This is a genomic window from Cupriavidus sp. SZY C1, assembly GCF_032190535.1.
Classification (GTDB): Bacteria; Pseudomonadota; Gammaproteobacteria; order Burkholderiales; family Burkholderiaceae; genus Cupriavidus; species Cupriavidus pauculus_C.
Window position 1 is genome coordinate 285,708 of the sequence record NZ_JAUANU010000005.1, and the last position, 54,680, is coordinate 340,387.

The window sequence follows — 54,680 nt, forward strand, 5'->3', positions numbered from 1 at the left end:
CGGCGCGCTCGCCCATGGAGGGCGGCAACCGGTTCTGGTTTTGACGCGCATTGTCCCGGCATCATCCATCGGTAGCCATAGTCCATATGGAGTAGGCTCGACCGGACCGATTTGTGGCATGGCACTGGGGAAACCCCGCGTGGCGGTACGCACTGCCGATACCACAGATACCGGAATACGTGTCATACCATCCAATCCATTCCGCCTGATGTCGGACAAACGCTGAAATGATCTAGAAATCTCTAATATCTGCTGTTCGCATGCCGAAATACCGTTAGGGGCTAAGGCTGATTGACACGCGAAAAAAAACCGTCAGAATGGCTGCTCGCATGTGCACCGGCTGTAGCGTTAATGCTCCGGTTCGTAGTGGGCACCATGCTTGGTCGGGCAATCACGCTCATCTGAAATTCAAGGTTGGATAGAAATATGGAAACCGGTACCGTTAAGTGGTTCAACGACGCCAAGGGCTTCGGCTTCATCACCCCGGACGCAGGCGGCAACGACCTGTTCGCGCATTTCTCGGCGATTGAAGGCAATGGCTTCAAGTCGCTGAAGGAAGGCCAGAAGGTCCGCTACGTGAAGGCCATGGGCCAGAAGGGCGAACAGGCCACGAAGATCCAGGCCATCTGAGCCCGGATACGCCGGGCCGGTTTTCAGGCCTGGGAAGCCCCGCTTCGGCGGGGCTTTCTGCTTTTATGCGCCCGATAATGTATGGCATTGCTGACGTTTTGACCGGCCGGTCGATTAATCAGTGAAACTCATGCTGCGCCGGCATTTCGTTTGCCGGTTTTCTTATATGGACGATGGATTTGGCACGGCCGCCGTCGCCCACCCGATTCTGGTTGCCGATGTCCCCGCGCGGGCGAACCTCGGCATCCCTGCCAGCGTGGCCCACGCTGCGCTTTAAGTGCGCCATGCGCCACAAATTCGCTGGATCGGTGAAATTGCTATAATCGCCCGACTCTAAAAACCCAGAAGCCAGGCTGCCTGCCATCACAGCCGTCTGGACATCGAAAGCGTGCCGAGGAAACCTGTGGCCGGTACTGAAATTGCAACGCCCGGCGCCCCGCCCGCCGGACCCGCCGTGTCTTCCGGAAGCTCGTTCCACACCGCCATGCGCATCCTGCCGCCGTCGCAGCGGCAGGCCATGTTCGAGATCTATGCGTTTTGCCGCGCCGTGGACGACATTGCCGACGGCGATACCCAGCACGCCGACCGCCTGGCCGCGCTGGAAGACTGGCGCCGCGACATTGCCGCCTGCTACGCCGGCAACGCGCCCGCCGCGCTGCACGCGCTCGACGCGCAGATCCGCACGTTTCACCTTCAGCAGCAGGATTTCGAGGCCGTCATCGACGGCATGATCATGGACGTCGTGGCGACGATCGTCGCGCCCGACGCCGCCACGCTGGACCTGTACTGCGACCGCGTGGCCAGCGCCGTCGGCCGCCTGGCCGTGCGCGTGTTCGGGCTGGACGAGGCGCCCGGCATCGAGCTGGCCCACCACCTGGGCCGCGCGCTGCAACTGACCAACATCCTGCGCGACCTGGACGAGGACGCCGACATCGGCCGGCTCTACCTGCCCGCCGAATCACTGGCCGCCGCCGGCATTCCGCCGGGCACGCCGCACCAGATCATCGCCCACCCGGCCATCGACACGGTCTGCCGGGGCGTGGCCCGCGACGCGCAGGCGCACTACGACGCCGCCGCCGCCGTCATGGCGCGCTGCCCGTCGCGCGTGGTGCGCTCGCCGCGCATCATGTACGAGGTCTATCACGAGATCCTGACCCGCCTGCTGGCCCGTGGCTGGCGCGCGCCGCGTACGCGGGTGCGCGTGTCCAAGGCCCGGCTTGCCTGGATCGTGCTGCGGCATGCCATTGCCTGAACGTTGTTTGGATGCCGATGCGCGTGGCCCCGGCCGCGCCGTGGCCAAGAGAGAAGTGCCCCCGAATCGATGAACCAGGCTGCAACGATCACCCGCCCGCATGCAGACGCGCCGAGCCGGCGCGCCATGGCTGCGTCCCTGCCCGATCCGCTCGACGACGGCATCGCCAAGGCCGTGGATGCGCTGCTGGCCCAGCAGCGCGACGACGGCCACTGGGTCTACGAGCTGGAAGCCGACGCCACCATCCCGGCCGAATACATCCTGATGGTGCACTACCTGGGCGAGACGCCCGACGCGGTGCTGGAGGGCAAGATCGCCAACTACCTGCGCCGCATCCAGGGTGCCGATGGCGGCTGGCCGCTGTTCCACGCCGGCGCGTCGGACGTCAGCGCCAGCGTCAAGGCGTACTTCGCGCTGAAGATGGCCGGCGACGACCCCGAGGCCGCGCACATGCGCCGCGCCCGGGCCCGCATCCACGCCATGGGCGGCGCCGAGCAGAGCAACGTCTTCACGCGCACGCTGCTGGCGCTGTACGGCGTGATGCCGTGGCAGGCCGTGCCGATGATGCCCGTGGAGATCATGCTGCTGCCCGAGTGGTTTCCGTTCCATCTGTCGAAGGTCTCGTACTGGGCGCGCACGGTCGTCGTGCCGCTGCTGGTGCTGAACAGCCTGCGTCCGCAGGCGCGCAACCCGCGCAACGTGGGCATCGACGAACTGTTCGTGCGGCCGTGCCAGGCCACCCGGCTGCCGCGCCGGGCGCCGCACCAGAGCCCGCTCTGGGTGGGCGTGTTCCGCGCGCTGGACGCCGTGGTGCGCGTGGCCGAGCCGCTGTTCCCGCGCCGCATGCGCGACCGCGCCATCGCCCGCGCCCGCGCGTTCACCGTCGAGCGCCTGAACGGCGAGGACGGCCTGGGCGCCATCTTCCCGGCCATGGTCAACGCGGTGATGATGTTCGACGTGCTGGGCGTGCCGCCCGACGACCCGGACCGCGCCATCGCGCGCAAGTCGATCGACAAGCTGCTGGTGATCCGCGACGACGAGGCGTACTGCCAGCCCTGCCTGTCGCCGGTCTGGGACACCGCGCTGGCCGCCCATGCGCTGCTGGAAGTGGGCGAACCGCGCGCCATCGCCGCCGCGTCGCGCGGACTGGACTGGCTGGTGCCGCTGCAGGAGCTGGAGTTGCGTGGCGACTGGACGGTGCGCCGCCCCGACGTGCGGCCCGGCGGCTGGGCGTTCCAGTACAACAACGCGCACTACCCCGACGTGGACGATACCGCCGTGGTGGCCGCCGCGATGGACCGCGCCGAGCGCGGCGACTGCTCCAACCGCTACACGCCCGCCATCGCGCGCGCCTGCGAGTGGGTCATCGGCATGCAGAGCAGCAACGGCGGCTGGGGCGCGTTCGAGCCGGAGAACACGCATCTCTACCTGAACAACATCCCGTTCGCCGATCACGGCGCGCTGCTGGACCCGCCCACCGCCGACGTGTCGGCGCGCTGCCTGGCCATGCTGTGCCAGTTGGGCCAGATGCCGGCCAGCAGCGAACCGGCGGCGCGCGCGCTGCGCTACCTGCTGGACGAACAGGAGGCCGACGGGAGCTGGTTCGGCCGCTGGGGCACGAACTATATCTATGGCACGTGGAGCGCGCTGTGCGGGCTCAACGCCGCCGGCATCGGCACCGACGCGCCAGAGATGCAGCGCGCCGCGCAATGGCTGGCATCGATCCAGAACGCCGACGGCGGCTGGGGCGAATCCGGCGACAGCTACAAGCTGGACTACCACGGCTACGAGCCGGCGCCGAGCACGGCATCGCAGACCGCCTGGGCCATGCTGGGCATGATGGCGGCCGGCGCCGGCGATCATCCGGCCGTGGCGCGCGGCGTGGAATACCTGCTGCGCACCCAGGCCGGCGACGGGTTCTGGGACGAGCCGCATTTCACGGCCGTGGGCTTTCCGCGCGTGTTCTACCTGCGCTACCACGGCTACGCCCGCTTCTTCCCGCTCTGGGCGCTCGCGCGCTTCCGCAACCTGCTGCGCGAGGGTAACCGCGCCGTGGCATGGGGGCTATGAGTTCCGCGGCGCCGCTGGCGCCCGTGCTGGCGGTCTGCGGCATGGATTTCGAGGCGCGCATCGCGCAGGGGCCAGGCGTGCAGACGCTGTACGGCCAGCGCGGCGTGATGCTGGCACGCGCGCTGGACATCCGCCTGATGCAGGGCTGTGCGGGGGTAATCAGCGTGGGCGTGGCCGGCGGGCTCGATCCCACGCTGACGCCGGGCACCGTGATCGTGGCGACGGCCGTGCGCAGCGGCGAGGCGTCGTACAGCACCGCGCCCTACTGGACCGCCGCGCTGCGCCGCGCGCTGCCGCACGCGGTGTCCGGGCTGCTGGCCGGGTCCGACACGCCCGTGCTGACCGTGGCCGACAAGACGGCCCTGCATGAAGCCCACGGGGCGCTGGCCGTCGACATGGAATCGCACGTGGCCGCCCGCGCGGCCCAGGCCCACGGCATTCCCTTCGCCGCGCTGCGCGTGGTGCTGGATCCCGCCGACCGCGCCGTACCGCCGCTGGCCTTTGCCGGCATGGCCGCCGACGGCAGCACCGACGTGCGCGCCGTGATGCTCGGCCTGCTCAAGGCCCCGCACCAGCTCGGCGGCCTGCTGCGGCTGGGGCGCGATGCCTCGCAAGCCAAGGCCGCCCTGACCGAAGCCTGCCGCGCCACCGGCGCGGGCTTCGCCCTGCCGGCAGTGGTTGCCGCCTGAGGCGGCGTTTTCCCGTTCCCCTTCCTGAAAGAACCCTCGCACAGCGTGGCGAGGGCCGCCCTGCCACGTCCCGGCAAGGCGCGACTACGCGTGCCAGACCTACGCCGCGAATCCTGCCGCTCGCCCCCCGCCTTGACAGCCCCACCCATCCCTCCTATTCTCCCGTTCATTCTTTCTTTAAGACCCACGTTCTATCTTATAGAACAATAGAACACACGGAGACACGCATGACCCTGCGCCGCACCTTCCTGCAATCGCTGCTTGCCCTGGCCGTCGCGCCGGCCCTGATGACCGGCGCCTTGGCCGCCGATGCCTACCCGGCCCAGCCGATCCGCCTGGTCGTGCCGTTCCCGCCGGCCGGCGGCACCGACGTGCTGTCGCGGCTTGTGTTCAACAAGGTCAGCACGTCCACGCGCTGGACCGTGGTAGTGGAAAACCGCGCCGGGGCCGGCGGCAACATCGGGCTGGACCTCGTGGCCAAGGCGAAGAACGACGGCTACACGGTCGGCATGGGCCAGACCGCCAACCTGGCGATCAACCCCACGCTCTATCCCAAGATGCCGTACGACGCGGTGAAGGACTTCACGCCCATCGCGCTGGTGGCGTCGCAGCCGGTGGTGCTGATCGTGCGCCAGGACGCCCCCTACAAGACCCTGGCCGACCTGGTGGCCGCCGCCAAGGGCAAGCAGTTGTCGATGGCATCGGCCGGCACCGGCACGGTAGGCCACCTGACCGGCGAGATGTTCCAGCGCCGCGCCGGCATCAAGGCGCTGCACGTGCCGTACAAGGGCGCGTCGCCCGCGCTGACCGACCTGATGGGCGGCCAGACCGACTTCTACTTCGCCACGCCGCCCATCGCCATGCCGATGCTGAAGGCCGGCAAGCTGCGCGCGCTGGCCGTGACGTCGGCCCACCGCGTGGCGCTGCTGCCCAACGTGCCGACCGTGGCCGAGCAGGGCTACGCCGGCTTCCAGGCCGAGGACTGGAAGGCGCTGGTGGCGCCGGCCGGCACGCCGGCCGACGTGGTGGCCCGGCTCAATACCGAGGTCAACAAGGCGCTGAAGGACAAGGAAACGATCGCCCGCCTGCACGACGAAGGCAGCGAGCCGCGCGGCGGCTCGCCGGCCGAGCTGGCCGCCTTCATCAAGAGCGAGAACACCCGCTGGGGCGCGATCGTCAAGGAATCGGGCGCACGCGCCGAATAATCATCCGGGCAGGAACCCTATGCACAAGCCGCTACGCAACATCCGCGTGCTCGACCTCACCAACGTGCTGGCGGGGCCGTTCTGCTGCCATCAGCTCGCCCACATGGGCGCCGAGGTCATCAAGGTGGAAACGCCGGGCACCGGCGACCTCGCGCGCCAGCTTGGCGCCGATGCCGAACTCAACCGCAACCTGATGGGCGTGTCGTTCCTGGCGCAGAACCCGGGCAAGCGCTCCATCACGATCAACCTCAAGCACGCGCGCGGCAAGGAAGTGTTCCGCAAGCTCGTGCAGGGCGCCGACGTGGTGGTCGAGAACTTCCGCCCCGGCGTGATGACGCGGCTCGGGCTCGGCTACGACGCGCTGAAGCTGGAGAACCCGCGCCTGATCTACTGCGCGATCTCGGGCTTCGGCCAGGACGGCCCGCTGTCTGACCTGCCCGCCTACGACCAGATCATCCAGGGCATGTCCGGCGTGATGAGCATCACCGGCGACGCAGCCAGCGCGCCGCTGCGCGTGGGGTATCCGGTGTCGGACACCATCGGCGGCATGACGGCCGCGTTCGCCATCGCCGCGTCGCTGGCAGACCGGGACCGCACCGAGGGCTATTTCCTGGACGTGTCGATGCTGGAAGCCACCATGGCGACGATGGGATGGGTGGTGTCCAACCACCTGATCGCCGGCAAGAACCCGGTGCCGATGGGCAACGAGAACATGACCGCCAGCCCGTCCGGCACGTTCCGCACTGGCGACGGCCCGCTCAACATCGCCGCCAACAAGCAGGAACAGTTCGAGGCCGTGTGCCGCGTGGTGGGCCGCCCCGATCTGGCCACCGACGCGCGCTTTGCCGAGCGCCAGGCGCGGCTGGCCAACCGCGCCGCGCTGACCGCCGAGCTGGAAGCGGCGCTGGCGGGCAAGTCGGCCACCGAGTGGTGGCAGTTGCTGAACGCGGCCGGCGTGCCGGCCGGGCCGGTCATGCAGGTGCCCGACGTGCTGGCGCATCCGCAGGTGCGCGATCGCGGCATGATCGGCGACTTTGCCGACGTGCCCGGCGTGGGCCGCGACATCCGCGTGGTCCGCACCGGCTTCAAGGTCAACGGCACGGCGCCCGCGGTGGACACGCCGCCGCCGCAACTGGGCCAGCACACCGACGACATCCTCGGCGAACTCGGCTACGACGCCGACGCCATCGCCACACTGAAACAGGAGCGCGCGCTATGAGCGAGACTTTCCCGATGGACGCGGGCCGGCAGGCGTCGCAGGACTGGTGGCGTACGTCGATCATCGACATGAAGCCGGGCGAGATCCGCTACCGGGGCTATCCGATCGAGCAGCTGATCGGCAACGTGTCGTTCGCGCAGATGATCTGGCTGATGCTGCGCGGCGATCTGCCGGAGAAACGCGCCGGCGACCTGCTGGACGCGGCGCTGATGGCGGCCGTGGACCACGGCCCGCAGGCGCCAAGCATCGCCATCGCGCGCATGGCCGCGACGTGCGGGGTGGGCCTGAACAACGCGATGGCGTCGGCCGTCAATGTGCTGGGCGACGTGCACGGCGGCGCCGGCGAGCAGGCCGTGGAGCTGTACCAGGACATCGCGCGGCGCCAGGACGCCGGCGAATCGCCCGACGCGGCCGTGGCCGCCGGCCTGGCCCACTATCGAGACCTGCACGGCAAGTTCGTCTCCGGCTTCGGCCACCGCTTCCACCCGCTCGACCCACGCGCGCCACGGCTGCTGGCGCTGGTGGACGACGCCGCGCGCGACGGCGTGGTATCGGGCCGGTACGCCGCCATCGCCCGCGCCGTCGAACGCCACCTGAGCCAGGGCCGCGACAAGCCGATCCCGATGAACATCGACGGCGCCACCGCCGTCATCTACGCCGAACTGGGCTTCCCGGCCCCGCTGGCCCGCGGCCTGTTCTGCCTCTCGCGCTCGGTGGGCATCCTGTCTCACGCCTGGGAACAAACCCAGCAAGGCGGCCGCAACAAGGGCCCGATCCCACGCCAGTTCCTGTGGACCTACGACGGACAGCCACAGCGGGATGTGCCAGGGGCAGCGTAGATCGGTGTAGCCGTGGTGCCGCTGGTTTTCGCTCCCCTAGGCATTCGCCAGCGGCATTTTTCACTCCCCTCGACAATCGCCAGCGACGTTTTTTCTCCCCTCTCCCGCCTGCGGGAGAGGGGTTGGGGGAGAGGGCCAGCGGCTCAAGTTGCGACGTCGATCGGCAAGCAGACACTCAACGCCCTCTGCCCCGACCCCTCTCCCACTTTGAGAAAACCAGCGGCATTACATCCGCCAGCGGCGTTCCTCGCCCCTAATGAAAATCCCGGCTTCCCACCATCAGCCGGCCCAGCAGCGGGCTCAGGTCGACGAGTTCGTCGGCGACCAGGTGGCGGACTTCGCCCTGGCGTTGCCAGGTGCCGATCACGCCGAGCAGGGTGGCGCCGAGGACTTCCTTGCGCTGGCGTTCCACCAGGCCGGGCCAGATGATCACGTTGATGGCGCCGGTCTCGTCCTCGATGGACGTGAAGATCGTGCCGCTGGCCGTGGAGGGACGCTGGCGGACCGTGACGATGCCGCACGCGCGCACGCGGCGGCCGTTGCCGAGCCGGGACAACTGCTGCGCGGTCACGTACCGCAGCGCAGCCAGGCGGCGCCGCAGCAGCGTCAGCGGGTGGCACTTCAGTGACAGCCCCAGGCTCGCATAGTCGGCCGCCACGTCCTCGCCAATCTTCGGTTCGGGCAGCGCCAGCGCCAGTTCCTGCGGCGGCGCCTCGTGCAGCAGGTCGCGGTGCGCGCTCTGCACGGCGGCGCCGCGTGCGTGCCAGCGGGCCTGATGCCGATGGCCGGCCAGCGACACCAGTGCGTCGGCGGCGGCCAGTACGTCGATGTCGTGCGCGTCCAGCGCCGCGCGGTGCGCCAGGTCTTCCACGCTGTCGAAGGGCCGCGCGGCGCGCGCCGCCTCGATGCGCAGCGCGGCCGCCTCACGCATGCCCTTCACGCGGTTCATGCCCAGCCGCACGTCGCGATGGCGCTGCCCGGTGCGGCGCGGCTCCAGCGTGCTTTCCCAGCCGCTGATGGTGACGTCCACCGGCTGCGTCGCCACGCCATGGCGGCGCCCGTCCTGCACGAGCTGGGACGGCGAGTAGAACCCCATCGGCTGGCTGTTGAGCAGCGCGCACAGGAACGCGTCGGGGTAGTGGCACTTGATCCATGCGCTGACGTAGACCAGCTTGGCAAAGCTGGCCGCGTGGCTTTCCGGAAAGCCGTACTCGCCAAAGCCCTCGATCTGCTTGCAGATGGCCAGCGCGAAGGGCTCGGGGTAGCCGCGCGACGTCAGCGCGCGCACCAGCGCGTCCTGGTGCTTCTTGAGATCGCCGCGCCGCCGCCATGCCGCCATCGACCGCCGCAGCTGGTCCGCCTGGCCCGGCGTGAAGCCGCCCGCCTCGATGGCAAGCTGCATCACCTGTTCCTGGAAGATCGGCACGCCCAGCGTGCGGCCCAGCACGCGGCGGATCACGTCGTTGAAGTAGGTCGGCATCTTGCCGGTGCGGCGCAGGTCCTCGCGCCGCTTCAGGTACGGGTGCACCATGCCGCCCTGGATGGGCCCGGGCCGCACGATGGCCACCTCCACCACCAGGTCGTAGTACTGGCGCGGCTGCAGGCGCGGCAGCATCGACTGCTGGGCGCGCGATTCGATCTGGAACACGCCGATCGTATCGGCCTTGCAGATCATCTCGTAGGTGGCGTCGTCGGTCTCGGGCAGGTCCTCCATGCGCGTGGGCAGGCCCGCGCGCTCCGGCTCGGGGTTCGGGATCATCGCCAGCGCGCGCCGGATGGCGGTCAGCATGCCCAGCGCCAGCACGTCCACCTTGAGCAGCCCCAGGGACTCCAGGTCGTCCTTATCCCACTGGATCACGCTGCGGTCCTTCATCGCCGCGTTCTCGATAGGCACCAGCCGCGACAGCTTGTGCCGCGCGATCACGAACCCGCCCACGTGCTGCGACAGATGGCGCGGAAAACCGCGAAGCTGCTCGGTCAGGCTGGCCCACTGCCGCACGGCTGGCGAATCGGGGTCCAGCCCGTAGCGCGAGATCCGCTCGATGAACGCGGTGCCGCCGTCCCACCACGCCTGGCCCTTCACCACCTGCTCCACCACGCTCGGGTCGATGCCCAGCGCGCGCCCCACGTCGCGCAGCGCGCTGCGCGAGCGGTACGTGATCAGCGACGCGGCCAGCGCGGCGCGGTGGCGGCCGTACTTGTCGTAGATGTACTGGATGACCTCCTCGCGCCGCTGGTGTTCGAAGTCGACGTCGATGTCGGGCGGCTCGTCGCGCTCGCGCGACAGAAAGCGGCCGAACAGCAGGTTGGCCTGCTCGGGGCTGACCTCGGTGATATGCAGGCAGTAGCAGACCAGCGAGTTGGCGGCCGAGCCCCGGCCCTGGCACAGGATGCCGCGCTCCCGCGCGAAGCGGACGATGTCGTGCACGGTCAGGAAGAACGGCTCGTAGTGCTTCTCCTCGATCAGCGCAAGCTCGCCTTCCAACTGGGTCTCCCAGTCAGGCTCCATGCCGTGCGGAAAGCGTTCGGCAATGCCCTTCTTCACTTCCTGGCGCAGGTAGCCGATGGGCGTCAGGCCGGCCGGCACCAGTTCCTCCGGATACTCGTAGCGCAGCGCGTCGAGCGAGAAGCGGCATTGCGCGGCGATCTTCAGCGTCTGCGCCAGCGCGTCGCGCGGGTACAGCCGCGACAGCACCTGCCGCATGCGCAGGTGCGCCTCGGCGTTCGGCGCCAGCGCCATGCCGCACTGCGGCAGCGGCTGGCCGAGCCGGATGGCGGTCAGCACGTCGGCCAGCGGCTTGCGCGAGCGCACGTGCATGTTGACCGCGCCGGCCGCCACCAGCGGCACGCCGGTATCCCGCGAGACGTCCTGCAGCCGCGTGCGGTGCAGCGCATCGGCATGGCCCTGCAGCAGTTCCAGCGCGATCCACGCACGCGCGCCGAACACCTCGCGGCACCACTGCGCCTGCGCGCGCAGCACGTCGGCATCGGCGCAGTAGCCGGGCAGCAGGATGGCCAGGCAGTCGGGCATGCCGCGCAGGTGGTGTTCGTCGGGCTGGGGATCGGCGATGTCGGACGGATACAGCAGGTAGCTGCCTTTTTCCGCGCGGCGGCGGCCGAGCGTGATGAACTCGCTGAGATTGCCGAAGCCGTCGCGGTTGCACGCCAGCAGCACCAGGCGCGGCGCCGGCATGGCGTCGCCGGGCGCGGCGGTCAACGTGAAGCGGCTGCCGATGACCAGGTTGAAGGCGTCGGCCGCGGCCGCCAGCGTTTCCAGCATCGCGTGGCGGCGCTCGGCGGCGGCGTGGTCGTCGGCGGGGCCGGCCGTGGCCTCGCCATCCTCGCCGTCCTCGTCGCCTGCCGCGGCGTGGCCGGCATCCGGGTCGTCGTCGTCCTCGTCGACGAACACCACGATGTCGTCCACGTCGTCGGCCTCGCCGGCGGCCTGCCCGGCCGACAGCCGCCGCGCGCTGCGCGCCACCGCTTCCCACATGTCCTCGCGCAGCACCTTGATGGCGTGGTGCGCGCGGGCCGTGCCGGCCACCGAGCACTCGTCGGTCAGCGCCAGCCCGCTGTAGCCCAGCTGGAACGCGCGGGCGATCAGCTCCTGCGGGTGCGACGCGCCGTCCAGGAACGTGAAGTTCGAAATGCAATGCAGCTCGACGTAGTCGGGCAGCGACGGCAGCAGGGAAGACAGTCCGGGCAGCATGGTCGAGGGTGGTATTCAGGCGAACAGGCCGTGCAGGAACCAGCGGTAATCGCCGCCGTCTTCCTGCCCATCCCGCGTGGGGCGGCCGGGGCGTTCGCGATAGACCCAGCAGCGCAGCCCGTCGGCGCGTTCGGCGATGAAGTAGTCGCGCGTGGCCAGCCCGCCGTCCCACCATCCGGCCTCGATGCGCTCCGGCCGCGTCAGCATGACCAGCGGCCCCTGGTAGACGGGGCGGTGCTTTTCCACGCGCAGCGCCTGGGGCGATTCCAGCAGCCACAGCGGGCGTTCGGGCGGCAGCGCGCCCGGGGCCGGCGCACGCGCGGGCGCGTCGCCCAGCGGGCCCCAGCGGTTGGCGCATTCGGGCCGATGGTCGGCCAGCGGCTGCGGCTGCAGCACGTTGTCGCGGCCCAGCCGGGCCACCAGCGTATCGAGCAGCCGGCCCAGCTCGGCCGGCTCCGCGCCGGGCTCCGGGAACAGCGAATCGCTCTGCGGCAGGCACGTCTCCATCGCCTCCACCCGCAAACCCAGCCCGCTCACCGGCGCGTGAAAACGCACCTTGTCCAGCTTCTCGCGCAGCAGCTTCGACAGGTGGACCGGGTCGCGGCTCGGCTGCGCCAGTGCCAGCGGCACCGGCGTGCTGTCGGTGTCCTCGCCCAGCCGATAGCGCTCGTGTTCCAGCACCAGCACGCAGCGCGTGACGCCGGCCTGCTGCGCCGCCAGCCAGCCGGACAGCGCCAGCAGCAGCCGCTGCGCGCCGGCCAGCACGCCATCGGCCGCTTCGATGCGGCCGGGCAGCTCCATGCGCTGCGCAAAGGCCGGGGGCGCCTCGAACCAGGCAAAGCCCGATGGGGCGTGGCCATAGGCCTGGTCCAGCCGCGCCAGCAGCTCGGTGCCGATGCGGCGCGACAGCCCCGCGCGCGGCAGGCGCCGCACCTGCGCGAGCGTGCGGCAGCCGATGCCTTCGAGCCATTCCGGGTCGGTGTACGCGTGCAGGCAATCCACGGGCAGGCGGTCCAGCAGCCGCGTCATGCGCGCCGGCTGGATCGCGCGGCGGGCCGGGCGGACGATGCCCCGCGGCGTGCGGCGCACCGGCTGGCGGGCCAGCCATGCCGCGCCCTGCGCCGTGGTGCCGCTGCCCACCTGCGCAAACGTGCCCAGTTGCCGCACGCGGGCGCGCACCTGCCGGCACAGCGCGCGATGGCCGCCGAACAGCCGCAGGCTGGCCGTGACGTCGAGCATCACCGTGGCCGATTCCGGCTCGGTGTCGATCGTCACGGCCGGCGTGAAGTGCAGCAGCGTCAGCGCCACCGACGTCAGCAGGTCAGCCTCGGCCGCCAGCCCGCGTTCCAGCTGCACCACATCGGCGGACAACGCCTGCACGCCGCCGCGCCGCATGCCGTAGCACACGCCCAGCGCCATGGCCGGCCCGTTGGCCAGCACCACGCGCTCGTGCTCCACCACCGCCACCGGCAGCTTGTGCAGCGTGCCGATGCCGGGGGCGGCCGGGCCGGGCGGGCCGGCGGGCTCAGGCCAGCTCGGCTGCAGCGCGTCCAGCGGCAGGCGCGGCAGGTGCACCGCGATCCAGTACGTCATCGGCAACATGGTCGGCACCCGCCGGCGTGGCGGGCAGGACGGCGGGCATGCCCGTGCGTTGCGGCACGTGGGCCATGCCTTCCAGCGGCAAAAGCAGCGGCGTGTCCCGCACGGGGCCGCGCCGCTTGTGGAAGTCGATCGACATCAGGTTGCCCGGCTGCGGCGACAGCGCCAGCCGCAGCACGGCGGGCGACGACTCATGCAGCACCCGCAGCGGCCGGAGCACCCAGACCACGGTGTCCCCGCCCTGCGCCAGCACCTGCAGGCGCCGCAGCGCCTCGGGCCGCGCGCGGCCCAGCCAGACCAGCACCGCGCCGAATGCCTGGCTGCGCAGCATCTGCTCGGCGGCCCAGAGCATGTCCGTGCGCTGCGACGCCAGCGTTGCCGCCGGGGTCGGGCGCACCCAGTACACCTGGCGCGCGGGCAGCCGGGCCGCCGCCAGGCTGGCGGCATTGGGCAGGTAGGGTGGATTGACCAGGCCGATGCGCCGGCCGCCGGCGGCCAGCGTGCGCAGCGCCGGCATCAGCAGGCGCAGTTCGCCCGTGCCATCGTGCGCCAGCATCAGCTCTGTCACGGCGCCGGCGGGCCAGCCGCCGCCGGGCAGCTCGGCGGTCAGCGCGTCGTAGCCGGTGGGACAGACGGGCAGGCGCCCGGCGCGGCCAAGCTGGCCCGCGCGCCACAGGCCCGGATAGCGCTGCTCCAGCTCGCGCACCGATTCGCGGGGCGCGGCCGGCGGCGGGCCATCGGGCGACGGCGCGGGCGGGGTGGAAGATGGCACATGGTCCGGTGCCGCCAGCGGCAACTGTCCATGCGGGGATGCGGTCATGGTGGGGCAGTCGTCCGGCCGGGGGGCGCCGGCGCGGACATAGGAATTCGTCGAATACTGTATGTTTATACAGTATCGGGACGAGCGCAAGCGCCGGACACCGCAAGTGGCGCGTCCAGCGCTTTGGCGGCCGGATTTGCGCGCTTGCCACAGTTGCGTGCGGTGGATTGCAAACAAGTGTCAAGTGTCATTGTGAAGTGTCAGGCAGTGCGGAAAAATGCGCTGCATGAAAAGGAATACGCGCGAGTGCGTTCATCTTCTGATCGAAGGCTTGCAACGTCAGGGCCCCCTGCGCCGTGACGCGCTGGCCGACGGGTGCGGCCTGACGGCCGAGGAAACCACGCGCGCGCTGAAGGCCGCGCGGCAGATGAGCGTGATCGACCATGTGCCCTACGGCCCCGGCACCCCGCCGGCCGCCGTCTTCTACCAGTTGACCGGCCGCCAGTTGCCGCCCGCGCGCAAGAGCACGCGCGTGCCGCCCGCCCCGGACGACCGCTTCCAGCCGTTGCTGGAAGCATGGTGGAACAGCAACGAACTCGACCGCGCCTGATCCAGCCTGATTCAGGCCGCCCGGGCCACCCCCGGGCCGGCCGCTTCCTTCCCTAGCGTTCCCGCCGGTAGCGGGCCTGCATGATCTGGATCCACTCGCCGCTGTCGGTCTGCATGAACGACGTCAGCGTGCGGTGGTCGTCATCCTGGAACGCGATGACGTCACGGTACTTCGCCATCTTGCCCGGCACCACGCTGCCGTCCGGGTTGAAGGCCGGGCCATCGGCGCGCAGCGTCAGCGTCTTGCCATCGGCCTCCAGGTCGCCTTCGTAGACCCACATGTGCGTCATCATCGAGCCGACGAAGGTGCCGACAAAGTGCTTGCGGGCCGGGTCGTAGCCCAGCGTCATCACCGTCACGGCCGGGCCGCAGCCGGGAAAATCGCCCTCCGAGCGGGTCTGCACCCAGGCGTCGCCGATCTTGCTGACCTGCTCGGGAATCCGCCACTTCTCGGTGGGGCCGTCCGGGCCCATCTGTGCCTCGCCCTCGGCCATCCAGTTGCCAGCCAGCTTGTGCAGCCAGCGGTGTTCGTTGGTGGTTTCGATGTTCATGCAAACGTCTCCAGTTCGGTTGCCACGGTTGCGCCGCCATCTTGTGTACAGCGTACACAAAGCCTAGTCGACGATCCGTCCGATGTCCACATTCGATCCGGAACATGACGAAAATGTCATGCGTCAACCCGATTGAGACGAATCAGCAACAGCTTGAGCCGGTCGCGTCAACGCCGCGCGCCAAGGCTGCGTACCATCCAAGGCATCAACCGGCACTTTTGCGAGCACATCATGGGCGCCCCCACCCCATCTTCCGTTTTTCGTACCATCCCGCTGTCGTTCTTCGGCATGGCGGTCGGCACGCTGGCCCTGGCCAACGCGTGGCGCGGCGCCGTGCGCGTCTGGGCTATCCCGGCCCTGCCCGCCGTGGTGCTGGCGGGCTTCGGCCTGGCGCTCTGGACGGTGCTGATCGGCGCCTACCTGCGCAAGTGGGCCGTGGCGCCCGATGCCGCGCGCGCGGAAATGGCCGATCCGGTGCAGTCGTCGTTCGCGGCGCTGATTCCCACCTCGACGCTGCTGGCGACGCAGATCGTCCAGCCCTACGCGCCGCAGGTGGCCATGGTGATGTTCGGGGTGGCGACGGTCGGGCAGCTCGCGCTGGGCGCCGCGCTGCACGGGCGGCTCTGGCAAGGCGGGATGGAACCGGCGGCCATCACGCCGGCGGCCTACCTGCCGGCCGTGGCGCCGGGTTTTGTCGGGGCCACGGCGGCGGCCATGTTCGGCTGGCACCAGGTGGGCATGATGCTGTTCGGCGTGAGCCTGCTGTCGTGGCTGGCGATCGAGTCGATGCTGCTGAACCGCGCGGCGGTCAACGCGCCGCTGCCCGAGGCGCGGCGCGCGCTGCTGGGCATCCAGATTGCGCCGCCCGTGGTGGGCGGCACGGCGTGGATGGCGCTGACGCACGGCCAGCCAGACCTGTTCGCGTATGCGTTGCTGGGCTACGGCCTGTACCAGGCGCTGGTGATGGTGCGGCTGGCGCCGTGGATTGGCGTGCAGCGGTTCTCGCCGGGGCTCTGGGCCTTCAGCTTTGGCGTGGCGGCGCTGCCCGGCATGGCCATCCGCATGGTGGAGCGCGGCGCCGGCGGCGTCATGCCGCAACTGGCGTTCGGCCTGTTCGTAGCCGCCAATGCCATCATCGGCGTGCTGCTGTGGAAGACGGCGGCGCGGCTGCTGCGCGGCGACCTGCTGCCCGCCGCGCGCCGGCCCGACCCTACTGCGGCAGCCGGACCTTCGGCACGATGAACTGGTTGCCCGGTGCGCGCATGACGTCGCACTGGGCATCGCCCTGCCGCGCCTCGCCGGCCTGGTTCACGAACGCGATGGTGCCCACCACGCTGTAGACGTCCTCGGCCACGCGGCGCGTGTTGCTGCCCAGCCAGCGGAACCGGTCGGGATTCGGCAGCTTGGCCTTGACCGCCTGCATGCAGGCAAGCGGAGCTTCGGGCGCCTCGGGGCGGCCGCCGCGCTGGCCCAGTTCCACGTTGACCGGGGCATCGGCCGCCGGGGCGATGGCCGGCAGGACCGCGGCCGTCACGAAAGCGATAGACGCCAGCAGCAAGCGGCGTGCATGCGTTGTCATGGGTATTCACTCCAACAAAAAACGGCCGGCACGCGCGATGCATGCCGGCCGGTTGCCATTGTACTGCGGCGGTTGCCTGGGCGATTACACGGACATGTCGCGCGCCTCGGGCTTGCGGTCGTCGAACCAGCGGTAGAGCACCGGCACCATCACCAGCGTCAGCAGCGTCGACGTGATCAGCCCGCCAATCACCACCACGGCCAGCGGCCGCTGCACCTCGGAGCCCGGCCCCGACGAGAACAGGAACGGCACCAGGCCCAGCATCGCGATGGTCGCGGTCATCATCACCGGCCGGAACCGCTGCGTGGCGCCGCGCACCACGGCGTTGCGCAGCGACATGCCCTGCTCGCGCAGCGTGCGGATGTACGACACCAGCACCACGCCGTTCAACACCGCCATGCCCCACAGCGCGATAAAGCCCACCGACGCCGGCACCGACAGGTATTCACCCGTGACGAACAGCCCGATGATGCCGCCGATCGACGCGAACGGCAGCACCGTGATGATCAGCGTGGCAAAGCGCAGCGAGTTGAACAGCAGGAACAGCAGGAAGAAGATCGCCGCGATGGTGAGCGGCACGATCAGCTGCAGGTGGCCCATGGCGCGTTCCATGTTCTGGAACTGGCCACCCCACTCGTAGTAGTAGCCCTCCGGCAGCTTGACCTTGCTCTCCGTGGCCGACTGCAGCTCGGCCACGAACCCGCCCAGGTCGCGGTCCTTCACGTTGATCATCACCACCACGCGGCGCTTGGCCATCTCGCGGCTGATCTGCGCGGGGCCGTCGCTGACCTCGATCTTCGCCACGCTCTGCAGCGGCACCTGCACGCCGTCCGGCGCCTGCACCAGCAGGTTGCGGATGGCCTGCACGTTGCTGCGGAATTCCTCGGGCAGGCGCACGGCCGCCGCAAAGCGGCGCTCGCCCTCGAAGATGTCCGTGGCACGCTTGCCGCCGATGGCGATCTCGATGATGTCGTGGATGTCCGACACGTTCAGCCCGTAGCGCGCGATGGCCGCCCGGTCGATCTCGATCGACAAGTACTGCTGGCCCGAGATCCGCTCGATCCGGATGTCCTGCGAGCCCTGGATGCCGCCCGCCACGCGCGCGATCTCGCCGGCCAGGTCACGCAGCTTGTCCAGGTCGTCGCCGAAGATCTTCACGGCGATGTCCGAGCGCACGCCGCTGACCATCTCGTCCACGCGGTCCGAAATCGGCTGCGCCATCACGATCTGCACGCCGGGAATGGCCTTGAGCTTGTCGCGGATGGCGTTGGCGATGTCGTCCTGCGTCCAGCCGTCGGGCCACTCGTCGCGGTCCTTCAGGCTGGCAATCGGGGTCGACTCGTTCTGGCCTTGCGGGTCGGCCGGGCTTTCGCCGCGGCCCACGCCGGACACCACCGACTTCACGCCGGGCACTTCCAGCACCAGCTTGTTGGCCTGCTTCTCCAGCTTGATCGACTCTTCCAGCGAGATGTTCGGCACGCGATCGATGGCCGGCACGATCGAGCCTTCCTTCATCTCCGGGATGAACGACGTGCCCAGCATCGGCACGATCAGCACCGTGGCCACGAACATCCCCACCGCGCCCAGCACCGTCTTCTTGCTGTTGAGCAGCGCCCAGTGCAGCATGCGCAGGTAGTGCCGCTTCATGAACGCGATGATGCGCGTGTCATGCTCGGCGCCGCCCTTGAGCAGGTACGACGACAGCACCGGTGACAGCGTCAGCGACAGGAACAGCGAGATCGCCAGCGCGATCGAGATGGTCACGGCCAGCGGCGCGAACATCTTGCCTTCCATGCCCTGCAGCGTCATCAGTGGCAGGAACACCAGGATGATGATGCCCACGCCCACGATCACCGGCGTGGCCACCTCCTGCACGGCCTTGACCAGGATCTCCGTGCGCGTGAGCCCGCTCTTGTCGGCGTGGCCCAGCCGCTCGAACGCGTTCTCCACCACCACCACCGATCCGTCCACCATCAGGCCGATGGCGATGGCCAGCCCCCCCAGCGACATCAGGTTGGCCGACAGCCCCATGCGGTTCATCACCATGAACGTCAGCAGCGGCGTCAGCACCAGCGTGGCCAGCACGATGACCGACGAGCGCACGTCTCCCAGGAACAGGAACAGCACGATCACCACCAGCACCACGCCTTCGAGCAGCACCTTGGTGACCGTCCACAGCGCGGCGTCCACCAGTTCGCTGCGGTCGTAGTACGGCACGATCTGCAGGCCGCCGGGGATCATGCCCTTGTCGTTGATCTCGGCCACGCGGGCCTTGATCCGGCTCACCACCTCCTTGGCGTTGCCGCCGCGCATCATCATCACGATGCCGCCCACGGCCTCGGTCTGGCCGTTCTTGACCAGCGCGCCCTGGCGCACCTCGTGGCCGATGGTCACCTGCGCCACGTCGCGCAGGTACACCGGCGTGCCGTTGACCTCCTTGAGCACGATGCTGCCGATGTCCTCCACGCCCTTGGCCAGGCCCACGCCGCGGATCAGGTACTGCTCCGCGTAGTGCGGCAGCACGCCGCCGCCGGAGTTGGCGTTGTTGCGCGCCAGCGCCTGGTAGACCTGCTGGATGTTGACCTCGTAGTGGCGCATCCGCTCCGGGTTGACCAGTGCCTGGTACTGCCGCACGAAGCCGCCCTGCGAGTTGATTTCCGCCACGCCCGGGATCGATCGCAGCAGCGGCCGCACCACCCAGTCCTGCGCGATGCGGCGCTCGGCCAGCTCTTCCTGCGTCAGTTCGCGGTTGCCGTCGTCGGCGCGGTCCAGCGTGTACTGGTACACCTCGCCAAGGCCGGTCGAGACCGGGCCCAGCACCGGCGCCACGTCCTGGGGCATGCGCCCGCCCACCTCGATCAGCCGCTCCATGACCAGCTGCCGCGCGAAGTAGACGTCGGTCTTGTCGGTGAACACGAGCGTGATCAGCGACAGGCCGGCCTTGTTCAGCGAGCGCATTTCCTCCAGCCCGGGCAGGCCGGTCATCGACATTTCGATGGGCACCGTGACAAAGCGCTCCACTTCCTCGGGCGAGCGGCCGGTGGCTTCCGTGGCGATCTGCACCTGGACGTTGGTCACGTCCGGGAACGCATCGACCGACAGCTTGCCCGCCGCCCGCAGCCCGAAGAAGAACAGCACTACCGCCACCACGCACACCACCAGCCGCTGCTTGATCGCGGCTTCCACAAGCGATGTCATCATGGCGGCTTACCCCTGTTCCAGTCGCTTGCGCTCGTTGTCGAGGTGGAACGCGCCCTCCACGACCACGCGGTCGCCCGACCTGATGCCGCTCTGCACCACGCGCATGCCGTCGCTCTCCGAGCCCAGCTTCACCTTGGTCAGCCGGTACTGGCCCGGCGCGGTTTCCACGTACACCTGCTCGTCGTTGCCGTCACGCACCACGGCGGACCCCGGCACCACCAGCGTGTCCACCGGCTTGCCGGCGATCAGCATGCTGGCCAGCATGGCCGGCTTCAGGCGCCCTTCCTTGTTCTCCAGCTCGGTGCGGACCAGCACCGTGCGCGACTGCGGGTTCACGGTGCGGCCCACGTAGATCAGCTTGCCCGTGATGCGGCCGTTGCTGTTGGCCAGCGACGGCACCTCGATGTCGACGGCCTGGCCCTCGGCCACCTGCGCGGCCTGCTGCTCGGGCACTTCGGCCACCACCCAGACGCGCGACAGGTCGGCCACGGTGTACAGCGCGTCGGCCGGCTGCACCACCTGGCCCTGGGCCACGTTGCGCTCCACCACCGTGCCGTTGATGCTGGAGAACACCGGCGAATACGATTCGATGCTGCCGTTCTTGGCCAGCGTGGCAATGGCCTGGGCCGACATGCCCAGCACGCGCAGCTGGTCGCGGTAGGCGCGCATCTCGGCCGCGGCAATCGCGTACTCGCTCTGGCGGCGCTGCAGTTCGGCGCGGCCGATCACGTCGGCGTCGAACAGCTGGCGCGCGCGCTCGGCGTTGCGGGCCTGCAGCTCGTTCTGCGCCTCGGCCTTCAGGAAGGCCATCTGCGCGGCGCCCAGTTCGCTGCTGTGCAGGCGCGCCAGCACCTGGCCGGCCTTCACTTCCTGGCCCAGGATGGCGTACAGGTCGGTCACGCGGCCGGTAACGGTGGCGCCGATCCGCGACACGCGCTGTTCGTCGAAGTCGACGCGGCCGGCCACGCGCAGCATCTCGCTGAACGGGGACGTGGCCACCACGGCCACCTTGAGGGTCTTCTGGAGGTTTTCTTCGGGCTTGACCACGCCGGGCGGCAGCTTGGGCGCCTCGGCAACGGCCTCGGGCTCCTTGGAGCAGCCGGCCAGCGACAGCGCCAGCACAACGGCGGCGGCAATGGAAAGCAGGGAATGGTTGGGGCGCATGGTCAGTTCAGATTCGGGGATACAGGCATGGAGGGCGCGGGGCCGGTGGGGGCACCGGGCGTGGCCGACATGAGCTTTTCAATCTGGATGGCGGCGATCTGCATCTCGTACTGCGCGTTGATCAGCTCGGTGCGCGCATTGCGCAGCACGCGCTGCGCGTCCAGGTAGTCCAGGATGCCGCGCTCGCCAAAGCGGTAGGCGGCTTCCGCCACGCCCAGCGCCGACTCGGCCTCGCGCACGATGCCCGATTCGAGCGCCGTGACCTGGGCCTGCGTGATCTCGTACTGCTGGAACGCGGTGTCCAGCTCCTGGGTCAGTTCGAACTCGCGCGCTTCCAGCGCGGTGCGCGCCTGCGTGGCCTGCGCCGTGGCCTCGCCCACGGGGCCGCTGCGGCGGTCCCAGAGCGGAATCGTCATCACCAGGCCAATCTGCGAGACGTTGTTGTCCGGCTGGCGGTCGGTGCTGGCCCGCAGCGCCACCTCGGGCAGCCGCAGCGAGCGCTGGTAATCCACGCCCAGCCGCGCGCGTTCCAGTTCGCTGCGGCGCTGGATCAGCTCGGCGTTGTTGGCCTGCATGGTGTCGCGCAACACGGCCAGCGTGGGGATGTCGGGCGTGTTGGCCAGGCTGCCGTGCAGCCCATAGCGCATCGGCATGGCGCCGCCCACCTGCTGGCGCAGCGATGCCTTGGCCTGCTCCACGCGCAGCTCGGCGGTCTGCAGCGTCTTCTGCGCGGCCAGCAGTTCGGTATCGGCCTTGATCAGTTCGTAGCGCGGCGCCTCGCCCACGTCCACGCGCACCTTGGCGCGTTCCTGGATCTGGCGCATCAGGTTCAGGTCCTCGCGCGCGGCGGCCAGTTCGGTCTCGCGGCGCAGCACCTGGTAGTACGACGTCTTCACGCGTGCGGCCAGTTCGGCACGAAAGCTCAGCCGCTGCGCCTCGGTCGCCTCCAGCCCGCGGCCCGCCATGCGCTCGCGCAGGCTGCGCTGGTTGGGATAGTCGAATTTCTGGACCACGGCATACGACGGCGCGTTGCCGCTGGCCACGCCCGGCTGCTTGCCGGACAGGCGCCCGTACATCACTTCCACCTGCGGGTTCGGATACGCGCGCGACGTGGTGATGGCCGCGGTGGCGGCATCCACGTTCGCCTGCGCCGCTTCCACGCCCTTGTTGGTCGATTGGGCGAGTTCCAGCAGTTGGGACAATTCGAAGGTTTCGGCCGCGGGCGTGGTGGCACGCGGCATGGCCTTGGCGGCCAGGAGCTGCGTGGACGGCCGCATGGACGACGCCGGGGCGGCGTCCGGCTGGGACTTCGACGCAGCGGCGCCGGCCGGCACCGGCTGGGCGGCCCAGACCGGCGCCGCCAATAGCGACAGCGACGCGACCCAGGTCAACGTTTTCTTGGTCTTCATGTCGGAAAGGTTCTAACGGTACGGCTGCCCGGCAACCCACGCCGCACCGTGCCGCCATGCGGGCCGGGCGTCAGTTCAGGACACCGGGTGCATTGACAGGCAGGGCACGCCGCGACACACGCGGTTCGCGGACAGATCGGGGGCGCAAGGGCAAGGAAAGCGCGCCACCCGGCAGGAACGCCGGGCGGGGGCCTGGAGAATCAGGCGCGCAGGTTGGGCGGGCGGAACAGCCCTTCGGATTCAAACGTGGTGCGGGCCGTGGGCGCCAGGAACAGGTCGTCCACGGACAGGCCAGGCTTGAAGGTGGGCAGTACGAACAGCGCGCTGGTTTCGTCCACCGCGTCGAACAGGTCGAGCGGGTCGAGCAGATCGGCGGACCAGATGTTGCAGTAGCCCGGCGGCGGGCCGTCATCGGCCTCGTCGTCGGCGCCGTAGTCGGGGTCGCCCGGCAGCACGAGCTGCGACAGGTCGTCGCCGGTGGCCAGCATCGCGTAATCGGGCGTCTCGGTCGTCATGCCGGCCGCCGCCTCGATCGCGGCATCGACCTGCGCGTCCGCGCGCACGTTCGCCGCTGCCGTGAACGACAGCGCGGACAGGCACAGGGCAGTCAGCAGGAAGAGGACGAAACGTAACAAGATGGGGGCGCGATTGCAGACAATTGCGAACAATGCCGGATATGCATTGCTGCGGGACAGCATTGTAACCGAACGCAACATGGACTCGTAAAACGGCCATGAGTTCCAGCCTGCAGGCCGCCGACACGACTCTTATTCGTCACAAATTGGCCGGAAAGCGGCGCCTGGCGTGCAAAAGCTGCAAAGCGAGATAACCGGAAAAAAGCCGGCGCGCAGGCGGCCGGCTCTCTCCTTCCCCCGGCCGTCAGGCGGCCTTGGCGTCCAGCGCAGGATAGTCGGTCAGGCCACGGGCGCCGCCGCCGAACAGCGTGTCGCGGTCGTGCAGGGCCAGCGGCGCGCCGGTCCGCAGCCGCTCGGGCAGGTCCGGGTTGGCCACGAACGGCCGGCCGAACGCGATCAGGTCCGCCCAACCTTCGCGCAGCGCCGCGTCGGCCCGCTCGGCCGTGTACTTGCCGGCGTAGATCAGCGTGCCGGGGAATACCTCGCGCAGGCGCTGCTTGAACGCCAGCGGCATGTGCGGCGCATCTTCCCAGTCGGCTTCGGCAATGTGCAGGTAGCCCACGCCAAGCTCGCCCAGCAACCGGGCGGCCGCCGTGTAGGTGGTCTCGGGATCGGCATCGACGCAGCCATTGAGCGTGGTCAGCGGGGCCAGCCGGATGCCGACGCGCGTCCGGTCGCCGGTGCCCTCGATCAGCGCCTGCGCCACTTCACCCAGAAAACGCAGCCGGTTTTCCAGCGAGCCGCCATAGGCGTCCGTGCGGTGGTTGGCGCCGGAATCGATGAACTGGTTGACCAGGTAGCCGTTGGCCGCGTGCAACTCCACGCCGTCAAAGCCGGCATCCATGGCATGGCGGGCCGCCTGGCGGAACTGGTCGACGATCGCCTGGATCTCGTCCACGGCCAGCGCGCGCGGCGCCGACGCCTGCACGAAGCCCGGCGTGCCGTCCTGGCCGGCGGCAAAGACGTTCACGCCAGTGGCCTGGATGGCCGACGACGACACCGGCGACTGCCCGCCCAGCAGGCTGGTGTGGCTCAGCCGGCCCACGTGCCAGAGCTGCGCGAAGATGCGCCCGCCCGCCGCGTGCACGGCCGACGTGACCTTGCGCCAGCCGGCCACCTGCTCAGGCGTATGAATGCCCGGCGTCCACGCATAGCCCTTGCCCAGCGGGGCAATCCACGTGCCCTCGGCCACGATCAGCCCGGCGCTGGCGCGCTGGGCGTAGTACGCGGCCATCAGGTCGTTGGCCACGTCGCCGGGCTGGCTGGCGCGCGAGCGCGTCATCGGCGGCATGACGATCCGGTTGGGCAGCGTCAGGCTGCCAAGCTGGTGGGGCTGGAACAGCGGCGCGGCGGTGTCGATCGGGGAAGTACGCATCGGAAACTCCTGTTAACCATTCGGAATGGTCACAGTGTGCCCGCTGCGCTCTTGCGGATTAAGCCTTGAATCGACGAAATACCTTTGAAGCGGGATCAACAATCGCCCTTTCAGTCCCACTGCGGCGCCAGGCCGTCCGGGCTCACTTCGCGGCCATTGCGCTCCAGCGCGGCGATGGCGGCCAAGTCGGCATCGTCCAGCTTCAGGTCGCGCGCCAGCAGGTTGCTGGCCAGGTTCTCGCGCCGCGTGGACGACGGGATCACCGCGTAGCCAAGCTGCAGCGCCCAGGCCAGCGCCACCTGCGCCACCGTGGCGCGGTGTTTGTCGGCAATGCGCGCCAGCACGGGGTCCTTCAGCACCTTGCCATAGGCCAGCGTCATGTACGACGTCACGGCAATACCCTGCTCCTGCAGGAACGCCGCCAGCTTGCGGTTCTGCAGGTACGGGCTCAGTTCGATCTGGTTGGTGGCGATCTGCCCGGTGCCCACCACGTCGATGGCCTGGCGCGTCAGGTCGATATTGAAGTTGGACACGCCGATCTGGCGCGTCAGCCCCTGCGCCTTGGCGTCCGCCAGCGCAGCCATGAACTCGGGCAGCGGCACGCCGTTGCCGGGCGCCGGCCAGTGGATCAGCGTCAGGTCGACGTAGTCGGTCCGCAGCTTGTCCAGGCTCTCGCGCAGGCTGGGCACGAGCTTGTCGGCCGCGTAGTTGGCCGTCCAGATCTTGGTGGTCACGAACAGATCGCCGCGCGCCACGCCGCTTTCGGCCAGCGCCTGGCCCACGTCGGCCTCGTTGCCGTAGATCTGGGCCGTATCGACGGCGCGATAGCCAAGTTCCAGTGCCTGGCGCACCGAGTCCACGGCCGCCTGGCCGGTCAGACGGAACGTGCCGACGCCGAAGGATGGGATGCTCATGGGTCAACTCCTGTGATGGGAAAGCGGCATCTCGCCGCGGATGACCGCAGTGTGCCGGATCGGCCGTTGCGGATTAAGCCGCGTATCGACGAATCACCATTGAGCCGGAATCAACAATCGGCCGCCCCGCTGTTATCGCATCCTCGAAGGCCGCCTTCTTGAAATGCAAATTGCCTGGGGGGCGGCGCTGCCGCACAGTCTGCTCCCACAATCCTGAAAAAGGAGGAGACGATGCTGCGAATCATGCTGGCCGGCGCGGTACTGGCGCTGGCCCAAGGGACGGCGCTGGCCGACACCTATCCCGCGCGCCCCGTGCGGCTGCTGGTCGGCTACGCGCCGGGCGGCCCGGTGGACACGGCCGCGCGCATCTACGCCGACTACATGGGCCGGGTGCTCAAGCAGCCGGTGGTCGTGGACAACCGCGCCGGGGCCAGCGGCGCCATTGCCGCCGGCATGACCACCAGCGCGAAGCCCGACGGCTACACGCTCTACTTCGTGGCCAGTCCCACCATGACGATGACCCCGCTGATCCAGAAATCGGTCAGCTTCAAGCCCGCGCAGGACTTCAGCTACGTGGGGCTGATCACCGACTACACCAACGTCCTGCTGCTGAACAAGGACTTTCCGGCCAAGAACGTCGACGAACTGGTGGCCTACGCGCGCAAGCATCCGGGCGAGGTCAGCTACGGGTCGGCCGGCGTGGGCGCGTCGAACCACCTGTCGGCCGAATTGCTGGCGCAGATGACCGGCGTGAAGATGCTGCACGTGCCGTACAAGGGCAACGCGCCGGCCATGGCCGACGTGATGAGCGGCAAGGTCACGTTCATGTTCGACATCACCGGCACCGCCATCGGCCACATCCAGGGCGGCAAGGTGCGCGCGCTGGCGGTCACGTCGAAGACGCGCAACGCCGCGCTGCCGACCGTGCCGACGCTGGTGGAATCGGGGCTCAAGCAGTACGACCTGACCGGCTGGTACGGCCTGGTCGGCCCGCCGGGCATGCCGGCCGACGTGGTGGACCGGCTGGTCAAGGCCCAGCAGGCCGTGGGACAGGACCCCGCGTTCCGCACACGCATGACCGAGGTGGGCTACGACCTGAACATCACCGGCCCGGCGCCGCTGCAGGACCGCATCAAGCGCGAACTGGCGCTGTGGGGCAACGTGGTGAAGACCGCCGGCATCGAGGTGGAATAGCGCGGCGCGCGGGGCTTCCGCCGGGCCGAAGCGCCGCTTTCCCGATCACGAATTGCGGGGCCGGCAAGGCCGCCCCTACACTGCGACATGCCGGAAGGTCTCCGGCCCGGACGACCCCGAATCCCCCTTCGAAAAGGACTTGAGCGAGATGCCGCAGGACCGAGCCAGCGCCACCCGCATCAGCGACATCGCCCGCCACTGGGCCGCCCAGGCCCCGGCCAACGTGGCCGTGCTGGAAGGCGAGCGGACCGTTACGTTCGCGCAGCTCTGGCACGCCGTGGGGCTGGCGCGCGACTATCTGGCCGCGCAGGGCGTGGACACCGGCGACCGCGTGATGGTCATTGGCGAGAACTGTCTGGCCGTGATCACGCTGGTCTTTGCCCTGTCGGAAATCGGCGCCTGGCCCGTGGTGACGAACGCGCGGCTCACGGCGCGCGAGATCGAGGAAATCCGCGCCCACTGCACGCCGCGCCTGATGCTGTTCACCCACGCGGCCTCGCCCGACGCGCTGCGGCACGGCCTGCGCTACCGCGCACGCGAGATCGCCCCGGCCGGGCTCGGGCCGCTGATGGCCGCCGATGTCGATACCAGCAGCGCCCGCGAGCCGGCCGACCTGGCGCGCGACGTGGCCGCGCTGATCTACACGTCCGGCACCACCGGCCAGCCAAAGGGCGTGATGGTCACCCACCGCGGCCTGCTGCACTACGCGCGCGTCACGGCCGACACGCGCGGCATCGGCCCCGGCGACTGCGCCTACGCGGTGATGCCGATGTCCCATATCTTCGGGCTGGCCACGCTGCTGCTGGCCACGTTCCAGGGCGGTGGCAGCCTGTACCTGGTGGCGCGCTTCAACGTCAACGACGCCTGCGCCGCGCTGCAGCGCGAGGCCATCTCAATCCTGCAGGGCGTGCCGGCCATGTTCAGTCGCATCCTGGCGCACCTGCACAAGCAGGGCATTGCCACGCTGCCCACGCGGCGGCTGCGCTACCTGTACACGGGCGGCGGGCCGCTGGAGCCCACGCTCAAGCGCAACGTCGAGACCCTGTTCGGCCAGCCGCTGCACCATGGCTACGGCATGACCGAGTACGCGGGCTCGCTGTTCATCACGCGGATGGATCGCCCGCGCAGCGACTGCTCGGCAGGCGAGATTGTCGAGGGCGCGGCGCTGCGCATCGTCGGCCCGGATGGCGAGCCCGTCCCGGCCGGCACCCCCGGCGAGCTGTGGGTCAAGGGGCCGGGCGTGATGCGCGGCTACTACCGCGCGCCGGCGCAGACGGCCGAGGCGCTGCGCCCGGACGGCTGGCTCAACACCGGCGACATCGGCCGGCTTGGCCCCGACGGCGCGCTGTACATCGTCGGCCGCACGCGCGACCTGATCATCCGCTCGGGCTTCAGCGTCTATCCAATCGAGGTCGAATCGGTCATCAACGGGCACCCGTCGGTGCGGCTGTCGGCCGTGGTGGGCCGCCCGGCCGCCGACGGCAACGAGGAAGTGGTGGCGTTCGTGGAACTGCGCGACGGCGAGACGTTCGACGCGGCGGCGCTGCACGCCTACCTGGCCGAGCGACTGTCGCCGTACAAGCGCCCGGCGCGCATCGTGCGCGTGCCGACCATCCCCACCACCGCCAGCGGCAAGCTGCACAAGCACCAGTTGCGCGGCATGCTGGCGGAGCTGGCCTAGCGCAGCCGGGCGCGCGCCAACTCAGGCCGGCTCGCCGGTGCCATCCGCCACCAGCAGGTCCACCAGCTTGCGCGCGAAAACCGGCAGCGCGTCCAGGTCCGCCACGCAGATCTGCAGCTTGCGCTCGGCCCAGTCGTCCTCGATCTGCACGATGTTGAGCGCCATGGTCTGCGCATGGCGGCGCGCCGTGCTTTCCGGCAGCACGCCAATGCCGACGTTGGCCTCGATCATGCGGGCGGCCGTCTCGAAGTTGCTGACCTGGATGCGCCAGTGCAGCGTGCGCTGCAGATCGGCGGCGGCGCGCTTCAGGAAGTTGTGGATCGCGCTTTCCTCGGGCAGGCCGATGAAGTCGTAGTCCAGCGTCTCCACGAACCGCACGCGCTTGCGCTGCGCCAGCGCGTGGCTCAGCGCCGTGGCCAGCACCAGGCGGTCGCGCCGGTAAGGCATCACCTCCAGCCCTTCCATGTTCACGCCGCTGGCCGCGATGCCGATATCGACCATGCCTTCCTGCACGGCCCGCACGATGTCGGGGCTCAGCCGTTCGCGGATGTCGACGGTCACATCGGGATGGTTGACCAGGTACGTGCGCAGCACGCCGGGCAGGAATTCGCTCATGGCCGTGGTGTTGGCGAACACGCGCACGTGGCCCTTGATGCCCGACGCGTACTCCTGCAGGTCGCCGCTCAACTGCTCGATCTGGCGCAGCACGCGGCGCGCGTGGGCCAGCAGCGTCTCGCCGGCCGGCGTGACCTTCACGCCCTGGCTGCTGCGGCTCAGCAGCTTCACGCCCACCTGCTCTTCCAGGTTCTTGATGCGCGTGCTGGCCGCCGGCAGCGACAGGTGGCAACGTTCTGCACCGCGGGTCAGGCTGCTGGCTTCCGCGATATGCGTGAAGAGGTTCAGATCGACCAGATCGAAGCGCATGACGTTGTCTCCCGGGGTGGTCGGCGATTATCCCCCGAACCGCGACCCCTTCGCCATGCTCGCAACTACGGGGGGACTTCGCGGCAGGCGAATGCCGGATTCCGAACATCGGAATAGCCGCGCCGCCACGCATCGTTCAAGCTGTGCCATCGAACGCGCCCGGAGACAAGGCATGACCGAGGAACACACGCTGCTGGTGGACGTCGCGGACGGCGTGGCCACGCTGACGCTGAACCGCCCGCAGCAGAAGAACGCGCTGAACGGCCCGATCCGCGATGCGCTGCGCGAGGCCGTGCAGAACATCCGCGCCAACCGCGACGTGCGCGCCGTGGTGCTGCGCGGCGCCGGCACCGACTTCTGCGCCGGCGGCGACATCCGCGCGATGAACGTGACCGCCGCCGACGCCGGCCGCAACCGCATGGACGACCTGCACGGCTGGATCGCCCTGCTCGCCGACCTGGACCGCCCCGTGGTGGCCGCGGTGGACGGCGTGGCCTACGGCGCCGGCTTCAGCCTGGCGCTGCTGGCCGACTTCATCGTCGCCACGCCGCGCGCGCGGTTCTGCATGCCATTCATGAAGGTAGGCCTGGTGCCCGACTGCGGCGCGCTGTACACGCTGCCGCGCGTGGTCGGCATGGCCCGCGCGCGCGACCTCGTCTTCAGCGCGCGAGAGATCGGCGCCGAGGAAGCGCGCCAGATCGGCGCCGTCTTAGAGATCGTTCCCGCGGAGCGGCTGCACGCCCGCGCAGACCAGCTCGCCCGCGCCATGGCCGCCGCCTCGCCGGTGGCCTTCGCCCTGACCAAGCGCGCGCTGCACCAGTCCCTGGGCAACGACGTGCGCGGCATGCTGGAACTGGAATCGCTCGGGCAAGGCATTGCGTTCACCACCGACTACCACCACGAGGCAGTCAGGCGCTTCAAGGAAAAGGAGCCGCCGCTGTTCCGGTGGCCGGCGGCGGAAGGCGGGTAGTGGTCCTTGCTGGCTGGGCTGGGGCTCTAATTGGGACTGGGCGGCAAGCAGAGCCTCGACGCCCTCTCCCCCAACCCCTCTCCCACGCGTGGGAGAGGGGAGCGCATAGCGGCGGGCGTGCCTGCTGCTGACGGCTCAAACCCCGCCGGTTGGCTCCCTCTCCCACGCCGTGAAAAGGCAGCGCATAGCGCGCGGGCATGCCTGCTGCTGATGGCTCAAACCCCGCCAGTCTGCTCCCCTCTCCCGCCGTGCGGGAGAGGGGTCGGGGGAGAGGGCCAGCCGTCCAACCTGCGACGCCGCCCAAACCTCACCCCGCCGTGATCCCCGCGGTCTGAATCACCTTGCGCCATTTGGCGATCTCGGCATGCAGCCGATCGCGCATCTGGGCCTGGGTGCCCGCGTCGGCCTCGGCGCCGGCCTGCAGCAGGCGCTGCTTGACGGCGGGGTCCTTCATGGCGACGTTGAAGTCGGCGTTGATCTTGTCCAGCACGGCCTTGGGCGTCTGGGCTGGCGCGAACAGCGCGGCCCAGGAATACGCCTCGTAGCCGGGCAGGCCCGACTCGGCCACGGTGGGCACGTCGGGCAGCATGCCCGAGCGCTGGCGGCTGGCCACGCCCAGTACCTTGATGCGGCCCGACTTGATGTGCTGCAGCGCGGTCGGCGCATCGCTGAACATCAGTTGCACCTGGCCGCCCAGCAGGTCGTTCATGGCCGGGCCGCTGCCCTTGTACGGCACGTGCTGCAGCTTGGTGCCAGCCTCGATATTGAACAGCTCGCCCGCCAGGTGCGTGCCGCCGCCGTTGCCCGACGACCCGTAGGCCAGCGTGTGCCCCGCCTTCGCGTACGCGACCAGTTCCTTGATGTTGCTGGCCGGCACCGACGGGTGGGCCACCACGAACACCGGAAACATCGCCGCAAAGCTGACCGGGGCGAAGTCCTTCTCGATGTCGTATGGCAGCTTGCCCATCAGCGACGGGTTCACCGCATGGTGGATCGATCCCAGGAACAGCGTGTAGCCGTCCGGTGCCTCCTTCGCCGCGATGGCGGCGCCGATCGTGCCGCCGGCGCCGGCGCGGTTGTCGATGACCATCGGCTGCTTCCAGATCTCGCCGAGCTTCTGGCTGGCGATGCGCGCGGTGCTGTCCACCGGGCCGCCTGGCGGAAACGGCACGATCAGGCGCACCGGCTTGGCGGGCCAGGCATCGGCCGCCAGCGCCGCGAACGGGTGCGCCACGGCGCCGAACAGGCCGGCCGCCATCAGCCGCCGGCGCAGGGCGGAAGGCGCTTGGAAAGAGCGGGTCATGCGGGGTCTCCTTGGGTCAACATCGAGCCGGCCTGCTCCTGCAGCACGCGCTTGAGGATCTTGCCGTTGTTATTGGTGGGCAGTTCGGGCAGCGCCACGATGCGCGCGGGCCGCTTGTAAGGCGCCAGCCGCTCGCGCAGGTGGCCGTGCAGCGCGGCGGTGTCCAGCCCGGCGCCCGGGCGCAGCTCGACGAACGCGACGATTTCCTCGTTGCCGTCCCGCTCCGGGCAGCCAACCACGGCGCTGCGCTGGATGCTCGGATGCGCGTTCAGCGCCGTCTCCACCTCGGCCGGATAGACGTTGAAGCCCGAGCGGATGATCATTTCCTTGAGCCGGCCGACCACGAACAGCGCGCCGTCGGCGTGCATCTCGCCCAGGTCGCCGCTGGCGTACCAGCCCCCTTCGCGCATGACCGCCGCCGTGGCGGCCGCATCGCGGAAGTAGCCGGGCATCAGCCCCCGCCCGCGCAGCCATAGTTCGCCGCGCGTGCCCAGCGGCAGCGGCTGGCCCGTCACGCTGTCGGTGACCTGCACCTCGGCCTCGGCCACCGCATAGCCGGCGCTGGTATCGGGCCGCTGCTCGCCCAGCCGCGTCACGTGGACCGATCCGGCGTACTCGGACAGCCCGTAGCCGTGGTGCAGCGCCAGACCGAACATCGCCTCCACGCGGCGCTTCAGCGACAGGTCCAGCGGCCCGGCGCCCGTGTAGAGGTAGCGCAGCGCCGGCGCCACCGGCTGGTCGATGCCCTGCTCCTGCAGGTACGCCAGCAGCCGCGAGAACAGCGTGGGCGGACCCTGGAGCTGCGATACGCCGTGCTGGGCCAGCGCGTCGAGCAGGTCCGCCGGGTCGAACTGCGGACGCATCACAAGCTGCGCGCCGGCCAGCAACGAACTGAGCAGCACCGTGCCCAGGCCGAAGATGTGCGTCATCGGCACGAACGCATAGCTGCGGTCGGCGGGCCCCAGCGCGCGGGCGTCGCGCGTGACGCGGGCGAAGTGGATCAGCGCGTCGTGGGTCAGCATCACGCCCTTGGGCGCGCCCGTGGTGCCGGACGTGAAGATCAGCGCGGCCACCGCGTCGCGCAGCGGCTGCGGCTCGGGCGTGGCCCCGGCACGCACCGGGCCGCGCTGCATGCCCGGCAGCGCCGATGCCACCGCGCCGAAGCGGCTGGCATGGCCAGCCGCAGCGCGCGACGCCGCCGCCGTGAAATAGATCACGCGGGCATCGGCCTTGACGGCGAAGGCGTCGATCTCGGCCGGCGCCATCCGCGCGTTGACGCCGCAGGACCACGCGCCCACGCGGCTGCACGCCAGGATCAGCGCGGCGTGCTCGGGGCAGTTCTCGGCCACCACCATCACGCGGTCGCCGGGCCGCACGTCGAGCGTGCGCAGTTCGGCCTCGGCGGTGGCGGTCAGCGCGCCGAGCGCGGCAAAGTCCAGCGTGCGGCCGTCCGGCAGGTGGATGAACGGCTGGCCGGGCGCCTGGGCCAGCCAGTGGTCGAGCAGTTGATGGATCCGCGTGGTCACGCCTGCCGTCCTTTACGAATGCGATGAAGAAGTCCGCGCAGCATGAGCCGAAAGCCCGCACGCCGCCATTCGTAAATCACAAGGGGCGGCTTTGCCGGCCTGGAAGCGCGCCAGCGGGGCGCCGGGCGGCATTTTGCGATCCGGAAGGCCGGATTCGGCATTCTCGAACCACCGCGGGGCGCCGGCCCCTAGAATCGGCCAGATCGGCTTGCATACGCGGCACGGCAGCCAGGACATTGGAGGAAGACCCACGCATGACAATCCACGGCAAGGCATACATAGTCGGGGCCTACGAGCACCCGACCCGCAAGGCACCGGACAAGACCGTGCCCCAGCTTCACGCCGAGGCCGCGCGCGGCGCGCTGCAGGACGCCGGCCTGACGCTGGCCGACGTCGACGGCTACTTCTGCGCCGGCGACGCGCCCGGGCTTGGCATGGTCAACATGGTCGACTACCTGGGCCTGAACGTGCGCCACGTCGACTCCAGCGAGATGGGCGGCTCGTCGTATATCGCGCACGTGTCGCACGCCGCGCAGGCCATCGCCGCCGGCAAGTGCGACGTGGCACTGATCACGCTGGCCGGCCGGCCGCGCTCCGAGGGCTCCAGCGGCACGCAGGCGCGCAACTGGGGCGCCAACCTGCCCGACCAGCCGTTCGAGGCACCGTACAGCCCGGTGACCGTCAATCTCTACGCGATGGTGGCGCAGCGCCACATGCACGAGTTCGGCACCACGCCGGAACAGCTCGCGTGGATCAAGGTGGCCGCGTCGCACCACGCGCAGCACAACCCCAACGCGATGCTGCGCGAACTGGTGACCGTCGAGGACGTGCTGAATTCGCCGATGATCTCCGACCCGCTGCACCGGCTGGACTGCTGCGTGGTGTCTGACGGCGGCGGCGCGCTGGTCGTGGCCCGCCCGGAAATCGCCGCGAAGCTGAACCGCCCGCGCATCAAGGTGCTGGGCGCCGGCGAGCACGTAAAGGGGCTGCTGGGCGGCGAGGTGGACCTGTCGTGGTCCGCCGCGCGCGTGTCGGGCGCGGCGGCGTTCGAGGAAGCCCGCGTCAAGCCGTCGGACATCCAGTACGCGTCGATCTACGACAGCTTCACGATCACCGTGCTGATGCAGCTGGAAGACCTGGGGTTCTGCCGCAAGGGCGAAGGCGGCCGGTTCGTGATGGACGGCAACCTGATCGCCGGCGTGGGCCGGATGCCGGTCAACACCGACGGCGGCGGCCTGTGCAACAACCATCCGGCCAACCGCGGCGGCATCACCAAGGTGATCGAGGCCGTGCGCCAGCTGCGCGGCGAGGCCCATCCCGCCGTGCAGGTCAGGAACTGCCAGCTGGCGCTGGCACAGGGCACGGGCGGCTACATGGGCTCGCGCCACGGCTCCGCCACCCTGATCCTCGAACGCGAATAGCCCGGACGCCTACCATGACCACTCCCTACGTTCCCACCGTCCACAAGTCCCCGGACGAGTTGCCCGACAACGCCGCGTTCTGGCAGGCCGCCCGCGACGGCAAGCTGCTGGTGCGCCACTGCAAGGCGTGCGGCAAGCCCCACTGGTACCCGCGCGCGCTGTGCCCGTTCTGCCTGGGCGATACCGACTGGAAGACCGCCAGCGGCCTGGGCGAGATCTACTCGTTCAGCATCACGCGCCGCGCCGGCCCGCATCCGTTCTGCATCGCCTACGTGAAGCTGGACGAGGGCATCACGATGATGACCCACATCGTCGATACCGATCTGGACACGGTACGCATCGGCCAGCGCGTCAGGGTGCGGTTTGCCGAGACCGACGGCGGCGCGCCGGTGCCGGTGTTCGCGCCGGTCGACCAGGCGCCGGCATGACGTCGGCCGCCGCCTCGCCCGGCCTGCCGCCGCCGTCCGCGCGCACCGGCGCGCTGAGCCACCTGCGCGTGCTGGACCTGTCGCGCGTGCTGGCCGGCCCCTGGTGTACCCAGAACCTGGCCGACCTGGGCGCCGACGTGATCAAGATCGAGAAGCCCGGCGCGGGCGACGACACGCGCCACTGGGGCCCGCCGTACCTGCACGGCGAGGACGGCCCCACGCGCCAGGCCAGCTACTTTGCCGCGTGCAACCGCAACAAGCGATCGGTGACCGTGGACATCGCCACGCCCGACGGCCAGCGGCTGGTGCGCGAGCTGGCGGCGCGCAGCGACGTGGTGATCGAGAACTACAAGACCGGCGGGCTGAAGCGCTACGGGCTGGACTACGACACGCTGGCCGCGCTGAATCCGCGCCTGATCTACTGCTCGATCACGGGCTTCGGCCAGACCGGGCCCTATGCGGCGCGGCCCGGCTACGACCTGCTGGTGCAGGCGATGAGCGGGCTGATGAGCATCACGGGCCAGCCCGACGGCGAGCCCGGCGAAGGGCCGCTGCGCGTGGGCGTGGCCGTGATCGACGTGTTCACGGGCATGTACGCCACCACGGCCATCCTGGGCGCGCTGGAAGCGCGGCACCACACGGGGCGCGGCCAGCGCATCGACATCGCGCTGCTGGACGTGGCCATGGCCGTGCTGGCCAACCAGGGCGCCGGCTACCTGAACGCGGGCGTGGTGCCCGCGCGGCAGGGCAACGTGCATCCCAGCGTCGTGCCGTACCAGGACTTTCCGACGCAGGACGGCAAGATGCTGCTGGCGATCGGCAACGACGGGCAGTTCGCGCGCTTCTGCGAGGTGGCCGATGTGGACTGGGCGCGCGACGCGCGCTACGCCACCAACAGCGCCCGCGTCACGCATCGCGCGACGCTGATCCCGATGATGAACGCGGTGACGCGCAGCAAGCCCACGCATGACTGGATTGCCCTGCTGGAGGCGGCGTCGGTGCCGTGCGGGCCGATCAACGACATCGGCCAGGCGTTCGCGGACGAACAGGTGCGGCACCGGGGCCTGCGGGTGGAGCAGTACCGTTACGCCGACGGGGCGCAGCCGGCGTCCGACCCCATCAACCGGATCTGCAGCACGGCCAGCCCGCTGCGCCTGTCGGACACGCCGCCCACGCTGCGCCACGCGCCCCCCGCGCTGGGCCAGCACACCGACGAAGTACTGCGCGAGTGCCTGGGGCTGGGCGAGCAGGACGTGGCGGCGCTGCGGGCGCGCGGCGTGCTGTAGGCGCGCCGGCGCAGCCTAGCGGCCGCCCGGCTCGCCGTTCTCGATGATCGGGCGCAGCAGAGTGAAATCGTTGGGAAAGAAAGGCGGCACGGCCGACGGGCTTTTCTTGCGCGCCACTTCCACGAAGGGACGGTCGGCCTCGATGGTCAGCATCAGGTCGAAGCGCTTGACGCCGGCCGCCTTGGCGCGCTCGGCGTCGCGCTCGCTCTTGGCGCGGTAGGCGATGGTGCGGATCAGCAGGTCGTAGAGCAGGCGCGGACGCCGTTCGGCGGCGGCCTGCGCGTCCTGCCGGCGCGTGGCCAGCACGGCCTGCCAGAGGGTGGAATCCTCCAGCCCCGGCGTGACCTCGGCCAGCGCCACGAGCTGCGCCTTGGCGGCGTGCGGCGGATACTCGACGCCCCGGCCGTCCAGGAACGCGCGAATGTCGCCCACGCGCTGCGCGAGCAGTTCCTCGGTGCGGGTGCGGGGCTTGGCGGGCTGGTCGATATCGGTCCAGTGCGACGGATACGCGCCCATTTCGGCAAAGATGCGCGCCCACTGGTCGTACTCGGTCCAGGTCCAGTCGCGGCCACGGAAGTACGCCGCGTACACCTGCTCGAAGTAGCCGGCCATGTTCAGGCCGTCGGAGCCGCTGCGGTTGACCATCGCCAGGATCTCGGACGCCTCCTCCTCGGAGATGCCCACCACCGTCGCCATCACGCGGTTGAAGACGCGTTCGTAGGAGCTGGTGGTGTCCTGGACGTAGAGCGCAGGCGCGGCGCCCGGCGGCGTCCTCGGCGGGACGGCCGGTACCGGCTTGCGCTTGCGGAAAAATTTGAAAACGCCCACTTCCGTTGCCGATGCGATCTTGACCGGCGACATTCTTGCACAATTGCCCGCGCCGGGTCACCGGCCGGCGCCGGCACCCCACGGCCGGGGGATCACGCGGCGCGCCGGCGTTCCGCCGCCACCGCCCGCAGGAAATGCGGCAGAAAGCGCCGCACGCTGTCGTCCGGAAAACGCACCTCGACCCATTCGTCCGAGACGGCATTGACGACGCCCGCGCCGAAGCGCCGGGCGCGCACCGCGTCGCCGGTGGCAAAGGCGGGGCCGGCCACCGGCGTGGATGCGGGACGTTTTTCGGGCGTCGGCGGCGCGGCGGCGGCCGGCTGTGCCAGTTCGTCCATGCGGCGGCAGCTATCGCAGGTGCCGCAACGCGCCTGCGCGAACGCCTCGCTGTAGTAGGCCAGCAGCGTGGCCCAGCGGCAGCCGCCGCTGCGGGCGTAGTCCAGCATCGCCTGCAGCGTGGCGTGGTCCTCGCGGCTGCGCGCTGCGTAGCGGGCGGCAATCACGTCGACGCCGGCCGCGGCCGGGTCGCGCAGCGCGAAGCGGCCGGCGCGGTCGCGCGCCACGATGCCGAAGTCGCGCAGCATCCGCATGCCAACCTGCAGCCGCCGCACGCCGATATCGGGCAGCGCCGTGGCCAGCGCCGGCAGCGCCAGCGGCGCGTCCTGCACGGCCAGGGCCATGCGGTGCAGGTCCGTGGCCGCCGGGTAGCGGCCGGCCAGGAAGAACTGGTGGATGCGCCGGTCGCGCTCGTCGAACACCAGCGTGCAGCGCGCCGGCGCTCCATCGCGGCCGGCGCGGCCCGATTCCTGGTAGTAGGCGTCCAGGCTGCCCGGCGACTGCGCGTGCACGATAAAGCGCACGTCGGGCTTGTCGATCCCCATGCCGAAGGCATTGGTCGCCACCATCACGGCGGCCTGGCCGGCCATGAACGCGTCCTGCGCCGCGCGCCGCTGGGCGGCGGTGCGCCGGCCGTGATAGAGCGCGGCCTCGACGCCCGCTTCGCGCAGCAGCCCGTGCAACTGCTCGGCCATGGCCACGGTGGCCGTGTAGACGATGCCGGCCCCGTCCTGCCCGGCTTCGCGGCCCACCAGCCGGCGCACGGCGTCCAGCCGCCCGGCATCGCCCGACACATGCTCCACGGCATAGTACAGGTTCGGCCGGTACAACGGCGCCCGCACGATGCGCGGCTGGCGCATGCCCAGTTCCTGCACGATGTCCTGGATGACCGCGTCGGTGGCCGTGGCGGTCAGCGCCAGCAGCGGCGGGCGCGACAGCGCCTTGGCGGCGTCGCGCAGGCCCAGGTAGGCGGGGCGGAAGTCGTGGCCCCACTGGGAGATGCAGTGCGCCTCGTCGACCACGAACAGCGCCACGCGGTTGCGGCGCAGCGTATCGACCACCTCGGGGTCTTCGAGCTGCTCGGGCGTGGTCAGCAGGATGCGCTCGCGGCGGCGGGCCAGATCCGCCAGCGCGGCGTCGCCCACGGCGCTGTTGAGCACGGCCGGCGCCAGTTCCAGGTTGCCGAGCTTGGTGGCCTGGTCCTGCATCAGCGCAATGAGCGGCGACACCACCACGGTGAGCCCGTCGCTGACCAGCGCCGGTAGCTGGAAGCAGAGCGACTTGCCGCTGCCGGTGGGCATCACGGCGATGGTGTCGCGGCCGTCGAGCACGCTGCGCAGGACGTCCGCCTGGCCCGGCCGCAGGCGCGTGACGCCGAAGCGGTCCTCAAGGATGCGCATCAGCGCGGCGGGAAGCGTCTGGGTCATGATGGGTGGCGGGTGGCGACAAGCCGGTGCGCAGCAAAATCCGCACCACACCGGGCGCCCCCGGCCGCACCGCCACCGGGGGGCGCCAGCCGCTGTAGTTACTGCACCGCGTGCGTCCATGGATTGCACGCCACGCCATCGGGCCGGGCGGCCAGCGCGGCGCCGGCCGTTGCCGGCCCGCTGGCATATCGATTGCGAGACAAACCGGAATCCCACGTTCATCTTGCCGCCATCGCAGCCTTCGCAGCCATTGCCGCCATGTCAGATTCCAACCACTCCCCGCCTTCGTCGACCGGCCACCGCGGCCTGCTGGCAAGCCTTGCCACGGTGGTCGCGGCCGGCGCCGCCACCGCGCTCTGGGTGCGCCATCGCGCGCGCCAGGCCGAGCGCGAGCACTTTCCCGTCGGCCGCTTCCTGGAAGTGGACGGCGTCTGCCTGCACTATCTGGAACGCGGCCAGGGGCCGGCCGTGGTGCTGCTGCACGGCAACGGCGTGCAGCTGGAAGACTTCATCGCCAGCGGGCTGGTGGACGCACTGGCGCGCCGCCATCGCGTGATCGCCATCGACCGGCCCGGCTTTGGCTACAGCCAGCGGCCCCGCCTGCGGCGCTGGACGCCGCAGGCGCAGGCCGCGCTGCTGTGGAAGGCGCTGGGCTGGCTGGGCGTGGAGCATCCGGTCATCGTCGGCCATTCGTGGGGCACGCTGGTGGCGGTGGCGATGGGGCTGCGCGCCCCGGCCGACGTGGCGGGGCTGGTGCTGATGTCCGGCTACTACTACCCCACGGCCCGGCCCGACGTCTGGCTCAACCTGCCCGGCGCGGTGCCCGGCGTGGGCGACGTGCTGGGCCATACCGCGCTGCCGCTGGCGTGGCGGGCGCTGCTGAGGCGCGCCGTGCGCACGATGTTCGCGCCCTGGCCGGTGCCCGACGACTACCTGGACGTGGTGCCGCGCGAGCTGATCCTGCGGCCCAGCCAGATCCGCGCCGCATCGGAGGACGCCACGTTCCTGGTGCCGGCCGTGGAGACGCTGCACCGCCTGTACCCGCACCTGACCATGCCGGTCACGGTGCTGGCCGGCGAGGAAGACCACGTCGTCGACCCCGCCCGGCAGAGCGAGCGGCTGCACCGCGACATCCCGCACAGCGTGCTGGTGCTCACCCCCGGCGCCGGCCACATGATCCACCATGGCGGCACGGCGGCCGTGGTCAACGCGGTGGGCGCCATGACGGGCATCGGCCTGCATCTGGTGGTGTAGCGGCCGGCGCCGCCGCGCAGGCCCGCCCGGTTGAAAAAAAGGCGTCGGGACGGCCGGGTGTGCACGATGGCGCGCGCAATTCTTGCAATCCGCTTGCGCTGGCGCGGGGCGCGAACCGGCATGGCTCCTGCTTGGGAGGGCTCTTCCGAAGGCACGCCTTCCGGCAACACGCACAGTCAAGCGGAGAGAACCACCATGCAGCAATCGCGCATCAGCGAGGGCCACCCCTTTCCCCTGGGAGCCACCTGGGACGGCAGCGGCGTCAACTTCGCCCTGTTTTCGGCTCACGCCACGCGCGTCGAACTATGCCTGTTCGACGCCGACGGCCGCGAGCAGATCGACCGGATCGACATGCCCGAATTCACCGACGAGATCTGGCACGTCCGGATCGAGGGGCTGGCGCCGGGCACCGTCTACGGCTACCGGGTCCACGGCCCCTATGCGCCCGAGGAGGGGCACCGCTTCAACCCGAACAAGCTGCTGCTGGACCCGTACGCCAAGGCGTACGTGGGCGACCTGAAGTGGGACCACGCCGTGTTCGGCTACACGATTGGCGCGCCCGAGGAAGACTTGAGCTTCGACACCCGCGACAGCGCGGCCTTCATGCCCAAGTGCGTGGTGGTGGATCAGGCGTTCAGCTGGGAGCACCCGCTGGCCAGCCGCGTGCCGTGGGACCAGAGCGTGGTCTACGAGGCACATGTGCGCGGCTACACCAAGCGGCACCCGCTGGTGCCCAAGCCGCTGCAGGGCACGTTTGCCGGGCTGGGCCAGCAGCCGGTGACCGACTATCTGAAGAGCCTGGGCGTGACCACCGTGGAACTGCTGCCGGTGCACGCCTTTGTCAACGACAGCCACCTGCTGGACAAGGGCCTGACCAACTACTGGGGCTACAACACGATCGGCTTCTTTGCGCCGGACCAGCGCTTCCTGTCCGGCAAGGCCGGCAACGTGCAGGAGATCAAGCAGACCATCGACCGCTTTCACCAGGCGGGGCTGGAAGTGATCATGGACGTGGTCTACAACCACACCGCCGAGGGTAGCGAGCGCGGGCCGACGCTGTCGTTCCGGGGCATCGACAATGCGTCGTACTACCGCCTGCTGCCCGACCAGAAGCGCTACTACATCAACGACACGGGCACGGGCAACACCGTGAACCTGTCGCACCCGCGCGTGCTGCAGATGGTGACCGACAGCCTGCGCTACTGGGTCACCGAGATGCAGATCGACGGCTTCCGCTTCGACCTGGCGACCATCCTGGCGCGCGAGCCGCAGGGATTCGACTACGAGAGCGGCTTCCTGAAGGCATGCCGGCAGGACCCGATCCTGTCCAGCGTGAAGCTGATTGCCGAGCCATGGGACTGCGGCCCCGGCGGCTACCAGGTGGGCAACTTCCCGCCGGGCTGGGGCGAGTGGAACGACAAGTTCCGCGACACCGCGCGCCGGTTCTGGAAGGGCGACGAGGGCATGGCGCCGGAACTGGCGCGGCGGCTCACCGCGTCGGCGGACCTGTTCGACCATCGTGGCCGGCGCCCGTGGGCCAGCGTCAACTTCGTCACCGCGCACGACGGCTTTACGTTGCACGACCTGGTCTCGTACAACGACAAGCACAACGACGCCAACGGCGAGGAAAACCGCGACGGCAGCTCGGACAACAACGCCTGGAACTGCGGCGCCGAGGGGCCGACCGACAACCCCGACATCATCGCGCTGCGCGAGCGCCAGAAGCGCAACCTGCTGGCCACGCTGCTGCTGTCGCAGGGCACGCCCATGCTGTGCGCGGGCGACGAATTCGGCCGCACCCAGCAGGGCAACAACAACGCCTACTGCCAGGACAACGAGATAAGCTGGGTCGACTGGGACCGCACCGAGGACGGCCAGGCGCTGACCGCGTTCGTGCAGAACCTGATCACGCTGCGCCGCAAGCTGCCCGTGCTGCGCCGCAGCCGCTTCCTCTCAGGCGACCTGGACGAGGCCACGCAGGTGGCCGACGTGCGCTGGCTGTCGCCGACCGGCGACGACCTGACGCCCGAGCAATGGGGCGACGGCAACATGCGCTGCTTCGGGCTGGTGCTGGACGGCCGCGCGCGCACGTCGGGCATCCGCAAGCCGGCGTCGGACGCCACGGTGCTGCTGGTGGTCAACGCACACCACGAGCCGGTGAACTTCGCACTGCCGGACATCCCCGGCGAGGACGAATGGACCTGCCTGATCGACACCAACATGGCCGTGCGCGACGAACTGCCGGTGTTCCAGTCCGGCGACGTCTACCAGGTCACCGCCCATTCGCTGCTGCTGTTCTCGCTGGCGGCCAAGGGCGCCACGGCGCGGGTGTTCGACGAACTGGAGAAGGCGCTGACGACGTCGGAGTCGTGACCCCCTTCCCTGGAACGGTGGAAGCCGTTTGGCCGTGGCCGCAAGGTGCGGCTACCTGAGTTCAAAGGTCGCGCTGGCACCGCCGCCCGATCCACAAAGATCCGCTCCGGCAGGCGCAAATCGCGCAGTTCCAGCGCTTCCAGCGGGCCCCGGCCGACGGCCGTGCGCATCTGGTAGTGGATCGGATGGACGAGCGTGGCCGGTGCGGCGACTCGCTCGGCGCGCGGGAGCAGGCTGGCGGCGCTGTCGGGGGGCTCCGGGCTGGGCTTTGCCATGCCCGGGCTGGAGTCGCCGGTGTCGGGACGCGCATGGAAGGTCAGCTGCACCGTGGCGCTGTCGATCGGCGTCACGCGTGCCTGTTCCAGCATCCGCACCCACGCCCAGACGCCCTCGATCTCCAGCGTCTTGTTCGTGCCGGCCCGCTCGGTCTGCCATTGCAGCAGCGTGCGCGGCTCCTGCAGGTTGGCCGCCGGCCACGACATCGCCTGCCACGTCTCGCGCTGGTTGTAGTAATGCAGCGTCTGGCGGTCCAGGGTCAGCCGGGTGTCGGTCAGGCCCGGCGTCGGGATCGGGCGCAGTTCGAACTGGTACCTCGGTTCGCCCTGCACCAGCAGATGGGCGCCGATGCGCTGCAGCGTGTTGATCGACTTCAGGAACGCCGGGTCGAACGTCAGCCCCGTGCCGCTGCCTACCGGCACCCACTGGTCGCCCTGCAGCGCCAGCACGCCGGCCAGTTCGGCCAGCAGAAACGTGTTGATCAGGCCACTTTGCGGCCGGATGTAGCGGGCCATCTCGGGCAGCGACGCGTCGTTGGCGGTCGCCGCGAACGGATAGCGGCCGGCAAACGCGCGTTGCCACGGCAGCGCGATCGATCGGCGCCACGCCTCGTTCAGGCTGGCCTGCGCGGGCTGCAGCACCGACTGCTCGGCCTGCACGACCGGGCGCACGAACAGCGCCTCGCCCATGCCGGCCCATTCGGCGCCCAGACTGGCCGCCATGAGCCGCGCGTACGCCTGCGTGTCGGCCAGATCGGACCCTTTGCCCTGGAACAGCGACTGCGCCATCTGGCGCGCCAGCGCGTTGGCGTCGGCGCTCTGGGTCATCTGCTGCAGGCGCAAGCGCACCGCCGTGACGCGATCCAGATAGCGCTGCAGGCTCAGTTCGCTGCCGCCGGTGTTGCCGGTAGACGGCTGCCCGGCGAGCCGCAGCACCGGCCCGAAGGCCGCGCCGAGCGGGCCGGCGGGGTCAGGGCGGACGGTTTCCGGCGCTTCGTCCTTGCGGCCCAGGATGCCCTGGGCCTTGGCGACCAGCGTGTCCGATAGCGAATCCTTGCGCGCCCCGGCGCCGCCCTGGTAGGCGAGCGACTTCATCAGCGCGATCACCGGCGACTGGCGCGCGTCGGCCAGCAGCTTGAGCTGGTCGACCACGCCCGGCAGCGTGGTGGCCGGCTCCCACTGCAACCCGTTCATGAACTGCTGCCAATGCTCGGCATAATCGGCGAAGTAGCGCTGCGCGAGGGCGTCGCGCAAGGCATCGGCCGAAGTTGACGGTTGCGTCGACGATGGCGCGGCCTCCGGCTGGCCGTCGGTCAGCACCCAGTCATGGGCGACGTCCTGGCTGCGGGTGGCTTTCTCGATCGCCGCCTCGACGTAGCCCTCGTAGCCCTGCCGCGTGAACACACCCGGCACGGCGCCGGTGGCGCGCACGAGGCCCCGGGTGTCGGTGCCCGCGGCGAGCGCGGCCAGGGTCAGGTCGGGATACTTGCGCCCGGCCCCTTCGAGAATCGTCTGATAGATCGTATCCACCGCGTTGCGCTCGCCGATTACCGCCAGCAACGTCTGGCGCGCCCCAGCCACCAGTTCCGCGCGCGGCGTGACCCGCCAGTCGGGATGGGCCCGCAGGTGATCGGCATAGAACCGGGCCAAGCGCTCGGCCAGATCCTGCTTCCGGCCCGGCGTGATCCGGGCTTCGGTGGACCAGTGCCGGGCAAGCTGCTGGGCAAGGAAGTCGGGCTCGACCCTCTCGGGGTGGGCCAGCATCAGGTAGGCCTTCAGGGTGTCCCGGCCATCGAGCGCCCAGCGGCTGGTCTCGTCGGTCAGGCCCTGGACCTGCAACTGCGCCAGATCGACCAGCGTCGCCTCCATGTCCTGCACCACGGGCGTGACCAGCACGGCATGGCTGGCGGCCGCATAAGGCTTCCAGAGCGCGGCCAGCGCCTCGGCGTCGCGGTTCATGCCGAAACGGGTGAACAGAGGGGCCGAGTTCTGCAGGCGGTGTTCGTAGCGCTGGATGTGTTGCTGGAGGGTGTCGAGGGCCTGGAGGCGGGTTTCGGGGTTAGCTTTCGCGATGTCGAGGGTTTGCACTGCCTGGCGGGCGGTGCGGAGGTCGTGGTGGTTCTGGACGGCGGAGAGGAGCATGGCGGTGGTCCAGAGCACCACGGCTGCCGTGGTCACGCCGGCGCCAATCGTCAGCGGATGCCAGACCGTCCGGCGACCGGGGTGGCGGCGTGCTGCTTCGGTGAGGTATTGCCAGAGAAACGAATCTGTCTCGACTTCCGTGGTGGAGGTCGCCGGACCAGGGGGATATGGCGCAAACACTATGCCGTGGACGGCCCGACGCCGTTGAGCCGCGTTCTGCGACAGCCATGCCGCAAGGGCGTCCGCGCGATGATCGAGCCGTTGCGACAGGCGCGCCAGATAGCTTCGAGGTTGGCTACCCATCCTTTGCGAGAGGCTGCGCGACGCAAGTTGGTCCCGAACCGCCAGCAACATTCGAGACAGGTCTCCCGCACCCGTTTCCTCACCGCATTCACAAGCCACGATGGGCGTAGCAGTGTCTTCTCCTGAACGCCGGGCGGTCATGGCAACCTCAAGCACGAAGGTCGGTGCCGACCAACGAAGCACGGCTGCGATACGCGACGCTACGTGTCGCCACGCAGGCGAACTCCGCCGGGGTTCGGGTACTGCCAGATTGCCGTCTGTCACGATGACAACCGCGTCAACAGGACGTCGTCGCCTGCATTGACACAACCGCTTCAGCCATGGCGCGTCCACGGTGCCTTCCTCGACCGGCCTGTGGGACAGCAACACCGCGTCGGGCGTCAGCAACCAGCTGCCATGCCCGAAGCCGGGAAGGAGCCGATCCAGCGCCGCATCGTCCCCTGTCAGCAGCAGCCAGGGCCGGCGATACCGCCACCGCCAGCCCTCCTCGTCCTTCAGTCGTCGGCACAGCGCTTCCAGGTCGGCAACCTCTTGCGCATTGCGACGTGTGTCTTTTTTGCCAAGGATCAGCGACTGCGTAGTGCCGTCGAGCTGATCGGCATTCTGGCGAAGCAGCCTGGCCAGGCGCTGCGCCGCCTGGGCCTCGTCACGCCGGCTCTCGAAGCCGAAATAGAGCGCAACCAGCAGCAGCAAGCCGCACAGTACGCTGATTGCAGCGGCTCGCTGGGTTTCCGATTCCAGCCCAAGGGTATCGCCCTTGTACCAGATGACGGTGCCCATGACGACTGCCACCAGCACATACGAAATTACGTCGACACGAAACTTGAACATTTCACCTACCTTCCTGCTGTTCATGTGCAAAGGGCACCAAGACCGCCAGCAAGGTGCGTTGCTCATCCTGCGTGGCAACGATGCACGGCCTTCCCGACTGCTTTGCCTCCGCCAACGCCAAGGTGGCAGCGAGCCATGGCGCGGCAAGCCCGGCATCGCCGACCATCGTGTCGAGCACAACATCCGCGGAAGCCGCGTTGCGCTCCGAGCGTCCCGCCTTATGCATGCCGATACGCAGCTGCGAGGCGGTCTCCTGTTGCAGGCCAGCGCCGATGACGCCGCCTATCGCCTGGGCGTCGACCCGGCCCCATTTCAGCGCATAGCCCAACGCCTGCTCCATCGACATGCCGTTGCATTGCTGCGGACGATGGAGCCACCCGTCAATGGAGAGCCCCAGCCGCAACGCGAGATCCTCCGGGCACGCCAGAAGTATCGAGGCTGCCTCGCAACTACCAGGCTGCGGGTCTGCTTCGCGGACCTCGCTCAGGCAGACGCTGACGAGCATGCTGACGACATCCCGCACGTCAGGCGCGGCACGGTCGAGCCACGCGTCGACCAGCCACAACCCGCCGGTCGGCGCGAACACGGGATCGCCCACTAGTCTGGGCGAACGTACCGATGAGGGAAGCTGCCGCCAAACCTCCTGGAGGTCCGACTGATCGAGTACCGACTGAATATCGAGGTGGATCGTTACCGGAATGCTCGGCGGGATCGTCTCCAGCTTGTCGGCAACCGACGCCAGCAGTGACTTGAGTACCCATGACAGGGTGGCCTTCTGGCGCGCCCTGTCATCCACAGTCAACGCCGCCGCCAAGGGGTCCAGTACGCGAGCCTGTATCCGCTCGCGCGAATGCCGGGCCTGGCGCGTGCGTTTCACGGCAGGTTGCCTGATGACGTCCAACGCATTGTCAGCTTCATCCACGTCCACGATGTATGCGGAAGACAGCACCGCCAACGGCGTGCTGGCCACCTTGAATACTGCGTTGCGGAATGCCCTGACCGCCGTGTTCATCGCCAGCGCCTGGTTCTTCTGGCCTTCGATGCGGGCGAAGTGTCGCAGTACCAGGGCACCGGCCAGACACAGCGGCAGCAAGACGACCGAGATCCAGAACCACGCTGTGGGCGACGTAGCTTGTCTGGGCCAGAGCCACAGCGCGGAGGCGGAGCCAGACAGCACCAGCACGATGAAGATCATCGACCAGACGAGGAGTGATGGCCTGGCCTCTGGAACGGGTACTTCCTCCGGCAAGCGCGAAAGATCAACTGCCATCTCTGTCCTAACGCGAGCCGCTGTTGGCCAATGAGGAGATCAGCCTGCAACCACAGGCACATCGATGGCCGTCCTCGGCCACTTCAAGGTCTCCATCTCGAATGTCTGGATTGCCCTCGGCGATGTAGTTGTAGCCGTGCACATCGCACTGCACCGGGTCGGAACGGCGTGCCAACGCACGCCCCATGAACATCCGGCCCCCGCCACGCAGAACCACTCCGCCTTGGCTCAAGCGGTCGCCTTCCCTGATGATCCCGGACATCATTGCCTCCGCGGCGCGACGCCTGAGCCTGCGGAGGGCCGCGCCGCAGGCGATGCCATCGTCGGCATCTGCTCGGCGCGCCGAGCGCGCATGTCGTCGCGCTGCCGCTGCATGGCTTCGGCCAAGTCGTCGGTCTCACCCAGCGTATCCGTGGCACGGGTCCTGAAGTACAGCGTTGACGACAGCACATGATCGTGCCAACTGGTCAACATCGTGTCGTGCACTAGCATGTCGAAGAGCATCATGACTTCATCCGGCAGCGGATGCTTGCCAGACAGGCCGTCTTTCCATGCCTGCACAAGCGCCAGAGCCTCCTGACTCATCAGCATGGACTCCACGGCGTCGGCGGCACTCTCTATCTCCTGGCGAACCGAGAAATCCGCGTCGTTCGACATCTGTCGGATCTTCTCTGCGGATCGCTTGAGACTCTCGTGGGCGGCACGCTGCCGCACCTGTTCGGCCGCTTCATTCTCGATACGCTCCCAGACGCCCACGATGGGCTGTTGCAGCTGAAGCACGGTACCCGGCAAGGCGAGGACCTGCGCCTCGCGCGCGGCGTGCAACCTGGCAAGTGCCTTGCCCATCGCAACACGATCGGCCGGCAAGCGGCGACGTTCCTCGTTGTAGGCCGCTTGCGCCGCCCTGATCTCTTGTGCGCGCTCGACATGCTGTCGCTTGATTTCGTCAGTATGGGCGGTCGTTGTCTTGCGGAACTCGGGCGACCGGTAGCGGACGGCCAGCCAGCGAAGGAACACTTCCATGTGCGCCTGAAAGTTGAGACCCCGCTCGCGCGGCACCAGTTTTCGATACGCGTCGATGAGATCGGGAATCCTGTGGTTCGTCTTGCCGGTCGAGAGCGGGGCAGCCAGGGTGAACTTCTCGTAAGTCCAGAGCTTGTGTCTCTCCAAGTCTTCCATCGTGTCTAGCATCGAGCCAGCCATCAAGCCCTCGTGCAGCATGTCCCGCAGGGCCACACGCTGCAGTTCGGCCCTGAACCCCAACGAGCCTGGCGGTGCGCCGCCAGTGATGTCCTCGCTCGTGCCGGGATAAAGGTACTGTTCGCCGCGCGTCTTCTCCAGGCTGTCGAGCCGTTGATAGAAACGCAGTTCATGGGCAGCCGCGAAGTGCACACATTTCTGAACCGCGGCAGGCACCGCGAGTTCGCGGTCCCCATGATGCTGTTTGATCATGCCGACGAATGGCAGAATGGCAACCAGCTCGTTCTCGGCCATGACCGAGGACACCGCGTCGAGCAGTCCGAGAAAGCGGATCTCGATCGGGTCACCCTTCTCGCCGACAGGCACCATCCGGAGATCAAGATCACTGCGACCCTTGTACTTGCGCACCAGTTCATTGACGAAGGCGCGCGCGATCACACAACCACGGTCCGCCGCGAACACCGATACCTCGATGCGTTGGACTTTTCCGGCGCTGGTCTTTACGTCACGATAGGCATTCTCGAACTGTTTCAGCGCGGCATTGAGCCGGTCTTCGACGCCCGTTCCGAACACCATTGCGGCAAATCGGCTATCCCTGACAAAGGGAATGGCATCAAGGACGACGTCAACAGAAATGGCTTTCGCAAATACAACTGCGGCCTTCAGCGGATTCTTCTTGATGTCGTACATGGCCGCCCGCCCCGCTGCCATGGTACGCCTCACCCAGCGCCGTTCCCCGGCCAGTTGCAGCACCCTGATCGTCTTGTCGGGCAACGTTCTTGCGTGCGCGATGGCGTCTTCGAAGGTCTGCGCAATGGGGCGCCACGACATCTCGTCCAGCGCATCGATCAGCGCTTGCCGGGCCCGCTTGCGCGCCTTCTCGATATCACCCATCCTGGACACGCCGCTGACGTCCCGCGCGGTGTTTTGGAGTATGTCCGCGGCCGGTCCCGCCGATCCGGCCGCAGCCTTGGCTGCGGCTGACACTATCTCGTTGTTTTCGGCGTCCTTGTTTAGCGGCGTACCGAGTCCGGAGTAGTAAAAGGGATACCAAAACTGATTCGGCATTTTCTCTCGACGCCGATCCAGATTATCGCGATGCGCTTCCCATAGGCGGCAGATGTTCGAGTAGCGAGATGTTGCCGGATCGTCGATGTCGCGATGGCGCCCGAAACCGTCGAAGAAGAACCCCATCCTTGCGACTGCGCCGCACGGAATACAGTCGTCCGCCTTGTAGGGCTTATGGGCGGCCATCATGCCGTCCAATACTCGGTTCGGCGTTCGGTCTACTGAGTCGAGTGACGTCGTGTTAGTCATCAAAGTCTCCTGCCGGGGACGGCTTAAACTGGTTGCCTTTCAGTTCTTCCAGGATCTTCGGTGCAATGTTGTCCATGGCTTCGCCAAAGGCGCCCGGCCGACCGTTGGTTTCCTCGATGATCTGCCGTACCGCCGGATGCTGGTCAAAGTTCGGATTCACCAAAAGCGTGTAGTACACGTACTGCTTGAGATCCTCCGTGTTGGTGAACCGGTACTTGGTCCACCCTTCACCGGCGATCCTCGCGGTTCTGCGGAATGCGACCCAGTCTTCCATCGTGTCGTTGAACGACTTCCCTTGCTTCTTCAGCAGCCATTCATCAATAGCGCCGTAGAAGATGCGCGTACCCCGCAGATCCGTCCGGAACTCGAACTCGACGTGGTCATCGGGGTAGAAATGCAAGCCGAGTACGATCGAGCCCAAATCACCGGATATCTTGGTGGGCGGCATGCGAACTGCCGCGCTCTTTTGGGTGACTTTGATCGGCTGCTTAGCGCGGAGGGAAAGAATTGCTTCATCTGCGTCATAGACCTCCCACTTCACCGTGAACTCCGTCCCTTTCAGCTTGTAGCAGCAGCTCAGTCTGCCCTCGCCGGAGCCGGGCGGCAGGTCACCTCCACCGCCTGCTCGGTTGCCATACCGGTCGGTGATGACAAAGCGGACCAGGTTGTAAGGGGTGTAGTTGAACCCCGCGATGCTCAGACCGCCGTAGGTGGGCTCCGTAGACAGCGCGTCACAGCCGGCCAGCGTTATCGTGACCAAGAGTCCGAGCGCAGCGATTGCAGTTCTTAGTCTTCTATTCATGGCTTGCTCCTTGGGGCTGCCTGTTCCACGTTGCTACGCCTCAGGGCCGCCACGATCGATGCGGGCAACGCTTCCATGGCCTCGCCGAACGCGCCCGGCCGACCCTTGGTCTCTTCGATGATCTGCCGTACCGCCGGATGCTGGTCGAAGTTCGGATTCACCAGAAGCGTGTAGTACACGTACTGCTTGAGGTCCTCCGTGTTGGCAAACCGGTACTTGATCCATCCTTCACCGGCGATCCTTGCGGTTCTGCGGAATGCGACCCAGTCTTCCATCGTGTCGTTGAACGACTTCCCTTGCTTCTTCAGCAGCCATTCATCAATAGCGCCGTAGAAGATGCGCGTACCCCGCAGATCCGTCCGGAACTCGAACTCGATGTGGTCATCGGGGTAGAAGTGCAAGCCGAGTACGAGTGAGCCCAAATCACCCGATATCTTGGTGGGCGGCAGGTGTACTTCGGTGGTTTTGTGAATCTCCTGGAGAGGTCTGTATGGATCCTTCAGAAATTCATCCTGATCGAAGACAATCCACTTCACCGTGAACTCCGTCCCCTTCAGCTTGTAGCAGCAACTGAGTGAGCCCTCGCCGGAGCCGGGCGGCAGGTCACCTCCACCGCTTGCGCGGTTGCCATACCGGTCGGTGATGACAAAGCGGACCAGGTTGTAAGGGGTGTAGTTGAACCCTGCGATGCTCAGACCACCGTAGGTGGGCTCCGTAGACAGCGCATCACAGCCGGCCAGCGTTATCGTGACCAAGAGTCCGAGCGCAGCGATTGCAGTTCTTGGTCTTCTATTCATGGTTTGCTCCTTGGTGCCGCCTGTTCCACGTTGCTACGCCTCAGGGCCGCCACGACCGATGCGGGCAACGCTTCCATGGCCTCGCCGAACGCGCCCGGCCGACCCTTGGTTTCCTCGATGATCTGCCGTACCGCCGGATGCTGGTCAAAGTTCGGATTCACCAACGTGAAGTAGGCGTACTGCTGTAGATCCGCTGTATCGGTGAATCGGTACCTGTTCCAGCCTTCTGCCGCAATCCTTGCGGCTCGACGAAACACCACACTTTCATGCTCTTGATGGGGATTGAGAAGCGGTCCGTGAGTCTTGCGAAGCCAGTCCCAGACGTCGTCGTAGAAAATTCGCGTACCCCGCAGATCCGTCCGGAACTCGAACTCGACGTGGTCATCGGGGTAGAAGTGCAAGCCGAGTACGATCGAGCCCAAATCACCCGATATCTTGGTGGGCGGCAGGTGTACTTCGGTGGTCTTGTGAATCTTCTGGAGAGGTCCGTATGGATCCTTCAGAAATTCATCCTGATCGACGACAATCCACTTCACCGTGAACTCTGTCCCCTTCAGCTTGTAGCAGCAGCAAAGTCTGCCCTCGCCGGAGCCGGGCGGTAGGTCACCTCCACCGCTTGCTCTGTTGCCATACCGGTCGGTGATGACAAAGCGGACCAGGTTGTACGGTGTGTAGTTGAACCCTGCGATGCTCAGACCACCGTAGGTGGGCTCCGTAGACAGCGCATCACAGCCGGCCAGCGTTATCGTGACCAAGAGTCCGAGCGCAGCGATCGCGGTTCTTAGTCTTCTATTCATGGCCTGCTCCTTGGTGCCGCCTGTTCCACGTTGCTACGCCTCAGGGCCGCCACGACCGACGCGGGCAACGCTTCCATGGCTTCGCCAAAGGCGCCCGGCCGACCGTTGGTTTCCTCGATGATCTGCCGTACCGCCGGATGCTGGTCAAAGTTCGGATTCACCAAAAGCGTGTAGTACACGTACTGCTTGAGATCCTCCGTGTTGGTGAACCGGTACTTGGTCCACCCTTCACCGGCGATCCTCGCGGTTCTGCGGAATGCGACCCAGTCTTCCATCGTGTCGTTGAACGACTTCCCTTGCTTCTTCAGCAGCCATTCATCAATAGCGCCGTAGAAGATGCGCGTACCCCGCAGATCCGTCCCGAACTCGAACTCGATGTGGTCATCGGGGTAGAAGTGCAAGCCGAGTACCCTTGTCCCCACGCCACCCTCGACTTGAGTCCGCGGCAGATGGATCGTCGCCTCCTTATGCAGCTTCTTGATGGGCGCGTAGAGATCCTTGATGGCTTCGTCGGCGTCATAGACCTCCCACTTCACCGTGAACTCCGTCCCCTTCAGCTTGTAGCAGCAACTGAGTGAGCCCTCGCCGGAGCCGGGCGGCAGGTCACCTCCACCGCTTGCGCGGTTGCCATACCGGTCGGTGATGACAAAGCGGCTCAGGTTGTAAGGGGTGTAGTTGAACCCAGCGATGCTCAGGCCGCCGTAGGTGGGCGCAGTTTCCAAGGCGTCGCAGCCGACTAGGAATGTCGCCGCGAGCAGCAGGTTGCATAGGATCCGGCGTCTCATCTTTCCATACCCGTCGTATCCGGCGTCTCAGCGGTTCCGACATCGGACAGGACCACGGCAAAAGGAAGGTCGCCGTACCTTGCAGCCAGCAAACGCCTGTGAATCTCGGGGTGTTGATCGAACTCGGGAGATACAAGCAGACCTTTGGCAACATAGCGCAGCATGTCGGCCTCGCACGTGATGCCATACGCTGCGGCCCTTCCCATCTGCGTTTGCACGGCGCCGTAGAGCGCATCAGGCGATAGCGGATCAAGGTGCGTGCCATACACGTCTCGCAGTTGCAGGGCGATCTTGTCCGCATAGCCAAGTTCGAGCAGCGCCGCGTGCTGCTCTGCGGTCATGACTGGCGCCGATGCCGTCAGGGACTCGACTGGTACCGGATGCTGAGCGTCGACAACCGGGGCGCCCGATCGGTCCCGATACCAGATTTCGCACGCGATGCTTGCGAATGCAGACCACTGCTCCGGTGTCCAGACCTTCCGCAGCCGCTCCAGCACGCGGTTGTCGTAGAAGTGAAGATAAAACGCGCGTCGATCGGGCAGTGCGTACTCGCAATAGCCCCGCAGATGCGCTTCGACTTCCGGCAGTGAACAGAAACTCCACAACCACGTCACCATGAACCCATCGGCAGGGAGTTCTGCAAGCCGGTTCAGCAGGGACAGCAATCCGTCGTCGCCGTCGCCGTCGTCCTTGTCCTCGTAGCCCTTGATGCCTTTGGCGCCGTCCACCACGGTAATCAGCAGTGGAGAGATGTCACGATGCGGAGCGAGATCGGTGCCGTCCCACAGGGCCGCGAACGCTATCCCGCCATGCCGCTCGATGGCCGCCCGCAGTTCGGGGAATCCGCGTGTATCCACCAGTGCAAACAGCGACACGGCTGTGCCAGCGTCGTGCCGGTCCAGCCTATGACGGGCTGCAAGGACTTGAGCGGCAAGACTGCCGGTGTCTTGATCCGATGGAGCCGTCAATGGCCGGTCATCGCTGAGTTTCATGCTCATGCCTTCTCGGTCATTGCCTCGACACCACGATGTGCATCCAGCAGGCAGTCGCGACACGCCCCCACGGGAAGATCTGGCAGGGGCGGGTTGAGGCTTGCCGGGCCCGTCCACGTGAAGCTGCCTGTCTTCAAAGTAATGCTGCCAGGACAGCCCAGTTCGATATTGCCGCCTTCCAGCTTGATGTAGGCACCCTGGCTGGCCAATGTGAGGGTTTCCGCGGCCACTGCTGTCAGCTTGCCGTTGACGCTGGACAGGCTCATGTCCTGGGATGACATCAACTGCATCAAGCCGGAATGCGCTGCAGCGGAGAAGTCCGCCTTGGCGGCCACGAGCCGGATGCCGTTTTCTTGCGAGAAGATCGACGCGCCTTGTCCCGCGGCGATGGTGACGTGTTTGCCAGCGCCCAGGTCCAGATGAGAGCGAGCCGAGGCGACGACGTTGCCATTGGCTGCAAGCTGGATACTCTGCGCTGTGGCGATGGCGACGCCCGCCGGCGCGCTGGCCAGGATGACGGCCTGCTGCAGGTCCTGCAGCCTCGCTTCCATCAGGTCGCGCTGACGCTCGATATCAGCAAGTTGGACTTTCGCGACGGCGGCGCAATCATTGAGCCGCTGCATTTGCTCCAGCGCTTCGGAAAGAACGGCCTCGGCCGCGCCCATCGCCAATTGCTGCCCCCCAGCCCCAGGCTGGTCATCGGCAGAAATAAACACCCCCCTCCCACCCCGAATCGCCCCCCACCCCGACGTCCGCAGCTCGAACCCTTCCCCGCGCTTCTTCCTCTGTCCGTCGACCAGATAGCCCAA

At 68.4% G+C, this 54,680-nt stretch carries 44 protein-coding genes; 17 read left to right on the forward strand and 27 right to left on the reverse strand.

Annotated elements, in window-relative coordinates; translation table 11 throughout:
* Positions 1 to 426: 426 nt before the first annotated feature.
* A complete protein-coding gene (locus QTN24_RS11015) occupies positions 427 to 630 on the forward strand; it encodes a cold-shock protein (RefSeq protein ID WP_008650922.1) in 204 nt (67 codons plus the stop codon).
* A 118-nt stretch (positions 631 to 748) separates the two neighbouring features.
* On the opposite strand, the gene QTN24_RS11020 is transcribed toward QTN24_RS11015, so the two are convergent.
* The gene (locus QTN24_RS11020) at positions 749 to 994 is read right to left on the reverse strand and encodes a hypothetical protein (RefSeq protein WP_313837028.1); all 246 of its coding nucleotides are present in this window, start codon (positions 992 to 994) and stop codon (positions 749 to 751) included.
* Between the two features lie 39 nt (positions 995 to 1,033).
* Between QTN24_RS11020 and hpnD the strand changes: the two genes are divergently transcribed.
* From hpnD to QTN24_RS11050, 6 genes are all read left to right on the forward strand, one after another.
* Positions 1,034 to 1,882: a presqualene diphosphate synthase HpnD gene (gene hpnD / locus QTN24_RS11025; protein ID WP_313837029.1), complete on the forward strand. Its 849-nt coding sequence runs from the start codon at positions 1,034 to 1,036 to the stop codon at positions 1,880 to 1,882.
* A 126-nt stretch (positions 1,883 to 2,008) separates the two neighbouring features.
* On the forward strand, positions 2,009 to 3,952 hold the full coding sequence (gene shc / locus QTN24_RS11030; protein ID WP_253700254.1) for a squalene--hopene cyclase: 1,944 nt from the start codon (positions 2,009 to 2,011) through the stop codon (positions 3,950 to 3,952).
* Entirely contained in the window at positions 3,949 to 4,641 is a 693-nt protein-coding gene (locus QTN24_RS11035; protein ID WP_313837032.1) for a phosphorylase, read from the forward strand. The genes shc and QTN24_RS11035 overlap by 4 nt, the downstream gene beginning before the upstream one ends.
* A 227-nt stretch (positions 4,642 to 4,868) precedes the next feature.
* Positions 4,869 to 5,846: a tripartite tricarboxylate transporter substrate binding protein gene (locus QTN24_RS11040; protein WP_313837034.1), complete on the forward strand. Its 978-nt coding sequence runs from the start codon at positions 4,869 to 4,871 to the stop codon at positions 5,844 to 5,846.
* Between the two features lie 19 nt (positions 5,847 to 5,865).
* Complete coding sequence (locus QTN24_RS11045; RefSeq protein WP_124685348.1) at positions 5,866 to 7,065, forward strand: CaiB/BaiF CoA transferase family protein; 1,200 nt, start codon at positions 5,866 to 5,868, stop codon at positions 7,063 to 7,065.
* Positions 7,062 to 7,904 (forward strand): citryl-CoA lyase, encoded by an 843-nt coding sequence (locus QTN24_RS11050; protein WP_124685349.1) that lies wholly within the window; start codon positions 7,062 to 7,064, stop codon positions 7,902 to 7,904. Before QTN24_RS11045 ends, QTN24_RS11050 begins: the two co-directional genes overlap by 4 nt.
* Before the next feature lie 253 nt (positions 7,905 to 8,157).
* Here the strand turns inward: QTN24_RS11050 and QTN24_RS11055 are convergent, their stop codons facing one another.
* From QTN24_RS11055 to imuA, 3 genes are read right to left on the reverse strand one after another with little or no spacing between them, the layout of a single operon-like run.
* Entirely contained in the window at positions 8,158 to 11,613 is a 3,456-nt protein-coding gene (locus tag QTN24_RS11055) for an error-prone DNA polymerase (protein ID WP_313837038.1), read from the reverse strand.
* Between the two features lie 15 nt (positions 11,614 to 11,628).
* Positions 11,629 to 13,206, reverse strand: a complete 1,578-nt coding sequence (locus tag QTN24_RS11060; protein ID WP_124685351.1) for a Y-family DNA polymerase — start codon at positions 13,204 to 13,206, stop codon at positions 11,629 to 11,631.
* Complete coding sequence (imuA, locus tag QTN24_RS11065; protein ID WP_313837040.1) at positions 13,139 to 14,032, reverse strand: translesion DNA synthesis-associated protein ImuA; 894 nt, start codon at positions 14,030 to 14,032, stop codon at positions 13,139 to 13,141. The genes QTN24_RS11060 and imuA overlap by 68 nt, the downstream gene beginning before the upstream one ends.
* Positions 14,033 to 14,258: 226 nt before the next feature.
* On the opposite strand from imuA, the gene QTN24_RS11070 reads away from it, so the two are divergent.
* Entirely contained in the window at positions 14,259 to 14,582 is a 324-nt protein-coding gene (locus QTN24_RS11070) for a hypothetical protein (protein WP_253700256.1), read from the forward strand.
* 52 nt (positions 14,583 to 14,634) lie between these two features.
* Here the strand turns inward: QTN24_RS11070 and QTN24_RS11075 are convergent, their stop codons facing one another.
* Positions 14,635 to 15,132, reverse strand: a complete 498-nt coding sequence (locus QTN24_RS11075; protein ID WP_313837042.1) for a DUF1579 domain-containing protein — start codon at positions 15,130 to 15,132, stop codon at positions 14,635 to 14,637.
* 231 nt (positions 15,133 to 15,363) lie between these two features.
* Between QTN24_RS11075 and tehA the strand changes: the two genes are divergently transcribed.
* On the forward strand, positions 15,364 to 16,374 hold the full coding sequence (gene tehA, locus QTN24_RS11080) for a dicarboxylate transporter/tellurite-resistance protein TehA (RefSeq protein WP_313837044.1): 1,011 nt from the start codon (positions 15,364 to 15,366) through the stop codon (positions 16,372 to 16,374).
* On the opposite strand, the gene QTN24_RS11085 is transcribed toward tehA, so the two are convergent.
* From QTN24_RS11085 to dkgB, 7 genes are all read right to left on the reverse strand, one after another.
* Complete coding sequence (locus tag QTN24_RS11085; protein ID WP_313837045.1) at positions 16,343 to 16,711, reverse strand: DUF2880 domain-containing protein; 369 nt, start codon at positions 16,709 to 16,711, stop codon at positions 16,343 to 16,345. The two genes, tehA and QTN24_RS11085, sit on opposite strands and share 32 nt — an antisense overlap.
* Before the next feature lie 84 nt (positions 16,712 to 16,795).
* The gene (locus QTN24_RS11090) at positions 16,796 to 19,912 is read right to left on the reverse strand and encodes an efflux RND transporter permease subunit (protein WP_313837047.1); all 3,117 of its coding nucleotides are present in this window, start codon (positions 19,910 to 19,912) and stop codon (positions 16,796 to 16,798) included.
* A gap of 6 nt (positions 19,913 to 19,918) precedes the next feature.
* Entirely contained in the window at positions 19,919 to 21,076 is a 1,158-nt protein-coding gene (locus QTN24_RS11095; protein WP_313837049.1) for an efflux RND transporter periplasmic adaptor subunit, read from the reverse strand.
* Positions 21,077 to 21,078: 2 nt separating this feature from the next.
* Entirely contained in the window at positions 21,079 to 22,485 is a 1,407-nt protein-coding gene (locus QTN24_RS11100; protein WP_124685359.1) for a TolC family protein, read from the reverse strand.
* A gap of 200 nt (positions 22,486 to 22,685) precedes the next feature.
* The gene (locus QTN24_RS11105) at positions 22,686 to 23,120 is read right to left on the reverse strand and encodes an auxiliary protein of the heavy metal cation-transporting efflux system HmyCBA (RefSeq protein ID WP_313837051.1); all 435 of its coding nucleotides are present in this window, start codon (positions 23,118 to 23,120) and stop codon (positions 22,686 to 22,688) included.
* Between the two features lie 244 nt (positions 23,121 to 23,364).
* The gene (locus tag QTN24_RS11110; protein WP_313837053.1) at positions 23,365 to 24,495 is read right to left on the reverse strand and encodes an alkene reductase; all 1,131 of its coding nucleotides are present in this window, start codon (positions 24,493 to 24,495) and stop codon (positions 23,365 to 23,367) included.
* A 110-nt stretch (positions 24,496 to 24,605) separates the two neighbouring features.
* On the reverse strand, positions 24,606 to 25,409 hold the full coding sequence (gene dkgB, locus QTN24_RS11115; protein WP_313837055.1) for a 2,5-didehydrogluconate reductase DkgB: 804 nt from the start codon (positions 25,407 to 25,409) through the stop codon (positions 24,606 to 24,608).
* Positions 25,410 to 25,640: 231 nt separating this feature from the next.
* Between dkgB and QTN24_RS11120 the strand changes: the two genes are divergently transcribed.
* Together QTN24_RS11120 and QTN24_RS11125 are read left to right on the forward strand one after the other, a co-directional pair.
* Positions 25,641 to 26,603 (forward strand): tripartite tricarboxylate transporter substrate binding protein, encoded by a 963-nt coding sequence (locus QTN24_RS11120; protein ID WP_313837056.1) that lies wholly within the window; start codon positions 25,641 to 25,643, stop codon positions 26,601 to 26,603.
* 148 nt (positions 26,604 to 26,751) lie between these two features.
* The gene (locus QTN24_RS11125; RefSeq protein ID WP_313837057.1) at positions 26,752 to 28,284 is read left to right on the forward strand and encodes a class I adenylate-forming enzyme family protein; all 1,533 of its coding nucleotides are present in this window, start codon (positions 26,752 to 26,754) and stop codon (positions 28,282 to 28,284) included.
* 21 nt (positions 28,285 to 28,305) lie between these two features.
* On the opposite strand, the gene QTN24_RS11130 is transcribed toward QTN24_RS11125, so the two are convergent.
* The gene (locus QTN24_RS11130) at positions 28,306 to 29,208 is read right to left on the reverse strand and encodes a LysR substrate-binding domain-containing protein (protein WP_124685365.1); all 903 of its coding nucleotides are present in this window, start codon (positions 29,206 to 29,208) and stop codon (positions 28,306 to 28,308) included.
* Positions 29,209 to 29,380: 172 nt separating this feature from the next.
* Here QTN24_RS11130 and QTN24_RS11135 point away from each other — a divergent pair, with 172 nt between their 5' ends.
* Entirely contained in the window at positions 29,381 to 30,178 is a 798-nt protein-coding gene (locus QTN24_RS11135; RefSeq protein WP_313837058.1) for an enoyl-CoA hydratase/isomerase family protein, read from the forward strand.
* A 307-nt stretch (positions 30,179 to 30,485) separates the two neighbouring features.
* Here QTN24_RS11135 and QTN24_RS11140 read toward each other — a convergent pair whose 3' ends face one another.
* Positions 30,486 to 31,481 (reverse strand): tripartite tricarboxylate transporter substrate binding protein, encoded by a 996-nt coding sequence (locus tag QTN24_RS11140; RefSeq protein ID WP_313837059.1) that lies wholly within the window; start codon positions 31,479 to 31,481, stop codon positions 30,486 to 30,488.
* Entirely contained in the window at positions 31,478 to 33,007 is a 1,530-nt protein-coding gene (locus QTN24_RS11145) for a class I adenylate-forming enzyme family protein (protein ID WP_313837060.1), read from the reverse strand. Before QTN24_RS11145 ends, QTN24_RS11140 begins: the two co-directional genes overlap by 4 nt.
* A 254-nt stretch (positions 33,008 to 33,261) precedes the next feature.
* On the opposite strand from QTN24_RS11145, the gene QTN24_RS11150 reads away from it, so the two are divergent.
* From QTN24_RS11150 to QTN24_RS11160, 3 genes are read left to right on the forward strand one after another with little or no spacing between them, the layout of a single operon-like run.
* Positions 33,262 to 34,428: a thiolase domain-containing protein gene (locus QTN24_RS11150; protein ID WP_124685369.1), complete on the forward strand. Its 1,167-nt coding sequence runs from the start codon at positions 33,262 to 33,264 to the stop codon at positions 34,426 to 34,428.
* Positions 34,429 to 34,442: 14 nt separating this feature from the next.
* Positions 34,443 to 34,856, forward strand: a complete 414-nt coding sequence (locus QTN24_RS11155; protein WP_313837062.1) for an OB-fold domain-containing protein — start codon at positions 34,443 to 34,445, stop codon at positions 34,854 to 34,856.
* Positions 34,853 to 36,142, forward strand: coding sequence for a CaiB/BaiF CoA-transferase family protein (locus QTN24_RS11160; protein WP_313837064.1), 1,290 nt, complete (start codon positions 34,853 to 34,855; stop codon positions 36,140 to 36,142). Before QTN24_RS11155 ends, QTN24_RS11160 begins: the two co-directional genes overlap by 4 nt.
* Before the next feature lie 15 nt (positions 36,143 to 36,157).
* On the opposite strand, the gene QTN24_RS11165 is transcribed toward QTN24_RS11160, so the two are convergent.
* Both QTN24_RS11165 and QTN24_RS11170 read right to left on the reverse strand, forming a co-directional pair.
* Positions 36,158 to 36,970, reverse strand: coding sequence for a hypothetical protein (locus QTN24_RS11165; RefSeq protein ID WP_124685372.1), 813 nt, complete (start codon positions 36,968 to 36,970; stop codon positions 36,158 to 36,160).
* A gap of 92 nt (positions 36,971 to 37,062) precedes the next feature.
* Positions 37,063 to 38,733, reverse strand: a complete 1,671-nt coding sequence (locus tag QTN24_RS11170) for a RecQ family ATP-dependent DNA helicase (protein WP_313837065.1) — start codon at positions 38,731 to 38,733, stop codon at positions 37,063 to 37,065.
* A 258-nt stretch (positions 38,734 to 38,991) separates the two neighbouring features.
* Between QTN24_RS11170 and QTN24_RS11175 the strand changes: the two genes are divergently transcribed.
* Entirely contained in the window at positions 38,992 to 39,987 is a 996-nt protein-coding gene (locus tag QTN24_RS11175; protein WP_124685374.1) for an alpha/beta fold hydrolase, read from the forward strand.
* Positions 39,988 to 40,182: 195 nt separating this feature from the next.
* Positions 40,183 to 42,360 carry a glycogen debranching protein GlgX gene (glgX, locus tag QTN24_RS11180; protein ID WP_313837067.1) on the forward strand — a complete coding sequence of 726 codons (2,178 nt, stop codon included), beginning with the start codon at positions 40,183 to 40,185 and terminating at the stop codon, positions 42,358 to 42,360.
* Here glgX and QTN24_RS11185 read toward each other — a convergent pair.
* The 10 genes from QTN24_RS11185 to QTN24_RS11230 all read right to left on the reverse strand — a co-directional run.
* A complete protein-coding gene (locus QTN24_RS11185; RefSeq protein WP_313837069.1) occupies positions 42,252 to 45,911 on the reverse strand; it encodes an ImcF-related family protein in 3,660 nt (1,219 codons plus the stop codon). The genes glgX and QTN24_RS11185 overlap by 109 nt on opposite strands.
* 1 nt (position 45,912) lies before the next feature.
* Positions 45,913 to 47,181 carry a hypothetical protein gene (locus tag QTN24_RS11190; RefSeq protein ID WP_313837070.1) on the reverse strand — a complete coding sequence of 423 codons (1,269 nt, stop codon included), beginning with the start codon at positions 47,179 to 47,181 and terminating at the stop codon, positions 45,913 to 45,915.
* A 7-nt stretch (positions 47,182 to 47,188) separates the two neighbouring features.
* Complete coding sequence (locus tag QTN24_RS11195) at positions 47,189 to 47,443, reverse strand: PAAR domain-containing protein (protein WP_124685378.1); 255 nt, start codon at positions 47,441 to 47,443, stop codon at positions 47,189 to 47,191.
* On the reverse strand, positions 47,443 to 49,698 hold the full coding sequence (locus QTN24_RS11200) for a DUF2235 domain-containing protein (protein ID WP_313837071.1): 2,256 nt from the start codon (positions 49,696 to 49,698) through the stop codon (positions 47,443 to 47,445). The genes QTN24_RS11195 and QTN24_RS11200 overlap by 1 nt, the downstream gene beginning before the upstream one ends.
* On the reverse strand, positions 49,691 to 50,500 hold the full coding sequence (locus QTN24_RS11205) for a DUF3304 domain-containing protein (RefSeq protein WP_313837072.1): 810 nt from the start codon (positions 50,498 to 50,500) through the stop codon (positions 49,691 to 49,693). The genes QTN24_RS11200 and QTN24_RS11205 overlap by 8 nt, the downstream gene beginning before the upstream one ends.
* Positions 50,497 to 51,297 (reverse strand): hypothetical protein, encoded by an 801-nt coding sequence (locus QTN24_RS11210; RefSeq protein ID WP_313837073.1) that lies wholly within the window; start codon positions 51,295 to 51,297, stop codon positions 50,497 to 50,499. Before QTN24_RS11210 ends, QTN24_RS11205 begins: the two co-directional genes overlap by 4 nt.
* A complete protein-coding gene (locus QTN24_RS11215; RefSeq protein ID WP_313837074.1) occupies positions 51,294 to 52,094 on the reverse strand; it encodes a hypothetical protein in 801 nt (266 codons plus the stop codon). Before QTN24_RS11215 ends, QTN24_RS11210 begins: the two co-directional genes overlap by 4 nt.
* Entirely contained in the window at positions 52,091 to 52,879 is a 789-nt protein-coding gene (locus QTN24_RS11220; protein ID WP_313837075.1) for a hypothetical protein, read from the reverse strand. The genes QTN24_RS11215 and QTN24_RS11220 overlap by 4 nt, the downstream gene beginning before the upstream one ends.
* Positions 52,876 to 53,877, reverse strand: a complete 1,002-nt coding sequence (locus QTN24_RS11225) for a DUF4123 domain-containing protein (protein WP_313837077.1) — start codon at positions 53,875 to 53,877, stop codon at positions 52,876 to 52,878. Before QTN24_RS11225 ends, QTN24_RS11220 begins: the two co-directional genes overlap by 4 nt.
* The coding region (locus tag QTN24_RS11230) for a type VI secretion system Vgr family protein (protein WP_313837078.1) at positions 53,874 to 54,680 on the reverse strand (807 nt) is incomplete at its 5' end. The genes QTN24_RS11225 and QTN24_RS11230, both read right to left, overlap by 4 nt.

Coding starts and splice junctions, on each gene's coding strand:
- QTN24_RS11015 (WP_008650922.1), top strand. CDS start 427: ATGGAAACCGGTACCGTTAAGTGGTTCAACGACGCCAAGGGCTTCGGC.
- QTN24_RS11020 (WP_313837028.1), bottom strand. CDS start 994: ATGGCAGGCAGCCTGGCTTCTGGGTTTTTAGAGTCGGGCGATTATAGC.
- shc (WP_253700254.1), top strand. CDS start 2,009: ATGGCTGCGTCCCTGCCCGATCCGCTCGACGACGGCATCGCCAAGGCC.
- QTN24_RS11035 (WP_313837032.1), top strand. CDS start 3,949: ATGAGTTCCGCGGCGCCGCTGGCGCCCGTGCTGGCGGTCTGCGGCATG.
- QTN24_RS11040 (WP_313837034.1), top strand. CDS start 4,869: ATGACCCTGCGCCGCACCTTCCTGCAATCGCTGCTTGCCCTGGCCGTC.
- QTN24_RS11045 (WP_124685348.1), top strand. CDS start 5,866: ATGCACAAGCCGCTACGCAACATCCGCGTGCTCGACCTCACCAACGTG.
- QTN24_RS11050 (WP_124685349.1), top strand. CDS start 7,062: ATGAGCGAGACTTTCCCGATGGACGCGGGCCGGCAGGCGTCGCAGGAC.
- QTN24_RS11055 (WP_313837038.1), bottom strand. CDS start 11,613: ATGCTGCCCGGACTGTCTTCCCTGCTGCCGTCGCTGCCCGACTACGTC.
- QTN24_RS11060 (WP_124685351.1), bottom strand. CDS start 13,206: ATGACGTACTGGATCGCGGTGCACCTGCCGCGCCTGCCGCTGGACGCG.
- imuA (WP_313837040.1), bottom strand. CDS start 14,032: ATGACCGCATCCCCGCATGGACAGTTGCCGCTGGCGGCACCGGACCAT.
- QTN24_RS11070 (WP_253700256.1), top strand. CDS start 14,259: ATGAAAAGGAATACGCGCGAGTGCGTTCATCTTCTGATCGAAGGCTTG.
- QTN24_RS11075 (WP_313837042.1), bottom strand. CDS start 15,132: ATGAACATCGAAACCACCAACGAACACCGCTGGCTGCACAAGCTGGCT.
- tehA (WP_313837044.1), top strand. CDS start 15,364: ATGGGCGCCCCCACCCCATCTTCCGTTTTTCGTACCATCCCGCTGTCG.
- QTN24_RS11085 (WP_313837045.1), bottom strand. CDS start 16,711: ATGACAACGCATGCACGCCGCTTGCTGCTGGCGTCTATCGCTTTCGTG.
- QTN24_RS11090 (WP_313837047.1), bottom strand. CDS start 19,912: ATGATGACATCGCTTGTGGAAGCCGCGATCAAGCAGCGGCTGGTGGTG.
- QTN24_RS11095 (WP_313837049.1), bottom strand. CDS start 21,076: ATGCGCCCCAACCATTCCCTGCTTTCCATTGCCGCCGCCGTTGTGCTG.
- QTN24_RS11100 (WP_124685359.1), bottom strand. CDS start 22,485: ATGAAGACCAAGAAAACGTTGACCTGGGTCGCGTCGCTGTCGCTATTG.
- QTN24_RS11110 (WP_313837053.1), bottom strand. CDS start 24,495: ATGCGTACTTCCCCGATCGACACCGCCGCGCCGCTGTTCCAGCCCCAC.
- dkgB (WP_313837055.1), bottom strand. CDS start 25,409: ATGAGCATCCCATCCTTCGGCGTCGGCACGTTCCGTCTGACCGGCCAG.
- QTN24_RS11120 (WP_313837056.1), top strand. CDS start 25,641: ATGCTGCGAATCATGCTGGCCGGCGCGGTACTGGCGCTGGCCCAAGGG.
- QTN24_RS11125 (WP_313837057.1), top strand. CDS start 26,752: ATGCCGCAGGACCGAGCCAGCGCCACCCGCATCAGCGACATCGCCCGC.
- QTN24_RS11130 (WP_124685365.1), bottom strand. CDS start 29,208: ATGCGCTTCGATCTGGTCGATCTGAACCTCTTCACGCATATCGCGGAA.
- QTN24_RS11135 (WP_313837058.1), top strand. CDS start 29,381: ATGACCGAGGAACACACGCTGCTGGTGGACGTCGCGGACGGCGTGGCC.
- QTN24_RS11140 (WP_313837059.1), bottom strand. CDS start 31,481: ATGACCCGCTCTTTCCAAGCGCCTTCCGCCCTGCGCCGGCGGCTGATG.
- QTN24_RS11150 (WP_124685369.1), top strand. CDS start 33,262: ATGACAATCCACGGCAAGGCATACATAGTCGGGGCCTACGAGCACCCG.
- QTN24_RS11155 (WP_313837062.1), top strand. CDS start 34,443: ATGACCACTCCCTACGTTCCCACCGTCCACAAGTCCCCGGACGAGTTG.
- QTN24_RS11160 (WP_313837064.1), top strand. CDS start 34,853: ATGACGTCGGCCGCCGCCTCGCCCGGCCTGCCGCCGCCGTCCGCGCGC.
- QTN24_RS11170 (WP_313837065.1), bottom strand. CDS start 38,733: ATGACCCAGACGCTTCCCGCCGCGCTGATGCGCATCCTTGAGGACCGC.
- QTN24_RS11175 (WP_124685374.1), top strand. CDS start 38,992: ATGTCAGATTCCAACCACTCCCCGCCTTCGTCGACCGGCCACCGCGGC.
- glgX (WP_313837067.1), top strand. CDS start 40,183: ATGCAGCAATCGCGCATCAGCGAGGGCCACCCCTTTCCCCTGGGAGCC.
- QTN24_RS11185 (WP_313837069.1), bottom strand. CDS start 45,911: ATGTTCAAGTTTCGTGTCGACGTAATTTCGTATGTGCTGGTGGCAGTC.
- QTN24_RS11190 (WP_313837070.1), bottom strand. CDS start 47,181: ATGGCAGTTGATCTTTCGCGCTTGCCGGAGGAAGTACCCGTTCCAGAG.
- QTN24_RS11195 (WP_124685378.1), bottom strand. CDS start 47,443: ATGTCCGGGATCATCAGGGAAGGCGACCGCTTGAGCCAAGGCGGAGTG.
- QTN24_RS11200 (WP_313837071.1), bottom strand. CDS start 49,698: ATGACTAACACGACGTCACTCGACTCAGTAGACCGAACGCCGAACCGA.
- QTN24_RS11205 (WP_313837072.1), bottom strand. CDS start 50,500: ATGAATAGAAGACTAAGAACTGCAATCGCTGCGCTCGGACTCTTGGTC.
- QTN24_RS11210 (WP_313837073.1), bottom strand. CDS start 51,297: ATGAATAGAAGACCAAGAACTGCAATCGCTGCGCTCGGACTCTTGGTC.
- QTN24_RS11215 (WP_313837074.1), bottom strand. CDS start 52,094: ATGAATAGAAGACTAAGAACCGCGATCGCTGCGCTCGGACTCTTGGTC.
- QTN24_RS11220 (WP_313837075.1), bottom strand. CDS start 52,879: ATGAGACGCCGGATCCTATGCAACCTGCTGCTCGCGGCGACATTCCTA.
- QTN24_RS11225 (WP_313837077.1), bottom strand. CDS start 53,877: ATGAGCATGAAACTCAGCGATGACCGGCCATTGACGGCTCCATCGGAT.